At 50.5% G+C, this 55,797-nt stretch carries 58 protein-coding genes, 3 tRNA genes and 1 other RNA gene (2 of these 62 running past the window's edge); 21 read left to right on the forward strand and 41 right to left on the reverse strand.

Features of this window, described 5'->3' with window-relative positions; translation table 11 throughout:
* A protein-coding gene (hflX, locus tag ACR0QV_RS00240; protein WP_432634030.1) for a GTPase HflX crosses the window boundary here: on the forward strand, window positions 1–1,183 show its 3' portion. It extends 62 nt beyond the left edge of the window; the window shows 1,183 of its 1,245 coding nt (coding positions 63–1,245); the start codon falls outside the window, past its left edge; it ends in the stop codon at window positions 1,181–1,183.
* Here hflX and ACR0QV_RS00245 read toward each other — a convergent pair.
* Window positions 1,170–2,321 carry a hypothetical protein gene (locus ACR0QV_RS00245; RefSeq protein ID WP_432634031.1) on the reverse strand — a complete coding sequence of 384 codons (1,152 nt, stop codon included), beginning with the start codon at window positions 2,319–2,321 and terminating at the stop codon, window positions 1,170–1,172. The two genes, hflX and ACR0QV_RS00245, sit on opposite strands and share 14 nt — an antisense overlap.
* A 79-nt stretch (window positions 2,322–2,400) precedes the next feature.
* On the opposite strand from ACR0QV_RS00245, the gene plsY reads away from it, so the two are divergent.
* From plsY to ACR0QV_RS00260, 3 genes are read left to right on the forward strand one after another with little or no spacing between them, the layout of a single operon-like run.
* Window positions 2,401–3,030: a glycerol-3-phosphate 1-O-acyltransferase PlsY gene (plsY, locus tag ACR0QV_RS00250; RefSeq protein WP_432634032.1), complete on the forward strand. Its 630-nt coding sequence runs from the start codon at window positions 2,401–2,403 to the stop codon at window positions 3,028–3,030.
* Window positions 3,017–4,021 (forward strand): NAD(P)H-dependent glycerol-3-phosphate dehydrogenase, encoded by a 1,005-nt coding sequence (locus tag ACR0QV_RS00255; protein WP_432634033.1) that lies wholly within the window; start codon window positions 3,017–3,019, stop codon window positions 4,019–4,021. Before plsY ends, ACR0QV_RS00255 begins: the two co-directional genes overlap by 14 nt.
* A gap of 44 nt (window positions 4,022–4,065) precedes the next feature.
* Entirely contained in the window at window positions 4,066–4,329 is a 264-nt protein-coding gene (locus tag ACR0QV_RS00260; protein ID WP_177748310.1) for an HU family DNA-binding protein, read from the forward strand.
* A gap of 61 nt (window positions 4,330–4,390) precedes the next feature.
* On the opposite strand, the gene ACR0QV_RS00265 is transcribed toward ACR0QV_RS00260, so the two are convergent.
* From ACR0QV_RS00265 to ACR0QV_RS00300, 8 genes are all read right to left on the reverse strand, one after another.
* Window positions 4,391–4,840 carry a hypothetical protein gene (locus tag ACR0QV_RS00265; protein ID WP_432634034.1) on the reverse strand — a complete coding sequence of 150 codons (450 nt, stop codon included), beginning with the start codon at window positions 4,838–4,840 and terminating at the stop codon, window positions 4,391–4,393.
* Window positions 4,841–4,870: 30 nt separating this feature from the next.
* Entirely contained in the window at window positions 4,871–5,593 is a 723-nt protein-coding gene (locus ACR0QV_RS00270) for a hypothetical protein (RefSeq protein WP_432634035.1), read from the reverse strand.
* Window positions 5,583–5,999, reverse strand: a complete 417-nt coding sequence (gene queF / locus ACR0QV_RS00275; RefSeq protein WP_428052545.1) for a preQ(1) synthase — start codon at window positions 5,997–5,999, stop codon at window positions 5,583–5,585. Before queF ends, ACR0QV_RS00270 begins: the two co-directional genes overlap by 11 nt.
* Window positions 5,996–7,945, reverse strand: a complete 1,950-nt coding sequence (locus ACR0QV_RS00280; RefSeq protein ID WP_432634036.1) for a heavy metal translocating P-type ATPase — start codon at window positions 7,943–7,945, stop codon at window positions 5,996–5,998. Before ACR0QV_RS00280 ends, queF begins: the two co-directional genes overlap by 4 nt.
* A gap of 3 nt (window positions 7,946–7,948) precedes the next feature.
* Window positions 7,949–8,932: a tetratricopeptide repeat protein gene (locus tag ACR0QV_RS00285; protein WP_428060198.1), complete on the reverse strand. Its 984-nt coding sequence runs from the start codon at window positions 8,930–8,932 to the stop codon at window positions 7,949–7,951.
* A complete protein-coding gene (gene lspA / locus ACR0QV_RS00290) occupies window positions 8,929–9,417 on the reverse strand; it encodes a signal peptidase II (RefSeq protein ID WP_432634037.1) in 489 nt (162 codons plus the stop codon). Before lspA ends, ACR0QV_RS00285 begins: the two co-directional genes overlap by 4 nt.
* On the reverse strand, window positions 9,410–12,229 hold the full coding sequence (gene ileS, locus ACR0QV_RS00295; RefSeq protein ID WP_432634038.1) for an isoleucine--tRNA ligase: 2,820 nt from the start codon (window positions 12,227–12,229) through the stop codon (window positions 9,410–9,412). The genes lspA and ileS overlap by 8 nt, the downstream gene beginning before the upstream one ends.
* Before the next feature lie 72 nt (window positions 12,230–12,301).
* Entirely contained in the window at window positions 12,302–12,682 is a 381-nt protein-coding gene (locus tag ACR0QV_RS00300) for a metal-dependent transcriptional regulator (RefSeq protein WP_432634039.1), read from the reverse strand.
* A 106-nt stretch (window positions 12,683–12,788) separates the two neighbouring features.
* Here ACR0QV_RS00300 and gdhA point away from each other — a divergent pair, with 106 nt between their 5' ends.
* Window positions 12,789–14,138 carry an NADP-specific glutamate dehydrogenase gene (gene gdhA / locus ACR0QV_RS00305; protein ID WP_432634040.1) on the forward strand — a complete coding sequence of 450 codons (1,350 nt, stop codon included), beginning with the start codon at window positions 12,789–12,791 and terminating at the stop codon, window positions 14,136–14,138.
* A gap of 82 nt (window positions 14,139–14,220) precedes the next feature.
* On the opposite strand, the gene ACR0QV_RS00310 is transcribed toward gdhA, so the two are convergent.
* On the reverse strand, window positions 14,221–15,450 hold the full coding sequence (locus ACR0QV_RS00310) for a dicarboxylate/amino acid:cation symporter (protein ID WP_428052561.1): 1,230 nt from the start codon (window positions 15,448–15,450) through the stop codon (window positions 14,221–14,223).
* Between the two features lie 94 nt (window positions 15,451–15,544).
* Here ACR0QV_RS00310 and ACR0QV_RS00315 point away from each other — a divergent pair, with 94 nt between their 5' ends.
* From ACR0QV_RS00315 to ACR0QV_RS00325, 3 genes are all read left to right on the forward strand, one after another.
* Window positions 15,545–16,126, forward strand: coding sequence for a ribonuclease HI family protein (locus ACR0QV_RS00315; protein ID WP_432634041.1), 582 nt, complete (start codon window positions 15,545–15,547; stop codon window positions 16,124–16,126).
* Between the two features lie 20 nt (window positions 16,127–16,146).
* An RNA gene (gene rnpB, locus ACR0QV_RS00320) (RNase P RNA component class A) lies at window positions 16,147–16,489 on the forward strand.
* Window positions 16,490–16,606: 117 nt separating this feature from the next.
* Entirely contained in the window at window positions 16,607–17,989 is a 1,383-nt protein-coding gene (locus ACR0QV_RS00325) for a response regulator (RefSeq protein ID WP_432634042.1), read from the forward strand.
* Between the two features lie 68 nt (window positions 17,990–18,057).
* On the opposite strand, the gene ACR0QV_RS00330 is transcribed toward ACR0QV_RS00325, so the two are convergent.
* The 3 genes from ACR0QV_RS00330 to rsmI are packed head-to-tail and all read right to left on the reverse strand — an operon-like array spanning window position 18,058 to window position 20,383.
* On the reverse strand, window positions 18,058–19,050 hold the full coding sequence (locus tag ACR0QV_RS00330; RefSeq protein WP_432634043.1) for a sensor histidine kinase: 993 nt from the start codon (window positions 19,048–19,050) through the stop codon (window positions 18,058–18,060).
* Window positions 19,051–19,059: 9 nt separating this feature from the next.
* Window positions 19,060–19,698, reverse strand: coding sequence for an L-threonylcarbamoyladenylate synthase (locus ACR0QV_RS00335; RefSeq protein WP_432634044.1), 639 nt, complete (start codon window positions 19,696–19,698; stop codon window positions 19,060–19,062).
* Window positions 19,676–20,383 (reverse strand): 16S rRNA (cytidine(1402)-2'-O)-methyltransferase, encoded by a 708-nt coding sequence (gene rsmI / locus ACR0QV_RS00340; RefSeq protein WP_432634045.1) that lies wholly within the window; start codon window positions 20,381–20,383, stop codon window positions 19,676–19,678. The genes ACR0QV_RS00335 and rsmI overlap by 23 nt, the downstream gene beginning before the upstream one ends.
* Before the next feature lie 130 nt (window positions 20,384–20,513).
* Here rsmI and ACR0QV_RS00345 point away from each other — a divergent pair, with 130 nt between their 5' ends.
* The 4 genes from ACR0QV_RS00345 (at window position 20,514) to ACR0QV_RS00360 (ending at window position 25,557) form a co-directional block, all read left to right on the forward strand.
* A complete protein-coding gene (locus ACR0QV_RS00345) occupies window positions 20,514–21,980 on the forward strand; it encodes a YfcC family protein (protein ID WP_428052572.1) in 1,467 nt (488 codons plus the stop codon).
* Between the two features lie 113 nt (window positions 21,981–22,093).
* Window positions 22,094–23,488: a YfcC family protein gene (locus ACR0QV_RS00350; RefSeq protein ID WP_432634046.1), complete on the forward strand. Its 1,395-nt coding sequence runs from the start codon at window positions 22,094–22,096 to the stop codon at window positions 23,486–23,488.
* A gap of 43 nt (window positions 23,489–23,531) precedes the next feature.
* Complete coding sequence (locus ACR0QV_RS00355) at window positions 23,532–24,959, forward strand: sodium:solute symporter family protein (protein WP_432634047.1); 1,428 nt, start codon at window positions 23,532–23,534, stop codon at window positions 24,957–24,959.
* Window positions 24,937–25,557 carry a thiamine diphosphokinase gene (locus ACR0QV_RS00360; protein ID WP_432634048.1) on the forward strand — a complete coding sequence of 207 codons (621 nt, stop codon included), beginning with the start codon at window positions 24,937–24,939 and terminating at the stop codon, window positions 25,555–25,557. Before ACR0QV_RS00355 ends, ACR0QV_RS00360 begins: the two co-directional genes overlap by 23 nt.
* A 26-nt stretch (window positions 25,558–25,583) precedes the next feature.
* Here ACR0QV_RS00360 and ACR0QV_RS00365 read toward each other — a convergent pair whose 3' ends face one another.
* Genes ACR0QV_RS00365 through ACR0QV_RS00390 form a run of 6 tightly spaced genes read right to left on the reverse strand, consistent with a single transcriptional unit; the run spans window position 25,584 to window position 29,801 of the window.
* Complete coding sequence (locus ACR0QV_RS00365) at window positions 25,584–27,125, reverse strand: tetratricopeptide repeat protein (protein ID WP_432634049.1); 1,542 nt, start codon at window positions 27,123–27,125, stop codon at window positions 25,584–25,586.
* Window positions 27,122–27,556 (reverse strand): GNAT family N-acetyltransferase, encoded by a 435-nt coding sequence (locus tag ACR0QV_RS00370; RefSeq protein ID WP_428060172.1) that lies wholly within the window; start codon window positions 27,554–27,556, stop codon window positions 27,122–27,124. The genes ACR0QV_RS00365 and ACR0QV_RS00370 overlap by 4 nt, the downstream gene beginning before the upstream one ends.
* Window positions 27,553–28,248, reverse strand: coding sequence for a tRNA (adenosine(37)-N6)-threonylcarbamoyltransferase complex dimerization subunit type 1 TsaB (tsaB, locus tag ACR0QV_RS00375; protein ID WP_432634050.1), 696 nt, complete (start codon window positions 28,246–28,248; stop codon window positions 27,553–27,555). The genes ACR0QV_RS00370 and tsaB overlap by 4 nt, the downstream gene beginning before the upstream one ends.
* Entirely contained in the window at window positions 28,227–28,703 is a 477-nt protein-coding gene (gene tsaE, locus ACR0QV_RS00380; protein WP_432634051.1) for a tRNA (adenosine(37)-N6)-threonylcarbamoyltransferase complex ATPase subunit type 1 TsaE, read from the reverse strand. Before tsaE ends, tsaB begins: the two co-directional genes overlap by 22 nt.
* Complete coding sequence (locus tag ACR0QV_RS00385; protein ID WP_428052588.1) at window positions 28,703–29,161, reverse strand: hypothetical protein; 459 nt, start codon at window positions 29,159–29,161, stop codon at window positions 28,703–28,705. The genes tsaE and ACR0QV_RS00385 overlap by 1 nt, the downstream gene beginning before the upstream one ends.
* Entirely contained in the window at window positions 29,148–29,801 is a 654-nt protein-coding gene (locus tag ACR0QV_RS00390; RefSeq protein ID WP_432634052.1) for a TatD family nuclease-associated radical SAM protein, read from the reverse strand. The genes ACR0QV_RS00385 and ACR0QV_RS00390 overlap by 14 nt, the downstream gene beginning before the upstream one ends.
* Before the next feature lie 100 nt (window positions 29,802–29,901).
* On the opposite strand from ACR0QV_RS00390, the gene ACR0QV_RS00395 reads away from it, so the two are divergent.
* The 3 genes from ACR0QV_RS00395 (at window position 29,902) to ACR0QV_RS00405 (ending at window position 31,843) form a co-directional block, all read left to right on the forward strand.
* Window positions 29,902–29,986 (forward strand) — tRNA-Ser (locus ACR0QV_RS00395).
* Window positions 29,987–30,351: 365 nt separating this feature from the next.
* Window positions 30,352–31,017: a hypothetical protein gene (locus ACR0QV_RS00400; RefSeq protein WP_432634053.1), complete on the forward strand. Its 666-nt coding sequence runs from the start codon at window positions 30,352–30,354 to the stop codon at window positions 31,015–31,017.
* 22 nt (window positions 31,018–31,039) lie between these two features.
* Complete coding sequence (locus ACR0QV_RS00405; protein ID WP_432634054.1) at window positions 31,040–31,843, forward strand: MBL fold metallo-hydrolase; 804 nt, start codon at window positions 31,040–31,042, stop codon at window positions 31,841–31,843.
* Between the two features lie 62 nt (window positions 31,844–31,905).
* Here the strand turns inward: ACR0QV_RS00405 and ACR0QV_RS00410 are convergent, their stop codons facing one another.
* Entirely contained in the window at window positions 31,906–32,427 is a 522-nt protein-coding gene (locus ACR0QV_RS00410) for a hypothetical protein (protein WP_432634055.1), read from the reverse strand.
* Between the two features lie 85 nt (window positions 32,428–32,512).
* Between ACR0QV_RS00410 and ACR0QV_RS00415 the strand changes: the two genes are divergently transcribed.
* Window positions 32,513–33,097: a hypothetical protein gene (locus tag ACR0QV_RS00415; RefSeq protein WP_432634056.1), complete on the forward strand. Its 585-nt coding sequence runs from the start codon at window positions 32,513–32,515 to the stop codon at window positions 33,095–33,097.
* A gap of 66 nt (window positions 33,098–33,163) precedes the next feature.
* Here ACR0QV_RS00415 and malQ read toward each other — a convergent pair whose 3' ends face one another.
* Together malQ and ACR0QV_RS00425 are read right to left on the reverse strand one after the other, a co-directional pair.
* Complete coding sequence (gene malQ / locus ACR0QV_RS00420; protein ID WP_432634057.1) at window positions 33,164–34,735, reverse strand: 4-alpha-glucanotransferase; 1,572 nt, start codon at window positions 34,733–34,735, stop codon at window positions 33,164–33,166.
* Between the two features lies 1 nt (window position 34,736).
* Window positions 34,737–35,114 (reverse strand): RidA family protein, encoded by a 378-nt coding sequence (locus ACR0QV_RS00425; RefSeq protein WP_432634058.1) that lies wholly within the window; start codon window positions 35,112–35,114, stop codon window positions 34,737–34,739.
* A gap of 268 nt (window positions 35,115–35,382) precedes the next feature.
* Between ACR0QV_RS00425 and ACR0QV_RS00430 the strand changes: the two genes are divergently transcribed.
* The 4 genes from ACR0QV_RS00430 (at window position 35,383) to ACR0QV_RS00445 (ending at window position 37,592) form a co-directional block, all read left to right on the forward strand.
* Window positions 35,383–35,454: transfer RNA gene (locus ACR0QV_RS00430), tRNA-Lys, on the forward strand.
* Window positions 35,455–35,463: 9 nt separating this feature from the next.
* Window positions 35,464–35,535 (forward strand) — tRNA-Glu (locus tag ACR0QV_RS00435).
* Between the two features lie 130 nt (window positions 35,536–35,665).
* Window positions 35,666–36,700, forward strand: coding sequence for a hypothetical protein (locus ACR0QV_RS00440; RefSeq protein ID WP_432634059.1), 1,035 nt, complete (start codon window positions 35,666–35,668; stop codon window positions 36,698–36,700).
* A gap of 82 nt (window positions 36,701–36,782) precedes the next feature.
* On the forward strand, window positions 36,783–37,592 hold the full coding sequence (locus ACR0QV_RS00445) for a hypothetical protein (protein WP_432634060.1): 810 nt from the start codon (window positions 36,783–36,785) through the stop codon (window positions 37,590–37,592).
* A 277-nt stretch (window positions 37,593–37,869) separates the two neighbouring features.
* Here ACR0QV_RS00445 and ACR0QV_RS00450 read toward each other — a convergent pair whose 3' ends face one another.
* The 7 genes from ACR0QV_RS00450 to ACR0QV_RS00480 form a co-directional block, all read right to left on the reverse strand.
* Entirely contained in the window at window positions 37,870–38,154 is a 285-nt protein-coding gene (locus ACR0QV_RS00450; RefSeq protein WP_432634061.1) for a GIY-YIG nuclease family protein, read from the reverse strand.
* 208 nt (window positions 38,155–38,362) lie between these two features.
* Window positions 38,363–38,920, reverse strand: coding sequence for a type IV pilin protein (locus ACR0QV_RS00455; protein ID WP_432634062.1), 558 nt, complete (start codon window positions 38,918–38,920; stop codon window positions 38,363–38,365).
* A gap of 152 nt (window positions 38,921–39,072) precedes the next feature.
* Window positions 39,073–39,204, reverse strand: a complete 132-nt coding sequence (locus ACR0QV_RS00460; RefSeq protein WP_432634063.1) for a hypothetical protein — start codon at window positions 39,202–39,204, stop codon at window positions 39,073–39,075.
* Window positions 39,205–39,250: 46 nt separating this feature from the next.
* Window positions 39,251–39,790 (reverse strand): type IV pilin protein, encoded by a 540-nt coding sequence (locus tag ACR0QV_RS00465; RefSeq protein ID WP_432634064.1) that lies wholly within the window; start codon window positions 39,788–39,790, stop codon window positions 39,251–39,253.
* A gap of 117 nt (window positions 39,791–39,907) precedes the next feature.
* Window positions 39,908–40,459 carry a hypothetical protein gene (locus ACR0QV_RS00470; RefSeq protein ID WP_432634065.1) on the reverse strand — a complete coding sequence of 184 codons (552 nt, stop codon included), beginning with the start codon at window positions 40,457–40,459 and terminating at the stop codon, window positions 39,908–39,910.
* Between the two features lie 177 nt (window positions 40,460–40,636).
* A complete protein-coding gene (locus tag ACR0QV_RS00475) occupies window positions 40,637–41,203 on the reverse strand; it encodes a type IV pilin protein (protein WP_432634066.1) in 567 nt (188 codons plus the stop codon).
* Between the two features lie 73 nt (window positions 41,204–41,276).
* Window positions 41,277–41,864 carry a MarC family protein gene (locus ACR0QV_RS00480; protein WP_432634067.1) on the reverse strand — a complete coding sequence of 196 codons (588 nt, stop codon included), beginning with the start codon at window positions 41,862–41,864 and terminating at the stop codon, window positions 41,277–41,279.
* 159 nt (window positions 41,865–42,023) lie between these two features.
* Here ACR0QV_RS00480 and ACR0QV_RS00485 point away from each other — a divergent pair, with 159 nt between their 5' ends.
* Window positions 42,024–43,406, forward strand: coding sequence for a chloride channel protein (locus ACR0QV_RS00485; protein ID WP_432634068.1), 1,383 nt, complete (start codon window positions 42,024–42,026; stop codon window positions 43,404–43,406).
* Window positions 43,407–43,459: 53 nt separating this feature from the next.
* On the opposite strand, the gene ACR0QV_RS00490 is transcribed toward ACR0QV_RS00485, so the two are convergent.
* From ACR0QV_RS00490 to ACR0QV_RS00545, 12 genes are all read right to left on the reverse strand, one after another.
* Entirely contained in the window at window positions 43,460–44,683 is a 1,224-nt protein-coding gene (locus ACR0QV_RS00490; protein WP_432634069.1) for an adenosine deaminase family protein, read from the reverse strand.
* Window position 44,684: 1 nt separating this feature from the next.
* Entirely contained in the window at window positions 44,685–46,082 is a 1,398-nt protein-coding gene (cysS, locus tag ACR0QV_RS00495) for a cysteine--tRNA ligase (protein WP_432634150.1), read from the reverse strand.
* Window positions 46,082–46,657: a hypothetical protein gene (locus ACR0QV_RS00500; RefSeq protein WP_432634070.1), complete on the reverse strand. Its 576-nt coding sequence runs from the start codon at window positions 46,655–46,657 to the stop codon at window positions 46,082–46,084. The genes cysS and ACR0QV_RS00500 overlap by 1 nt, the downstream gene beginning before the upstream one ends.
* 12 nt (window positions 46,658–46,669) lie before the next feature.
* Window positions 46,670–47,818 (reverse strand): 2-C-methyl-D-erythritol 4-phosphate cytidylyltransferase, encoded by a 1,149-nt coding sequence (ispD, locus tag ACR0QV_RS00505; protein ID WP_432634071.1) that lies wholly within the window; start codon window positions 47,816–47,818, stop codon window positions 46,670–46,672.
* Window positions 47,819–47,825: 7 nt separating this feature from the next.
* On the reverse strand, window positions 47,826–48,773 hold the full coding sequence (locus ACR0QV_RS00510) for a PIN/TRAM domain-containing protein (protein WP_428052682.1): 948 nt from the start codon (window positions 48,771–48,773) through the stop codon (window positions 47,826–47,828).
* A 104-nt stretch (window positions 48,774–48,877) separates the two neighbouring features.
* Window positions 48,878–50,245, reverse strand: coding sequence for a DNA repair protein RadA (gene radA, locus ACR0QV_RS00515; RefSeq protein ID WP_432634072.1), 1,368 nt, complete (start codon window positions 50,243–50,245; stop codon window positions 48,878–48,880).
* Window positions 50,246–50,248: 3 nt separating this feature from the next.
* Window positions 50,249–51,544, reverse strand: a complete 1,296-nt coding sequence (locus ACR0QV_RS00520; protein ID WP_432634073.1) for an MlaD family protein — start codon at window positions 51,542–51,544, stop codon at window positions 50,249–50,251.
* 26 nt (window positions 51,545–51,570) lie between these two features.
* Window positions 51,571–52,335, reverse strand: coding sequence for an ABC transporter ATP-binding protein (locus ACR0QV_RS00525; RefSeq protein WP_428052688.1), 765 nt, complete (start codon window positions 52,333–52,335; stop codon window positions 51,571–51,573).
* Between the two features lies 1 nt (window position 52,336).
* A complete protein-coding gene (locus tag ACR0QV_RS00530) occupies window positions 52,337–53,113 on the reverse strand; it encodes an MlaE family ABC transporter permease (RefSeq protein ID WP_432634074.1) in 777 nt (258 codons plus the stop codon).
* Entirely contained in the window at window positions 53,113–54,216 is a 1,104-nt protein-coding gene (alr, locus tag ACR0QV_RS00535; RefSeq protein WP_432634075.1) for an alanine racemase, read from the reverse strand. Before alr ends, ACR0QV_RS00530 begins: the two co-directional genes overlap by 1 nt.
* Before the next feature lie 5 nt (window positions 54,217–54,221).
* The gene (gene dnaB, locus ACR0QV_RS00540; RefSeq protein WP_428052695.1) at window positions 54,222–55,640 is read right to left on the reverse strand and encodes a replicative DNA helicase; all 1,419 of its coding nucleotides are present in this window, start codon (window positions 55,638–55,640) and stop codon (window positions 54,222–54,224) included.
* A gap of 105 nt (window positions 55,641–55,745) precedes the next feature.
* A protein-coding gene (locus ACR0QV_RS00545; protein WP_432634076.1) for a pilin crosses the window boundary here: on the reverse strand, window positions 55,746–55,797 show its final stretch. Its footprint extends 710 nt past the window's final position; only the last 52 of its 762 coding nucleotides appear in the window; the start codon falls outside the window, past its right edge — the gene reads right to left on this strand; it ends in the stop codon at window positions 55,746–55,748.

The following is a 55,797-nucleotide window of genomic DNA, read 5'->3' on the forward strand; positions in this document are numbered from 1 at the left end:
GGAAGAATTAAAACGCCTGGCCCACACGGCGGGCGGAACAGTCGTCCACACCTTTCAAATCCGCGTACAGGCCTTTAACCCGGCCACGCTTATCGGCAGCGGCAAAATGGAAGAAATCGCCGAAACGGCCCGCCTGACAAACGCGCAAACGGTCATTTTTGACGACGAAATTTCTCCCGCCCAGCAAAAAAATTTGGAAGAAGTTATCCCCGCCAAGGTAATTGACCGCACACGGTTAATTTTGGATATTTTCGCCCAGCGCGCCCGCACGCAAGAGGGCAAATTGCAGGTGGAACTGGCGCAGTTAAAATATTTACTCCCGCGCCTGGGCGGACAGGGAACCGCGTTAATGCAGCAGAAGGGTGGCATCGGCCTGCGCGGCCCGGGCGAAACAAAACTGGAATACGATAAACGCCGTCTGCGCCTGCGCATCAGCAAACTGGAAAAGGAAATTGAACAGGTAAAAAAGGAACGCGGTCTGCGCCGCGAACGCCGCACGCAAATTCCCCTGCCGCAGATTGCCATTGTGGGCTACACGAACGCAGGCAAAAGCACCCTTTTAAATGTGCTCACGCGCCAAAATGCCGTGTATGCGGACGATAAACTCTTTGCCACCTTGGACCCGACCACCCGCCGCGTGCATATGCCGGCCGGTGGGGAAATGCTGTTTACAGACACGGTGGGCTTTATCCAAAAGTTGCCGCACAGTTTGGTAAGTTCCTTCCGCGCCACCTTGGAGGAAACCTCGTTTGCGGACGTGATTTTGCACGTCCACGACGCTTCGTCCCCCCACCGCAACACGCAAGCAAGCACCGTCCGCCAAATCATTACCGACTTGGGCGCGCAGACTATCCCGGTTATTGACGTGTTTAATAAGATTGACCTGCTTCCACCCGCCCGGTTGGCCCTGCTCCAAGCGCAAAATCCGCAAGGCGTATTTATCAGCGCGGAAAACAAACTGGGGCTTACCGAACTGTTGGAAAAGGTAGAGGAAAATGTAGCGCGCCGCTGGAAATTGCGCCGCCTGACCTTGGAGCCCAAAACGCGCGGACTCATCGGATTTATCTACGGCAAAGCCTTGGTTACCGGGCAAAAAGAATTGCCGTCCGGCGCCTTGGAATTAACCCTTATGGCCACAGACGGCAACTATCACAGTATCCTAAAAAAACTTACTTCTTTTTAGCGGTTTTGTGGGCCGCCTTTTTGACGACCTCTTTTAACTTACCATAACTTTCCAACGGCTGCACATTCGGCGTGTCGCGGTATTCGGTTAATACCCGCCGGATAAATCCCAAGGTCGTGCTTTCGCTAAACCCGTTAAACAAAAAGATTTCACTCCTGTACAGCGCGTAGCGTTTGCGGGCGGCTTCGGGCAGTTGGTTCAAAGATTTGGCAGACACAATGCCCACCAGGCCGGACGCGCGTTTTTTGCCGCCGTTATATACGGGCAAAAATACCCCGCCGCCGGAGTTGCCTCTTTCTACGCCAAACCCGGCCGAAAGCCACGGCGCGGCGTTATCGCCAAAATACAAAATCTGCCTGGGCGAGGAAAGCATTTCAAACGCACCGCGGGTCCAGCGCGGCACCAAAATATTACTCATCAAAAAATGTTCGTCTTTATCGCTGTAAGCAAGTAGCGGGGCCAAACGCGGAGTCATCGCGCCGTCCCATTGTTTTTTGAGTAAGGGCGCGGCTTCGGCGGCGGCGCGGTATTCGTCCGCATCCTCTTCCAACGCCTGCGCCTGATCAGTCAGTTGCCGGGCAATTTGCGCCTGTCCGTCCGCCGCGTATTGGCGGCTCTGTTCATACAGCCTAGCCGACTCTTTTAGTGCTTCGTCCGTCTTTTTATCCCAAAACGCCTTATCCAAAGAAAGCAGAAAGTCCTTTTCCTTTACTTTGCCGTATGCATCGTAGTAGGCGTATTGCGCCTGCCGGGTGTTAAAATAAATAAGCGCCATATCCCACGCCGGCAGTTCCCCGCGCTTGGGCTGAACGCCGGGCGGAAGAGTGTATTCGTCCTGGTATTCCTCCGGGATAAAAACATTTTTCTGGGAGAGCAACGCCGCCGCACGCGCCGGACCAACCGCCAGCCACATACGCATTTGGCACGAATAATTTTTGCACGGGCTTACACAATGGGCCGCCGTCAAAAACCAATTTTTATGGAAGCGCACCGCCTGGCAAGACACGGTTTGCGTTTTGCCCCGCACGGTAAACGTGAGTTCGTATTCCTTTTGGGCATAGTCAAACGCATCCTGTGCAAAAGCGCAAGTTCCCCCCAAAAGCAGTATCATCAAAAGATAAAAACGGAGTTTTTTCATATTGTTAGTATATATAAAAAACCTTTAAAATACCAACGAAACCGCAAATAAGGCCCCTAAATTTAATATAATGATACATATGATTACTACAATTACTATCCTCGTTTTGTTTAGTTACTTACTCGGGTCCGTCCCGACCGGCTATATGATTGCCAAACACGTTATGGGTATTGATATCCGCCAGCACGGCTCCGGCAACCCCGGAGCGGCCAATGTGTACCGCATTGTAGGCAAATGGGCGGGCATCAGCACGTTTTTAATTGACGGCTTAAAGGGTTTTATACCGGTGTGCTTGGCGCGCCATTTCTGCCCGGATAACTACTGGGTAGCCATTGCGTGCGGCGTAATTGCCATTTTGGGCCATATGTGGACAATTTATTTAAAATTCCGCGGCGGAAAAGGCGTAGCCACCTCGGCGGGCGTATTTGCCGCCTTATTGCCTATCCCTACGGCGATTGCGTTTGCGTCGTTCGTGGTGTGCGTGGCGTTGTGGGGCCGCATTTCTATCGGCTCTATCTGCGCGTGCGTGGTTTTACCTGTGTGCAGTTTTCTCATCGGCAATCATCCGCTGTCCGTTAATTTAATGGTAACCGCCGTCAGCGCGCTGGTCATCTACAAGCACGTCCCCAACATCAAACGCCTGCTCCAACAAAAGGAATTAAAATTTGAAGACGGCGCCAAAAAGAGAAAAGAAAATGAAAATAAATAAAATCACCGTTTTCGGCGCGGGTATTTGGGGCAGTGTAATTGCCCAGCACCTCGCGCGCAAAGGGTACAACGTCAGCCTGTGGGAATACAACGAACAGTTGTTAAATGTTCTTAAAACAATGGGCAGACACCCCAATATCCCCAACTTTAAAATTCACGACAACATCCGCTTAACGGGCGACGTAGCCGAGGCCGTAAAGGATACCGATTTAATTATCTTCGTCATTTCGTCCAAGGCCATCCGCGCGTTCTGCCGCGAACAGTTAAAGCCGCTTTTAAACGGCCGCGTAGTGCCCGTGGTGAGCGCTTCCAAAGGGATTGAAGACAAATCCTTTAAAACGATTTGCGAACTGATTGAAGAAGAACTGCCGCAATTAAAGGACAAAGCCCTGGCGTTTTCGGGCCCGAGTTTTGCCTTGGAAGTAGCGCAGGACGTGCCGACCAAAATTATGCTGGCTGGAAAGGACCCGGCGCTGGTGGATGAAATCCGCGACGTAATGAGCGGGGACCCGATTATTGTGGTTCCGTCCTCGGACCGGCGCGGCGTGGAATACGGCGGAGGCATTAAAAACGTGCTCGCCATCGGATGCGGCGTAATTGACGGCATCGGCGACGGTGCCAACGCCAAGGCCGCGCTTATCACGCAAGCCCTGCAAGAAATGAACGACATCATCGTCAGCCAAGGCGGCCAGTCCAACACAGTTTACAGTTTGGCTGGTTTTGGCGACGCGATTTTGACGGGTATGTCCGCCATTTCCCGCAACCGCCGCTTGGGCGAAAAACTGGGCTCGGGGTTATCCTTGGAAGAAGCCAAAAAGGAAGTAGGCACCATTGCCGAAGGCGTAAACTCCGTACAAAGCGTGTACGACATTGCGCGCAAAAACAATTTAAAAACCCCTATCGTGGACGCTATTTGGAAGATTGTCTGCGAAGGCAAAAAACCGTGGGTGCTTTTGCACGCTATGGGATTCACCAACCGGGGTAACAAATAATTTTACCGCTTGGGCGTAACGCCCGGCGAAAGACAGGACAGGATATGAATAAGGACGACGTTATCAGACATCTCACCCGGCACGTTTTGGACAAAAAGCAAGCCAAAATGTCCGTGGATAAAGTATTTGAAATTATTAAACACGGCTTAAAGCGCGACGGAAAAGTGGTTATCAGCAATTTTGGCTCCTTCCACTTAAAAACCGCCCGCCCCGTTACCCGCCGCAACCCCAAAACGGGCGACAAGGTGCAAGTACCCGCTAAGGAAAAGGTGCGCTTTAAACCTTCCGAAAACATTTTAAAGAAATAGTTTTCCTAATATAAAAAGTCCCCGGTTTTATAGCCGGGGGATTTTTTTGTAACAAAATCCACTATCTTTGGGTTCCGCCCAACACCAACATTAAAATAGCCCAAGTGGTGCCACAGCAAACGCACCAAGTCCACAAAATCCGCGCCACAACCGTTTGCCAAACATAGGGAGATACCGTCCACGGATAGACAAGCGCGGCTACCCCTACAAGCCCGACCAAAACCGCCAGCACACAACCGGCCACCTCAGCCGCCCGAACGGGCAAGGCGCGCAAAATGGGCACGGGTAAGAAGAAACATATAAACCAAACCAGCCATACGCCTATGGCGGCGGGAAGAAAAACCCACAAGGACATTTGCCCGCCCAGCATACTGCGCCACAGCCAAAAGTACAAACGCCCGGGGAGTTTTAACAGCAAAAGCCCCCACCGCCAGCAAATCCAAACTAAAATAATCCAACTGACCAGGCCGATAAGGATTTGCACCCATTTTTTTTGAAGGAATTTTTGCATATTAAAAGGTTACCTTATGACCCGGTCAGTTTATAAAACTTGTTTGAGTTCTACGGGCAAGTTCCGCTTGGCTACGCGCACCACGCTGTGGGTATTGGTCTTTTTGTCCATACCAAAAATATTCACGCGGTACAGCACTACCATTTTGCCGTCTTGCTCCACCACATCTTGGATTTCAAACACCTTATCTGGCCAATTCCCCGTGGATTCCAACGTAATAATGTTATCCTTGGCGAAGTTGGCCTGCGGGTATTTGCCGCGCGCCACGCGCTTAAAGGCCTTGTATTCGTCCGGCGTTTTGATAACGCGCACCTGTACTGGCACGCTAATCATAGAGATCTTGCTCTCCTCCTCCGGCATTTGCTGGGGAGTGGTAGCGTTGGGGGCTATGTGGTCCGCCGAACCCAAATTAACGGGCGATTTGGGCGTTTTTGGCGTGTTTTCTTCCTCTTCCTGCTGGTTATTTGCGGGCAGAAAGGTGATTTTTTCCACGCCTTGCATTTTGATATTGGGCAAATGGCTGGGCACAGTGGAAGCGTCCTTATAGTCCTGCGGGGGCTCGTCCTCGCCCGGTAAGTCAGCAGGCCCGGTGGGGTCCGCCAAGTTGACCAAGAGTAGCGAACTGCTATCCGGCACCTCGGCTAACTCCGGCTCCGGCATACGGAAGGAATCCCACACGCGCATACACGCCACGCCGGCCAAAAACACCAGCACAAACGCGCAAGCCAAATGGATATTGCGTTTATTTTTCATTTTTCTTCTCGTAGTGCGCCGTAATTACGGAGCGCAGGCCGCCGCGGGGCGTAAACACGCCGGTAACGGTGGCTTTTTTCGGTTTGCAGGCCTTTACCACATCGTCCAAAATTTTATTGGCCGTGTTTTCCATAAAAATACCCATATCGCGGTATTCCAACAAATAATATTTAAGAGATTTAAGTTCCAGGCACAGTTCGTCCGGGATATATTCAATCGTAATTACGCCAAAGTCCGGCAAACCCGTTTTGGGGCAGACAGAAGTAAATTCCGGCAATTCAATTTTAATGTCGTAATCGCGCTTATACTGGTTGGGCCAGCATTGGATTTCCGGCAAAACAGCATCCGCATTTTTGCGGGCGTGTGCAGTAGTGTAACCAAAGTCAATATCGTTAGTATGTGTCATTTTATGTTAAGCATCCTTGTTGAATTTAAAAAGACGAGCCCGGCCACGGCCAACGCGCCGCCGACAATCCACGTCCACCCGGCTTGGGGCATAAACCACACCAGCCCCGCACAGCCTGCAAACGTAATCAGCACGGCAAGCAATACATTAACCGCTATAATCCGGTGCAACTTCTTATTTATTTTAAATAAATAAGCCACCGGGTACAAGTCCCGGCTTTTAATTAGTACATCCACCCAGTTGTTATATACGTTGCGGCCCGACGCATAAACCACCCCCGCATCGGCCCGCAGTAAGGCAATAATATCGTTAAAACCGTCCCCCACCATCAGCACGCGCTTGCCCAAGGCGCGCAAGTTGGAGATAATTTCCGCCTTGGTTTTGGGCAGTACATTGGCGTTTACTTTTTCAATGCCCGCCTCTTTGGCAATAGTGGCAACGGACGATTCATTATCCCCGGATACCAAAATAACCTCTTTGCCAAGTGATTTTAAGAAAGAAACGAGTTCTTTGGCTCCCGGGCGCAGTTCATCGGCCAGCGTTAAATAGCCCATATATTTGCCGTTTTTGGCTACGCAAATGACGGCTTCGTCCGCGCGGGCGATTTTGGCCGCCGTTTTAATGTTTTGCTCCTCTAACCATTGGGTCCGGCCTGCCAAAATTTTATCCTCGCCGCTGGTGGCCGATACGCCCAGGCCGGGCAGAACGTCAAAGCACAAAAGCGGCTTGGGCGCGGCTTTGTGCTCCTTGGCACACACGGTTACGGCATCGGCAAACGGACCGTCCACCAGTTGCTCGGCGGTAGCGACCGTTTCCAACAACTGGCGCTGGGAAACTTTTTTAGCCGGATAAATGCCCGACACGCGCAATTCCCCATAAGTAAGCGTGCCCGTTTTATCAAAAAACACGGTATCGGCGCGGACAATTTCGTCCAAGGCATAAATATTTTGCAATTTGATTTTTTTCGTGCGCGCGCCGCTGCGGGCAAAAAACGCCGGGGAAACCGCCGCAAACACCAGCGCGGCCGGGCTGGCAACCGCCAGCACAAAAAGTAAAACCCCTAAATACAAAAACCACTCGCTGGTGCCTTTTGTATAAAGTACGGACGCATAAGCCCCCGCCGCCAACAGTACGACAAGCGGCAACACCCAGCAGGCAAAGCCGTCCAGCGCGCTTTTAAAACCGCTGCGCGCCAGTTCGCTCTTTTTTATGGCGGACACCACGCTCATTAACGCGGAAGCGGCTAAAACCTCGGTAACTTCTACATAAATTTCCGCCGATTTATTGAGCGTGCCCGCAAACACGCGGCTACCCACATTTTTGGACGTGGGCAACATATTGCCCGTAATTAATTGCTCGTCAATGGAGGTTTTGCCTTGTTTGACAATGCCGTCCGCGGGCAAGCGTTCTCCGGGTTTTACAAAAATCAGGTCGCCTTTTTTTAGTTCCCCCGCAAAGACTTTTTTGAAAGTGCGCCCCACGCACAAGCGGCCCGATTTGGGCAAAAAATCGTCCAGTTTTTTAACAAACACGCGGGAGCGTTCCTTTTCCTTTACCAAGCGGCGTTCCGCCCATAAGGATAATGTGATAAAAAGCGAGGTATATAAGTACAAATCCGGCACCGGGCCCAAAAGCGGAACCGTTAAAAATACGTTTAACGCCGAATACAACAGCCCGGCAGTGGTGCAAACCGCCGCCAAAACCGCCCAAGAAATCCGCCCTTCCCAAATATCTTTTAGTGCGGTGCGTAAAAATACGTCCGCGCAAAACAGATAGTTCATCAAACACAAAATAAAAATGCCCACGTCCGCGTGGCGGAACGTGAGCGAAAACAAAATAAGCACTAAAAAGCAGGCGGATAAGAAAAAACGGTATGTGTAAGCCTTGGACGGCACCGAAAGCGCCGCCGAAACCGGGCGGGAAGACTTACGCAGTAGCACGCTCATACCTTACCGCGGGAAGAACCGCGCCGCCAACACTCTTTCGCGCCCTTGTTCGGTGCGCATCATTTGAATTTTGGCATCGTATTTGGCCGCATTGGCCGGGTCCAACTTTTTGGCAACCATATAGTTGGCCGTCGCGGCAATGGGGTCCTCTACCGCCAGCATATCGCCCATTAAATCATATGTTGGCACATACTGGCTGGCCAGTTCTTTGGCTTTTACCAAAAGGCCCAAGGCGTAATCCTTTTCGCCCTTGCGGTACATCAAATCGCCCATATAATAATAGGCCAGCGCATAAGTAGGCTTAATGGTTACGGCTTCTTCCAAATCGGCATACGCATTGGCGGGATATCCCATTTTGATAAACGCGCGGGCGCGTTCCAAGTACGGGCGGGCGTTATCGGGGTCCAAGGACATCATATAGGTATAATCGTCCACCGCCGATTCATATTGCCCCATAGCAAAATACGTAAGTCCGCGGTTTAAGAACAAGAGGGGTTCATCTTGGCGGAGTTTAAACGCGCTGTTAAAATCGGCGAGCGCGGAAGAGGTGCGGCCCAAGCGGTAATACGCCAACGCGCGGTTCATATACGCCGTAAAATAGCGCGGATTGCGGGCCAAGGCTTCGGTTAAATAGAAGGCGGCGTCCATATTGCGCCCCGTATCCACATAAAGGGCACCCAAGTTGTTATACGTTTCGGGCAAGTTGGGGTTTACCTCTATGGATTTTAAATAATCCCGCTCGGCAAACGAACGGTTCTTGGCGCGTTCCTGCGCGTTTTTGACGGGCAAACGCTCCCACAACAGGCCTCTGTTGGCCAAGGCGGCGGCGTTTTCGGGATTTTGTTTTAGTAGGCGGGTATAGAGTTGGATAGCCTGCGTGAAATTTCCCTTAGAAGTAGCCAGTTGGGCTTCTTTAAATAAACGCGTGTCGCTGCTGCAAGCCGCGGCCAATAGCAAGGCCGCCAAAACGATACATACTTTCTTCATTTAGCCTCCCGTTTGGGTGCGTGAAAAAATAAGGATAATACAAACAAGCACGCCCCAATGGTAATGAAAGAGTCCGCCACGTTAAACACGGGCCAAACCCGAAAATCCAAAAAGTCCACTACAAAGCCTAACGTTATTCTATCATAAAGATTGCCCAGCGCACCCGCCAAAATGAAGACAGCCCCCCATTTGACGAGTTTCCCGTGCTCCGTTAGGTCCTTCCAACTAAATACAATGTATGCAATCACAGCCAGCATTACAAAAATTAACGCAAAGTTGCCGTTTTGCATCATACCAAAGGCCGCGCCCGTATTTTCCACATACCGTAAGTGGAAAAACGGGCACAGTTCCAAAGGTTTTTCAATCAGCAGGCGCAAGGCCAGCACCTTGGTCAGACGGTCCAAGAATAAAATCCCGGCCGCGCTCCACAGCACCGCTTTGTTCTGCCTGCACCAAGTAAGGGCGGCTTTAAGCCCCTTACGCACCTACTTTTTCCTCGCTGTCCACGCAGATATGCTCTTTTTCCAGCACGCCGGCACAACGGGCGCACAAGTCGGCATATTGGGCATTGGAACCAACGTCTTCCTTCCATTGCCAGCAGCGGGCGCATTTATGTCCGGCGGCGTGTTCGCAAGAGACCGTCAGTTCGTCCTCGCCGTCTGCAATTTCCACCGCGGACACAATGGCAATTTCCGGCCACAAGTCCTTGGTTTCCTGCAAGAACGCCTTCATTTCCGGCTTAGACGTTTTGAAGATTACCTTGGCTTCCAAAGAGGAGCCAATCACGCCCTTTTGGCGGGCATCTTCCAGCACCTTTTGCACGGTTTCGCGCACGCGGCGGATTTTGTTCCACTTTTCTTCCAGTTTTACATCCGGAATCAGCGAAGCGTTCGCCGGCATATTGGAAAGGAAAATGCTCTGCGGCAAGTCGCGTCCCAAGGCGGTTTTGCGCAGTTCCTGCCAGGCTTCTTCGGCCGTAAAGGAAAGCACCGGCGCCATTAATTGCAACAAAGTTACCGCAATTTCCGCCAGTACGGTTTGCGCACTGCGGCGCGCCGGAGACGAAGCCCCAAGCGTATATAAGCGGTCCTTGGACGCGTCCAACATAAAGGAAGACAAATCCAAAATACAGAAATCCGTAATGGCGCGCATTGCACGGCGGAAGTTAAATTCCTCGTACCCGGCGTGGACTTCTTGGATTAACGCGTCCAAGCGGCCCAACATATAGCGGTCCATTTCGGCTAAATCTTTGCCCGGCACCTTGTGCAAGGCCGGGTCGTAATCGGATAGGTTGCCCAGTGCATAGCGCACCGTGTTGCGGATTTTGCGGTAGGTATCAATCGGCCCACCCAAAATTTCGTCCGAAATGCGCACATCGCCTTGGTAATCGGCAAACGACACCCACAGACGCAAGATGTCCGCGCCGTATTTGTTAATTACGTCTTCGGGGTCCACGCTGTTGCCCAAGGATTTGTGCATCGGGCGGCCCTGCTGGTCCAGCACCATACCGTGCGTCAAAATGGTTTTAAACGGGGCGGTGCCTTCCAGCGTGAAGGACGGAATATAAGAACTTTGGAACCAGCCGCGGTGCTGGTCGGACCCTTCGGAATACACGTCCGCCGGGAAATCCAAGCCGCGGTCCTTTAACACCGCCGCCCAAGATACGCCGGAATCCAACCACACATCCAAGATGTCGGTTTCCTTTCTAAATTCGTGGCATCCGCAATCGCAATGATACCCTTCCGGCATTAATTTTTCCACCGGGTCGGTAAACCAAAAATCGGAACCTTCGGCCATTGCGCGCTTTTTGATAAACGCAAACAAGTCGTGGTTGATTTGGGCTTTGCCGCATTTTTTGCAATACAAAATTGTTACGGGCGTACCCCAGAAGCGCTGGCGGGACAAGCACCAATCCGGGCGCAGGCCAATCATAGAGCGCATACGTTCCTCGCCGCCGGCGGGGTAGAATTTGACGTTGGAGAGGTTGTCCATTAATTTCTGGCGCAGACCGTCCTTGTCAATGCTCATAAACCATTGTTCCGTGGCGCGGAAGATAATCGGGTTGTGGCAGCGCCAGCAATGCGGATAACTGTGCGTAATTTCCTGCTCTTTAATAAGCGCGCCGATTTCGTCCAATTTTTTAACCATTAACGGGTTGGCTTCAAAGACGTGCATCCCTTCAAAAATACCTGCATCCTTGGTATAGCACCCCTTTTCGTCCACGGGGCAGAAGGTTTCCAAGCCCCATTGTTTTCCGGCGCGGAAGTCGTCCTCGCCGTGGCCGGGCGCGATATGCACGATACCCGTACCCGTATCCATCGTTACAAAGTCGGTCCAAATAATCGGGTTTTCCTTGTGCGTAAGCGGGTGGAAATATTTCATCCCCACCAAATTGGCACCGGGCACTTTGCCCGCTTGTGTGCAATCCAAGCCGGACACCTTTAAAAATTCTTCCGCCAATTTTTCAGCCAAAATGTAGTATTCCTGCGTATTGGAATCCTGCAAGATTACATAATCTTCGGTATTGGAAACCGCCGCCGCCATATTGGACGGAATCGTCCACGGCGTGGTGGTCCAAATAACCAGGCTAATCGGCTTTTCGTAATTCAAATTGCCCAACACTTCTTTATTGGGGTTGGCCAGTTTAAAGCGCAAATAGATAGACGAGGATTTAACATCCTTATATTCGGTTTCCGCATCGGCGAGGGCAGTTTCGCAATGGGAGCACCAGGTAATCGTTTTTTGGCCTTTATAGACGTAGCCCTTTTCAATCAAATCCAAGAACACGCCAATCGTAATGCCCTCGTAGCGCGGGGACATCGTCAAATACGGGTTATCCCAATCGCCCTGCACGCCCAAGCGTTTGAAGCCCTGGCGTTGGATATCAATAAATTTGGCCGCAAAGGCGCGCGCTTTTTTGCGGAAGGCGGGCACATCGGTAATGTGCTTTTTATCTTGTTTTAATTCCTTTAAAAGCGCCTGTTCAATCGGCAGACCGTGGCAGTCCCACCCCGGCACATACGGCGTGTAGCAGCCGGACATAGCGCGGCTTTTTAAAATAATATCCTTAATGGTTTTATCAAGCGCGTGGCCGATGTGAATTTTCCCGTTGGCATAGGGCGGGCCGTCGTGCAAGACAAAGTGTCTGCCGGCCTCGTTCTTTTTGAGCATTGCTTCGTACAAATGGATAGATTTCCAAAAGTCCAAAATTTTGGGTTCTTTTTGCGCCAAACCGGCACGCATCGGAAAGTCCGTTTTAGGTAACAAAACGGTATGGGAATACTTATTTTTTGCCATTGAAAAATTCACTCCAATATATAAGGATATTTATATTATAGAAAATTTAAGGAAAAGAAAACGCCCCGTACGCTAATTTTCGCCCGTTTGCCGGTGCAAATAATCGTGCAGTTTTTCAAGCGTTTCGCGGCTGATAGTATGCTCCATTTTGCAGGCGTCAATATCGGCCGTTTTGGGCGTTACGCCCAACACTTGCGTTAAGAAGCGGCTCAAAATGGCGTGGCGTTTTTTCACGTCCTCCGCCGCCCGGCGGCCCTTGGCCGTCAGTTCAATGCCTTTATAAGGCTGGTGAACCATATAGCCTGCTTCCGCAAGGGCTTTCACCGCCCCCGTAACGCTGGGGGTTTTTACGCCCAACATATCGCGGATATCGCTCACGCGCGCAATGCCTTCCTCGTTAGCACAGAGCGAAACAGCCTCTAAATAATCTTCCATATTAGACGTTAATTTCATATTTTTCCCCCGTAGGACATTTGTGTATATCTTAACATATTTTTATCCTCTTGCTTTTGCCCGGTAGATTTGCTTATATGGGAGTATCCCCCTCCAAGGAGCGTTTATGGACACCAACAGTTATATTGCCGGATTTATGGAAGCACAAACCAAAAAGGACCCCGCCCAAAAGGTTTTTCACCAGGCGGTGTTTGAAGTTGTCAGCACCTTAAAGCCCGTACTGGAACAGAAACCCCTGTACATCAAAGAACGCATTTTGGAACGCATTGTAGAGCCGGAGCGCACCATTATCTTCCGTGTGCCGTGGCAGGACGACAAGGGCGAAATCCACGTCAACCGCGGCTTCCGCGTGCAATACAACAGCGCCTTGGGCCCGTATAAGGGCGGTATGCGCTTCCACGCCACGGTTACGCAGGACGTGCTGAAATTTTTAGGGTTTGAACAAGTCTTCAAAAACAGTTTAACCACGCTCCCCTTGGGTGGCGGCAAAGGCGGAAGCGATTTTGACACGCGCGGCAAGTCCGACAGCGAGGTAATGCGCTTTTGCCACTCGTTTATTAACGAACTGTACCACCACATCGGCTATCACACCGATATCCCGGCGGGCGACTTGGGTTGCGGGGCGCGCGAAATCGGCTATATGTTCGGCCAATACAAAAAATTAACCAACGATTTTACGGGCGCGTTTACGGGCAAAAAGCCCAACTGGGGCGGAAGCCTTTTGCGCCCCGAGGCCACGGGCTACGGCGTAGCGTATTTTACGCAGGAAATGCTGGCCACGCGCGGGGATAGTTTAAAGGGCAAAACTTGCATTGTTTCCGGCGCGGGCAATGTGGGCATTTACGCCATAGAAAAATTAACACAGTTAGGCGGAAAAGTCGTCGGCTTTATGGATTATGACGGCAGTATTTATGACGGGCACGGCGTGGATGAAGAAAGGCTGGCGTTCTTAAAGGATTTAGTCTTTGTACGCCGCGGCAGTTTAAAGGAATATGCCCAAAAATTCAAAACCGCCCAGTTCCGCCCGGGCAAAAAAACGTGGGATATTCCGTGCGATGTAGCCTGCCCCACCGCGTGCGAAAACGAACTGAACGAAGCCGATGCTAAAACGCTCCTTCAAAACGGGTGCAAATGCGTATGCGAGGGCTCCAATATGCCCTGCACGCCGGAAGCGATTGCGGCCTTTCAGGCGGCGGGCATTTTATACTCCCCCGGCAAAGCGTCCAACGCGGGCGGCGTTGCGGTTTCCGGCCTGGAAATGACGCAAAATAGTATGCGCGTGTATTGGACGCGCGAAGAAGTGGACAAATACTTACAGCGCATTATGTCCAACATCCACACCAGTTGCCTGGCCTCAGCCGCGGAATACGGTTTAACAGGCAACTATATGGCGGGTGCAAACATTGCGGGCTTTAAAAAAGTAGCCGACGCAATGATAGACCAAGGATTAGTGTAAGTTGCTTGATGTTTTTAGTGTTAAAAATCCGGGTTTCTGCTTAATAGCGGAAACCCGGATTTCTAAATAGTACAACTACCCATTAATTACTTGGCGCGCTTGCCGCCGGCTGCTGCGGTTGGGGTGCGCGGCGGGAATAAATCTTATTCACAATCACCGCAATAGACCCGTCCCCGGTTACGTTGCAGGCCGTACCGAAAGAGTCCATTGCAATATAAAGCGCAATCATCAGGCCGAGTTCCGCTTCGCCAAAGCCCAGCATACTTTGCAAAATACCCAACGCCGCCATAATGGCCCCGCCCGGCACCCCGGGAGCCGCCACCATTGTTACGCCCAGCATACAAATAAATCCGGCGAACTGTTCAAAGGGCATATTCATCCCGCTCATAAACACAATCGCCAGCGCGCAGGCCACAATCTTCATCGTACTGCCGGAAAGGTGAATCGTTGCGCACAGCGGCACTACAAAGCCGGCCACCTCTTCACGCACGCCGATTTTGATGGTCTGTTTGAGCGTTACGGGAATCGTAGCCGCGGAGGACTGCGTGCCGAGCGCCGTCATATACGCCACCAACATCGTTTTAAGCATTTTAAACGGATTTTGGCGCGCAATCAAACCTGCCAGCGTAAATTGCAATACCAACATCACGGCCGTAATCGCAAAAATAAGCACGATGATTTTGGCAAATACGCCCAGCACCGAGACAACCTGCCCGGCGACCGTCATATTTAGAAAAATGCCGAAAATGTAATACGGTAGCAGCGGGATAATCACGCGTGCAATCACGCGGTCAATAATATCGCGCAAATCCAGCATTACGCCCTTTAAGCGGCTGCCCTGAATAACCGCCATCCCGAGCCCCAGCGTAAACGCCAGTACAAGTGCGGTCATTACGTCCATTAAAGGCGGCATCGCTACTGTGAAATACGGCTTTAATTCCGCGCTGGCGGCAAACTGCGTGGTTTTGGCCGTTGCGTCCAAGAGATAAGGAAAGGTTAATTCGGAAATGCCGTAACTGAAAAAGCCCGAAGCCAACGTAAACCCATAGGCAAGCGCGGCGGTAATAAACAAAAGTTTCCCTGCACTGCGGCCCAATTCCGCAATGCCCGGGGCCACCAACCCCACAATAAGCAGCGGGATAATAAAGCCCAAAAAGTTGCCAAACAAACCGTTAAAGGTTAGCGACACGCGCACCAGCCACTCCGGGAAGAAGAGTCCGCACGCAATACCCGCCGCAATGGCGCAAATCACGCCCGGCAGTAAACCCCATTTTAATTTGAGGTGTAATTTTCTTTTTCTGAATTTAATCATATATATTCTTTTGGCACAACATTTCTATTATACGAATTTGAACCCACTAACGGTACTATTTTATCCGCGCGCGCCCATTTGGTAAAATGTGGATATGCAAGTAAAAATCAATATTGACGGCGGCAGCCGCGGAAACCCCGGGCCGGGAGCCTCGGCCTATGTGATTTGCGCAATGGACGGCAAAATTTTAGCGCAAGAAGGGCATTTTATGCCCCATTGTACCAACAACCAGGCGGAATACACCGCTTTGAAACTCGCGCTTATAAAAGCCGCAGAACTGGGCGCCACGGAACTTTTTATCATTTCGGACTCGTTACTTTTAGTAAAGCAATACTTGGGCGAATACAAGATTAAAAACCCCGATTTGGCCGCCCGTATGCTGGTCATCCGCCGCCTGGCCGCGCAGTTTACCGTGCATATCAAGCACGTTTTGCGCCATTTAAATAAAGCGCCCGACGCGCTGGCCAACAAGGCAATGGACGCTAAACAATCGGTGGGCTATAACCCCATTAAACAGTTGCCCACGGACGACGAAATCTTTGCCGCCCCGCAAGCCAAAGACAATGTGGTAAACGGCGTAGAGGTAACCCCTGTCGTGCGGGAAGAAAAAAAGCCCGCCGCTAAAAAGATTAAAAAAACGGCCCCCGAACAAATGGATTTATTCGGCGGGTTTTAATTAATTTTGCTACAATATTTTGGGCAACCCAGATAACCGCTCCCGGCCAATTTCGGTTTGGGGGAGGAACTTCCGGACTCCATAGGGCAGTGCGCCGCTTGAAAAGGCGGGACGGCGGGGCTATATCACCCCGCTGGACGGAAAGTACAGCAGAAAACAAACCGCCCGCAAGGGTAAGGGTGAAATGGTGCGGTAAGAGCGCACCGCGCGTTTAGCAATAAACGCGGCACGGCAAACCCCGCACGGAGCAAGGCCAAACCGGTCCACACGCGGCCCGCGTTCGAGACCAAGTAGGCCGCCAAGAGTAATGGTTATCACAGCCTGCAAAGGCTGACAGAATCCGGGGTATCGGTTGCTTATCCGCGTTTTCAACCAGGAAGCGCGGATTTTTTATGTATAGGGCCTAGATAAAATATAGGCCCTTTGGCTCTGTTTTTTCAGTTTAAAAACTATTATACTAGAAGTATCAAAGGAGAATTTATGCTAAACACCAAACAACTTTTTTCTTTTGTACTCATTGCCGCGGCCGCTTGGCCCGTGCAAAATGCCGTTGCGCAAAAAATTAAACCTGGCACCGTAGCCAAGGTGGATACCGCCGTTACTAAAAGTGTAAATAAAACCATAAATAACACGCTAAAATCCACCGCAAAATTGTCCGCTGCCGCAAAAGGGGTAACCCCTTCTGCCAAACACTCGGTTTATCCGTCTCAGGCGCTTAATTATGTTCCCTCTACCAAAGCGCCCAAAGCAACGGCCTTAAACCCCAAAATTCCCGTTATGCCCAGTTTGGATTCGGTGCTTATTTACGGCAAAGAACGCGAACGCTATCGCGTGGTGCGCGAGGAATTGCAAAACATTTCTGTAAAAACCCCCAAGGAACAATCGGCTAATATTTCTGCCTATTTGCGCCACGCTGTGCCGGACGAAACAATGCGCTATATGCAGCAGCGCTATCAAAAGGTACTTACCCTAATTGACAATAACAAACAGGCCGTTACCGCTTTCTTTACCTATGCTTCTCTGCCTGGGGAAGGGCGTGTGCCGAATATGCAAGAAAAAAATGCTTTAAGTACCGCAATGTATAACACGCTAATGGCTATCCGCAATTTAAGAGCAGACTTGCCGGATGACCCGTTCCTCGCGATGCAAGACGAATACTGGGCCACGGCTTATGAAGGCTTTAACCCCTTGCTCGCGGGCCACATCCGCACGCAAACCGTAATGCCGCGCGGGGATTTCCGCAAGTTTGACCATAAGGAATTTGACTTAATGAACCCGGACGGTTCGGACTATGTACTGCCGCAAGCCAGTACGATGATTTTGGACCCGGACGATTTGGAAGAAATGGATTCCTACGCCTATGTGCGTATGCGCCAGCAAAATCCGCCCATCACGCAAGAAAATGCCGCCCTTGAACGGACGGAACTCTTAAAACAGATTCCGGCGGGTCTGCGCATCGCCATTATCAACGACGACACCTTGCCGCTGGTCAACTTTAAGGGCTGGGCCGAAAAGGGCTATCTGGGCGAAGGTGCCACGGTAGATACCTTTAAAAACGGGCTTGATTTCTTAGATTCTATGAAATACACCCAATATGACTTGGTCATCACGGACTTACTGGTTCCCAACGGCGGTAAAGCGATGATGAAGGACCTGCGCCTAAAAGATGCCCACGTCCCCGTGATTGCAATGAGCAAATACGACCGTGGCGAAGCCGGCGAAAAAGACCTGTTTACCCACGGGATGGACGGCTACTTGTGGTATAACAACAACGTAAACGAAGGGGCGTATGGATACATTGAAGTTTTGCGCGCCCTCAAAAACTACTATTATTACAAGGGTCTGCATAATTGGATAAGATAATTTAGCAGTACAGTTAAAAAACCCCCGGCTAACAACCGGGGGATTTTTTATGTTCTATTTTTTCAGAGTTAGTTAGCGGCCTTTTTAGTGTTTCCGGCCAGAGCACTCTCTTTTTTAGGCGCATTTGACAGGGTTTGCGGAATTGTAAACCAAAAGACGGAACCTTGCCCCAAGCCCGCGCTTTCCACGCCGATTTCGCCCCCGTGCGCGTTTACAATTTCCTGCGCAATGGATAAGCCTAATCCCCAGCCCTGCTTTTTAAGCGTGCGGTCGTTTTCGGACTGGTGGAACTTTTGAAAGATTTTGCTCTTTTCGCTGTGCAAAATACCGGGACCGTTATCAATTACTTTAAACGTCAGCCACCCGTTGGATACATAATACCGCGCTTCCACGCGCCCGCCTTGGGGCGAAAATTTAAGCGCGTTACCGATTAAATTATTAATCACCTGCGAAATACGGAAGCGGTCCGCCTCTACGGTTACCTCGGCAGGATATTCGCACTTTTGCAGGAAAATACCCCGCTTTTGGGCGTTTACGGACTGCAAGGTGATGACGTCGTTTAAAAGCGCGTTAAAGTTAAACGGACGCATATCCATTTTAAACCGCCCGGACTCAATCATAGAAATATCCATTAAGTCCGCCATAAGCATATTCATATTGTCCGTGGCTTTTAAAATGTTGTTTAAGGCGATTTGCTCGTTCGTACCGCCCGTGCCCTGCGGGCTGTCCATCATCAACACGGAGGTAAAGCCCTGAATAGAGGAAAGCGGCTGGCGCAAGTCGTGCGCCACGATAGACATAAATTTAGCGCGGATTTCGTTTAGGCGGTTGAGTTCCTGGTTAGACAAACGCAACTTTTCCACCATATGTTCCAGCACGTTTACCTTGCCGGAGAGTTGCATTTGCAGCGTGGCGATTTGCTGCTGGTAGTTGTGCTCGGCCTTCATAATGGTGCGTTTCATTTTTTTGAGCACAAACTTGCGCGTCAGCCAATAAGTAAGCAGCGACAACAACGACGCCACCAACAACGAATACGAAGCGATAATCTGCCAAAAAGTCATCTCGTTCTCCTATTTTACCGTAAAGGGTTGGCCCAAGGTTTTTTCCAAATCGGCGCGGGATACGCCCCCCTCGCGCAGCAGCAGGGGTTTTTCCGTTAAGTCCACCACGCTGGAAGCCGTGGGCGACAACTGTCCGCCCAAGAAGATATAGTCCGCCTTACCGTCAAACGTCTTTAAAATGGTTTCTTCGTCCGTCAGTACGGGTTGTCCGTGCAGGTTGGCGCTGGTGCAGGCCATCGGGTGCGCCATACGGGATAACACATCCACTAAAAACGGATTGCCCGGCACGCGCACCCCCAGCCCCTTAAAACCGCGCGTAAGGCTTTTGCCCTTGGCGGTTGGCGGCAAAATAATGGTAATCGCCCCCGGCCAATAGGCTTGTGCCAAGCGTTCTGCAACGGCAGAAAATTCCGCCACGGCCTTGGCCTGCGCCATAGAGCCCGTCAAAATTTGGAGCGGACTTGTGGCGGGGCGTTCTTTGATTTGGTAAATGCGCAAAATGGAATCTTCGCAAAACGCGCCCGTGCCAATACCATAAACCGTATCGGTAGGAACCACGGCCACAGCCCCTTCGTCCAGCGCGTGCGCGGCGGACAAAATATCGGGTTCCGTCATTTCGCTTACTTTAAAAATACGGGTCTTGCTCATCGGGTTCCTCCTCCGCTTCGGCCGGGCGGTCAATAATCATTACAAACTCTCCCTGCACCTTGCTCTTTTTGGCTAATTCCGCCGCCAGCGAGGCCGCCGTGCCCCTTATCCACTCTTCATACACCTTGGATAGTTCCCGCGCCAAGATAACGGGCGTTTCTCCCCCCAAAATTTTGGCAATCAGTTCCAACATTTTAACCACGCGGTACGGGGATTCATACAATACCACCGGGTGGTTTTGGCTATACGCCGCCGCAATCAGTTTAGCGGCCTTGCCCGGTTTGCGCGGCAAAAAGCCCAAAAAGGTAAATGCTCCGCCCGTAATGCCCGCCCCGGCCAAGGCACACGCCACCGCGCTGGGCCCCGGCAAGGAAGAAACCTTTATGTTGTTCTTTACGGCTTCTTTGACGAGTTTCCACCCCGGGTCCGAAATGCACGGCGTTCCGCAGTCGGACACCAACGCACACGTTTTGCCGCTTTTTAACGCTTCCAAACAGCGCGCGACGGAGCGATCGTCATTTTCGTTATAGCGGTAAAGCGGTTTAGAAATGCCAAAATGGGAAAGCAAAATTTGGGTGCGGCGCGTATCTTCGCACAAAACGGCGTCGGCGGTTTTGAGCGTTTCCAATGCGCGCAGGGTAATATCCTGCAAATTGCCAATAGGTGTAGGGACGATATAGAGCATATAGTAAAAGTATATAAAAAAGAAGGGGCAAGCGGAAAATTACAAAAATAAATGTACCACGCGCAATGCGTATTTAGTAAAATATATCTTTGTTATTTAATTCACATAAACAGAGGGAAAACGGAAGGAAATGTCTAAAATTCTGTCCAAAATTAAACTCAACACCTTCGCTATTATTTTATCTATCGTAGCAGTGGTGGCCGCGCTGACCTGGATTGTGCCCAGCGGCGCCTATGACAAAATGGACGTGGACGGCCGCCAGGTCGTCGTAGCCGGAACGTATCACGCGGTGCCGGCCAACCCGCAAGGTTTGTTTGACGTGTTAAAGGCCCCCATTAAAGGCTTTTCCAACACGGCAGAGGTAATTGTATTTCTGCTTGTTATCGGCGGGGTACTTTCCGTGGTGGAAAAAACGGGCGCCATTGCCGCCGGGATTCAGGCCGCCAGCGGATTTTTCCAACGCAAACCGAAACTGCGCTTTTTGTTTATTCCGCTTGGGATTATTGTGTTTTCGCTGTGCGGGGCGACGTTTGGTATGTGCGAAGAAGCCCTTATCTTTATCCCGATTTTTATCCCCCTGGCCCTTTCCTTGGGCTATGACTCCGCCCTCGGCACCGCAATTCCGTTTATCGGCGCGGGCGTAGGCTTTGCGGCGGCGTTTACCAACCCGTTTACCGTGGGTATCGCGCAGGGGATTGCCCAAGTGCCGCTGTATTCCGGCATTGGTTACCGCTTTACCATTTGGATTATCTGCACCACGGTGGTTATCAGTTGGTTAAGCGTGTATGCGCGCAAAATCCGCAAGGACCCGACCAAAAGTTTAACTTACGAATTTGATATTGAAAAACGCAAAGAGTTAAAACTCAATAAAGAAGAAACCAAAATGACCCGCCGCCAAAAATGGGTGCTCTTGGCCTTTGGCCTGGGGATGGTGGGGCTGGTTATCGGCGTGTTAAAACCCCAAATCTGCGAAATGATTAAAGGGATGTGGGGCGTAGATTTAATGGAAATCCTGCACTTGGAAGCCGAAGGCTGGTACATTACCGAAATTGCCGCCTTGTTCTTGGGCGTGGGCTTTTTGTGCGGATTTTTAGGCAAAATGAATATGCAGAAATTTACCGACGCGTTCTTTGACGGCGTGCGCGGTATGGCGGAAATTGCAATGCTTTTGTGCTTTGCGCAGGCGATTGTGATTATCGCCAACAACGGGCATATTTTGGACACAATGCTTAACTGGATGTCCGCCGCTATCAAACATTTGCACCCGGTGTGTGCCTCGTGGGCGGCGATGATGTTGCAAACGGTGATTGACTTCTTTATCCCCTCGGGCAGTGGCAAGGCCGTGCTGACAATGCCGATTTTGGCCCCGTTGGCCGACCTCATTGGCATTACGCGCCAAACGATGGTGCTCGCCTTCCAGTTGGGCGGCAGTTGGATGAATATGGTCATCCCGACGGACCCCGTAACCATTGCGGCTATCGGGTTTGCGCGTATTGCGTACCCGAAATGGCTCAAATGGATGCTGCCTTTATTAATTGTGATGTATTTGCTGTCGTTCTTGCTGTTAGTGCCGCCGTATTTTATGAAGTGGCAATAATTTTTTACGTCCCGCCGCAATTTTTGGATTCTTATATAAAAATCCTTGTTTGAGCCGGCGGGGCGTTTTTTATTAAAAAAATGCCGTACCTAAAAAGAGGAAAACAAAAGTAAATGAAAAAAATGCTGTGTAACACCTATTTTTTGGTGTTCTCCATTATGCTGTTCGTGGCCGCGCTGACTTGGATTGTCCCCTCCGGCCAATATGACCGCTTGGAACAGGACGGCCGCACCTATGCGGTGGCCGGCTCCTACCACCAAGTGGACCGCAACCCCCAAGGCGTAGGCGACGTATTAGCCGCCCCGGTGGAAGGGTTCACCCAATGCGCGGAAATCATCGCGTTTATTTTGGTAGTGGGTGCGTTGTTTACGATTATTGAACGCACGGGCGCTATCAATACGATGATTAAAAAGGTCAGTCTGTTCTTTTCCAACAAGCCCCGTTACAAGAAACTGTTCATACCCGTATGTATGTTTCTGTTTTCGCTATGCGGAGCCTTGTTCGGTATGGAAGAAGAAACGCTTATTTTTATCCCTATCTTTATTCCGCTCGCGCTATCCTTGGGATATGACACCGTCGTCGGTATGTCTATCCCGTTCATCGGCGCGTTTACCGGGTTTTCGTCTGCGTTTGTAAACCCGTTCACCGTCGGTATCGCGCAAACCATTGCCCAACTGCCGATGTATTCCGGCTGGCAATACCGCCTGCTGATTTGGTTTATCTTCACGTCCGTGGTGGCGGGGTTCTTTACCTGGTACGGCGAACGCGTGCGCAAAAACCCCACCAAGAGTTTAACCTATAAAATGGACTTGGAAAAACGCGCCGAACTGAAAATCATCAACGACGTGGTGGTGGACGAATCCTTCCGCTTAACCCGCGCGCACAAACTGGTAATTGCTTCGTTCATTATCGGTATGGGCATTTTGTTCTACGGCGTTATCCGCTACCAATGGTATATGATTGAAATTGCCGCGGTGTTTTTGGGCGTATCTATCGCCAGCGCATACTTTGGCAAACTGACGCTGGACCAAACGACCGACGCTATTATTGACGGCGCCAAATCTATGATGGGCGTATGTATTTTAATGGCCTTGGCGCGCTCTATCGTAATTGTAGCCACCAACGGGCACATTTTGGATACGTTCCTGCACCTTATGACCCAAAGCGTGGGTAGCCTGCACCCGATTATGGCCTCGCAAGCGATGTTTGTCATCCAAACGGTGCTAAACTTCTTTATCGCTTCCGGCTCCGGCCAAGCGGTGCTGACAATGCCGATTATGGTGCCGCTGGGCGACCTGGTCAATGTATCGCGCCAAACGGTCATTTTGGCCTACCAGTTTGGGGAAGGCTGGGGCAACCCGATTATCCCTACCGCCCCCGTTACAATGGGCGCGTTGGCCTTAGCCGGGATTTCCTATCCGGCGTGGGTAAAGTGGTTTATGAAATTAGAGATTATTTTGATTGTACTCTCTATGCTCCTACTGATACCCGCCTACTATATTTGGTAAAATGACAATAAGCCCCTTGGCCCGCCAAGGGGCTTTTTAAAATATGTTAAACGAACTCAAAACCATTTCTTATTTTCACTGGCTGGACTGGACGGTCTTTTTTGTTGTGCTGGCCGCCACCGTGGCCGCCGCCGTATATGGCATACGCCGCCTAAATAAAAAGCAGGCGGATAAACCCACCGGCGCATTAGACTACTTGTTAATGGGGCGGCAACTTACGCTCCCGCTGTTTGTGGCTACCTTGGTTGCCACTTGGTACGGCGGCATCTTCGGTGTGAACGAAATTACGTTTAACTACGGCATTTATAACTTTGTTACGCAAGGGGCCTTTTGGTATATTTCCTACTTAATTTTCGCCTTTTTTATTACCGATAAAATCGCCCGCTTTAAATCCGTTACCCTGCCCGATTTAACGGGCCAAATGTTCGGCCCCAAATCCGCCAAGGTGGCCGCGGTGTTTACCTTTTTTTACATTACCCCGGTGGCGTATGTGCTTAGTTTGGGGATGTTTCTGCATATGGTGTTTGGCATTGGCGTATTGCCCGGTATGGTATTGGGGACACTTTTTACGGGGCTTTACAGCGCGTGGGGCGGGTTCCGCTCGGTGGTGTTTTCCGACTTGGTACAATTTTTTGTAATGTGCAGTGCGGTACTGCTGGTGGTGCTTTTTTCCGTAGGGACCTTTGGCGGGCTTTCCTTTTTAAAGGCCAATTTGCCCGCCTCGCACTTTACGCTTACCGGGGGCAATTCGTGGCTCAATACACTGATTTGGGGCTTTATTGCGCTTTCTACGCTCATTGACCCCAGTTTTTACCAGCGGTGCTTTGCCGCCAAAAATCCGCAAATCGTTAAAAAGGGTATTTTGATTTCCACCTTTATTTGGTTTTGCTTTGACTTATGCACCACGGCGGGTTCGTTATATGCGCGGGCCGTTTTGCCGCAGGCAGAGCCGGGGCAGGCGTATTTCTTTTACGCTATCCAATTACTGCCCGTTGGCTTAAAGGGCTTTTTTGTGGCCGGGATTTTGTCTATTATCCTTTCCACGTTAAACTCCTTTTTATTCATCGCATCCAATACGTTAAGTTTTGACCTGTTGCGCTTCCGCGTTAAAAATATTGTGCTATCTAACCGCGTGGCTATTTTTTTAGTGGGGGCCTTGGCTATTTTTATGGCGCATATTTTCCACGGCAGTTTTAAGGAAATTTGGCTCGTGCTGGGGTCATATTTTTCCGCCTGCTTACTCGTACCTATTTTAATGGGATATTTGTATCCGGGCCGGATTAGCGACCGTTTGTTTGTAGCGTCCTCGCTGACGAGCGCGGCCGCGATGACGGCTTGGCGTTTTATCCCCAAGCACGAAGTTTTGGAAGCCTTGGACCCGTTTTACATCGGGATTTTGACGGGGCTTATTATCCTGCTGATTTTCCGCCAGAGAGGAGGAACACCCCTTGCGCGTATTACTTATCGGTAACGGGGAAACCCAACAAGCCGCCTTTTTACAAAACCTCGCACAGCAGGCCGATTTAATTTTGGCCGCTGACGGCGGGGCCGACCGTGCCCTGTCTGCCGGGGTCCGCCCAGACGTAATTATCGGGGATTTGGATTCCGTTTCCCCCCAAGCCAAAAGTTTGGTTCCGGCGGAAAAATTAATTTTTGTAAATAACCAAAACAACACAGATTTGGAAAAAGCGCTTGATTACCTGTCCGCCCACGGTTGCACGCAATGTACCCTTACGGGCTTTGTCGGCGGGCGGTGGGATTTTACGTTCGGAAATTTTTTATCGGTTTACCCGTATTTGGATAAAATGGATATTTGCGTAGCGGGCAAGGGCTGGAAGATTTGGCCGCTTACGCACTCCGTTAAAAAAGCGGTCCGCCCGGGTGCGCGTGTGAGCCTCATCCCGGCGGCCGACTGCCAAAATGTTACCTTGAAAGGGCTTACTTACCCCCTGGAACACGCCAATTTATCCTTGGGGCGGACGGGCCAAACATTAAGCAATGTAGCCCAACTGCCGGAAATAGAAATAACCTTTGATAAGGGCTTTTTACTGCTCTACATAGAGGATTAAAAAACGCGCTCACAAGCGCGCGTTTTTTACTTTATTCTTTTGTATAACTTATCTGCGGCCTTTATTTCGCTTCGGGCCATTTCCAAATATTTTTTTGCTTCGTCCGTTTGCCCCAGCGCGGCTAAAACCGCCCCGTAGTGGTAGGCAATTTCCGCATTGGCGGCCATTGTTTCCCCATCAATAGGAGCAAGCAAATCGCGCGCTTGGTCCAATTTATTTTGCTTGAAATAAATCCAAGCCATCGTGTCCATAAACGAAGCGTCCTGCGGGCTAACCGCCAGCGCACGCGCTGCATAGGCGGAAGCCTCGTCCAAGCGCACGCCGCGCTCGGCCAGCGAATACGCATACAAATTAAGCGCCGCCGCATTTTGCGGGTTTTCCCCTACCAGCATTTCCAACTGTTCTTCCAACAGTTTGTACTTTTTAAGTCCGTCCAACGCGTAGGCGTATTGCAAACGCGCTTCGGCGTACGAAGGATTACTAGACAGCACCTGCGCCAGTACGCGCGCGGCTTTTTTATATTGGGCATTATCGTTTAAGGCCACGCCGTAAAAATAGCCGACCTCTACATTGCCCGGGAATTTTTGGTAGGCCTGCGCCAAGGTGTTTAAACTTTCCTGCGGTTGGTTCAAGCGTTGCAAGTAAAAACTGACCTGAATCCATTTGGAAGCGTTTTCGTTATAGTCCGCCGCATCCCGCACATACGAAGCGGCACGGGCATAATCACCCTTTTGCTCGGCAAGCAACGCCAAAAAGTACGAGGTGGGCACGTCCCCGTTATCGTCGGCCTTGGCCTTTAAAAAGTACGCTTCGGCCTTGGGCAAATCCTTTACCAGCAAAAAGACGGAGCCCATCCGCGAATAAGTGGCCGCCGAACCGTAGCCGATTTTTTCCAACTCTTCCAGTTCGTGCAGCATTAAAAAATATTGGGAGGTTTTTTCGTACACTTCCGCCCGGCCCAACATCGCCGCCGGGTCCTTGGGCGACACAGCAAGGGCCTTATCGTAATACGCCAAGGCCTGCTGGTACTGCTTACTGCGTCCGTAAATGTTTCCGGCCGTGGTGTAAATATCCGCCGCCAATGCCGGGTATTTTTCAGCCAGTTCCAAAAGTTTACTGGCCGCCTGCATACTGCCCAAAGAAGACAAAAGCGAAGCGTATTGATACAGCACCTGCGCATTTTCCGGCGCAAGGGCGAGGGCTTTCTCGTAGGCTTTTTCGGCCTCGTCCACCTGGCCCAATTTCCATTGGTACGCCCCGTAAACCGTCCAATCCTCGGGGTCCGTGGTGTCCGCCGGAACGAAATCATCATACGGCTTGGCCAGTTCGGGCTTGCCGTCGGCCAACGCCTGCGCCACCAAAAGCCGCTTGATGTACGCAGAATCCGGCGAGCGTTTTAAGGCTTGTTCCAACAAGGCAAAGGCGGCGGGATCATTGGCGCGCTGGGCATAAACGGCCTTTAAAAAGGCATTGATTTGGCGTACCTCTTGGCGGCTTTCGGGCGAAAGCGGCAACGCAAACGCGGGCGAAAAGGATAAGCACAAAAGCAATACTAAAAATTTCTTCATAATTCCGTCCCCATAATGAGAGCGTCGTCGGTATCGTTATAAAATTTTTCCCGCCGGCCCGTTTCTTTCAGCCCCGCCTTTTGGTAGAGCGAAATGGCCGGGATATTGCGTACATTTACTTCCAGCGTAACCGTCTGCCCGCCCTTGGCGCGCACCTCGGCAAGTGCCCGGGAAAGAAGCAAAAAGCCTATTCCTCTCCGGCAAGATTGCGGCCATACGGCTAAATTTAAAATTTCGCAAAAGCCCGCCGCCAGCCGCAGAGCCAAAAAGCCTACAATTTCGCCGTTTTCCTCGGCGCACCACACCTGCGCAAACGGGTGTATGATTTCGCCCGCCAAGCCTTTTTCGCCCCAATGCGCACTCATCGGCTGGGCCGCTTCTATCTGCGCCAACCGGGGGGCGTCTAGCGCTACGGCAGGGCGCAACTTCATTTAGGTTGCACCAGTTCAAAACGGGCGGGCTTTAAATAAAGCGGTTCCAGCGCGTTTTGGCTCCAAGCGTCCTCTTGCGCCATTTCCAGCAAGGTGGCCGGCCGGACAAAGCAGTCCTTTTCCGCGGCAAAAGCATAATGTTGGCCCACCAGTCCGGCAAGGGGCTGGCCGTCTTTATCGCTTCCCGCCAAGAAAAGCGGTTTGCCGTAAGCGGACAAACGGCTTAATAATTCCTCGCGGGATAGCCAAGCCGGGCCCTTTTGCTCGCCGTCAAAAATCTGTAAAAAGTATTCCTCTCTAAACGCGTGCAATACAACCGCCAGCGCACCCTGCGGGTTTTCCTTTTGCCAAGCGGCAAAAGCGCGGGACGTTTCGGCCTGACGGCGGAGCACCTCAAACATAGTCGCGCCGCGCACCTGCGTTTTATTTAAAAATTGCATCATAGAAGCAAACGTAAGCGAAATGCGAATCCCGGTAAAACGCCCCGGGCCGCGGATGATAAAAATCCGGCCGATGTCTTCCATTTGCGCCCCGGCCTTATGAAGCAAGGCTTCCAGCGCGGGGAAGAGCAATTTTTCCTGCTTGACGCCTTTTCTGCGCACGGAAAAAATTTTGCCGTCCTTTTGCGCCGTCAGCAGCAAGGGGGAGCCGGACGTGTCCATACCCAAGGTTAATTTTTCGCTGCTTTGCATAATGCCTCCAACAACGCGTCCGACACGCGCCCGAAAGACTGCAATTTAATCACGCGTTCGTCGCCTTCTTTTAAAATAAAATCCATTTCTAACCTGTCCGCCGGCAACATATGGCGAATCGGGTCCGGCCACTCGGCCAAAATAATGGCTTTTTCGTCCTCTAACATTTCTTCAAAGCCAAGGTTGAACACTTCGCCCTCTTCCAAGCGGAATAAATCAATATGGAACAAGCGGTGTTTTTTATTTTTGTATTCCTTCATCAAACTGAAACTGGCGCTGGTGGGCGAACTTTTAAGCCCCAAGGCCACCGCCACACCCTTTACAAACACCGTTTTGCCCGCGCCGATAGGCCCACGCAAAAAGACAATTTCCCCGCCTTTAAGCGCAGAGGAAAACCGCTCGGCAAGCGCCAAGGTTTGCGCGCGGGAGTGAGTTGCAATTTCCGCTGTTTTCATTATTTCACCGTCTTAATACAAATTTCACGGCCGTCCACTTCGCGGCGGTCCAGGTTTACGGGGTCCAAAACTTCCTGCCCGTCCACCGAAAACACATACTTATATTCTCCCCCCGTCAGCGCGACGGAGGTTTCAAAATAGCCCTTGCGGTACGGTTTTAGCACGATAGGGTCCTTGCCCCAGCGGTTAAAATCCGCCAACAGTTCCACCTTTTGCGCGCCGGGAGCCGTCAAATAAAATTTGCGGTATTTCACCTCGGTATCGTACGGCTGGCGCACGGGTTTAGCGCTTGCGAGCAGGCTTTCTTTATTAAGCGGCGCCACCGAAGCGGAACTTTCAATCGTATCGGCGGCGTAGTCATAGTAATCCTCCGACACGGTAAAAAACCAAGTCAGCACGATTGCTATCAAAATTAAAAACAGCACAAAAAGCGCACCCGGCTTTTTAATCTTGGGCATCCAAAAAACTCCTTAAATAAAAGACGGCCCCGTCGGCCTCGGCCACCTTTTTAACGGCTTGGGCATCCGCCCCGGTTTTATCCACACAACTGGCGACCAAACGGTCAAAATGCGCCGCCGCGCACTGGCGGATAAACTCGCGCACGGCCTCATAGCCATCTTCAAACCCGGGAACAGGGCGGACAATTTTGCGCCAAACGGTTTCGTTTTCAGCGTTTAAACTGACGTTTACGATATCCACCACGCGGCGCAGTTCGGGCACGATGTTTTTATGGTTAATTAAATTGCCCAACCCGTTTGTATTCAAGCGGATTTTAAAGGGCGGAAATTTGGCCTGGGCAATCCAGCCTTTGAGCGTTTGCGCCACAAATAAAAGCACGTCCAGGCGCATCGTCGGCTCGCCGTAACCACAGAAGACCACCTCTTTAAACGGGGCGGCTTTCAGTTCCTTTTCCAAGGCGCAGACCACTTCGTTAGCGGTGGGCTCGCCGGAGGATAAATTCAAATTGTTGCCGTGAAAATCCATATGCCACTTGGTTTTGATGCAAAAAGCGCACAAGTTGGGGCAGCGGTTTGTTAAGTTGATATATACGCCGTCCCCAAAGCGGTACACGATTTTAGGCGTAGGTTGTTGTTCCATATAATACCTCTTATAGGTATTATACCAATTTGGCCGGGAGCCCGCCGGGCATAAAACAGGCTAGGCAAGGGGCGCGGAAAATTAATAAAATAAAAGAAATGGAGAGGTGGCCGAGCGGTTTAAGGCACTAGTCTTGAAAACTGGCGTGGAGCAATCCACCGAGGGTTCGAATCCCTCCCTCTCCGTTGTAAATTAAATCCCTCGCATAAGCGAGGATTTTAATTTACAGGAGAGTTGGAGCAACACCAACTGCTTGGTGTTGCGTAGGGATTCGAAAGGCGGAGCGATGTTTTTGTTTGTGCGCTTACGGTTCCGCGGCGCACAAGGCAAAAACCGCGAGCCCGGGCTGCAGGCATTTTACGTCAGTAAAATGACCGGAAGCCGAAGCCCTCTTTCGCACCTAGAATAAACTAGTTTTAGTTTGAAAAAGGACCGCTCTTTTGGGGTTGAAAACCGGGAACTAGGGGCACGGGCATTTTAGCCCGGAAGCCGAAATCCGGCGCAATAAAAAATTTCAGTCTTTTCAATTTCGGGAAACAAAGTACAAACTATGGAACAATTAAGCAATATGCCTCTGTGGGCACAAATTTTATCAATGGGCAGTTTTATGTTCGCAAGCGGCGTGCTAATGACCCGGCTCCCGCTCGCTCCGGCAATTATATTGTCCTTCTTCTACTTATATGGCGTGTTTACAAAAGCCCCGTCTCTACCGGATTTTATTTTACAACAACCGTGGAAATGGACGTTTGTCCACGCTGGGATTATCGGCTTAATCTTGGTATTGGGTATTGCGTTAGCCATAAGCCTTATTCTTTCCAATGACAAGGATGGCGTCGGCACGGGGATGTGGGGCGCGTATGGGTTAGTTGCTATTGGCGTTATATTCGGATTACTGGTATTAATAACACTTATCCCGGCTTTTATTAAGTGGATTCATCTTTTGAAAGTGCTTCCCGGCGCACAATGGCAAACAGTTGTCTGGTGCGTACTGTTCGGACTTGGAATCCTAACAGGCTTAGGTAGTGTGTTCGGGGATTCCATTATCCGGCAAATAATAAGTCCGGCAGTACTTGCAATGGTTGTATGTGCCAGTAGTTTATACGCTATTTCCGGCGGATATAATCAACAAGGAATTATTTTAGGAAGCATCTCCGGTTTATTGGTTTTAATTATGCTTTATCAAGGAATAGTACGAACCCTACTGCTTTTTTTGTAACCTTGTTTCTGACTCAAATTTTATGACCACGAAAATTACTTTTTTAGGGACGGGTAATGCACTCGTTACCAAATGTTATAACACTTGCTTTGCCTTGCAGTACGCGGGCGAGACTTTCCTCACGGATGCGGGCGGCGGGAACGGCATTTTGGCCCAGTTGGAAAAGGCACATATCGCCGTATCCTCTATCCGCAATTTATTTTTAACCCACGGGCACACCGACCATATTCTGGGCGTAATTTGGGTTATCCGTATGGTGGCCTCGCTCTATACGCGCGGAAAACACGCAGGGCTTACTATTTTCTGCCACGATGAGTGCGAACAGAAACTGCGCACCTTCTGCCAAATGACGCTAACCGCCAAATTGCAGGCGGTATTGGATAACGGTATAAAATTTGTCTGCCTAAAAAACGGGGACGGTTTTCAAGCGGGGCCTTTTAAGGGTACGGCCTTTGATATTTTATCCACCAAGGCCAAACAGTTTGGCTACCGTTTAACGCTGCCGGACGGAAAAATTTTAGTATGTCTGGGCGACGAGCCGTATAACCCGGCCTGTTTGTCCTATGCCCAAAACGCCGATTATTTACTGTCGGAAGCGTTTTGCCTGTATGCCGAGCGGGAGGAATTTAAGCCCTATGAAAAGCACCACTCCACCTCCCTGGACGCGGCGCGCGTAGCCTGGGAACTTCAAGCCAAAAACTTGGTTTTGTACCACACGCAAGACAACAACCTTGCGGCCCGTAAAACGCTTTATACAGCCGAAGCCAAAAAGGAATTTTCCGGCCCCGTTTATGTGCCGGACGACTTGGAAAGTTTGGAAATTTAATTACTATCAAACAACAACGCCCCGTCATAAACGGGGCGTTCTTATATCTGGATAAGCAAAAATTAACTGCGGTACGGGTCCTCTTGCTCGTCTTCTTCGTCAAAATCTTCTTCTTCGGCGCGGATATCCTGCGCGAATTGCGCCCACGCTTTGCCCTCGGCCTCAAAGGTAATCGTCAGCCCCGTGTTGGAGTACGGGCCGAACACCTTATCCTCGCCCGCAAAAATATTTTGTTCCAAGGTAATTTGCAAGATAAACGGGTCCGGGAGGTTAAAGGCCGAGCAACACCCCGGCGCCTGCCCCGGGTGCATATACAAGGACACCTTGGGCTCCAACATCGTCCAGTTGTTTTCCTTGCGCGCGGTAAGCGTTTCGGCAATAAAATCCGAGAGATAAATGTTTTCCTCGTCCTTTAACGCTACTAACTTATCGGTCCATTTTTCGCTGAAAACGCTTTCCCCCTCGCAATACAGCCCGATTTGGTATTCCATAAATTCCCCTTCGCTGCCGGGGTTGGACCAAATGGTTAAGGGCGAGATTTCCAGTTCCAAATGACCTTGCTTGCCAAACTTAATTTTTGCCATAAAACGCTCCCGTAAAAAATATCTTTGTATTTTTATTATAGTAATATTTCGCCATTTTGATAAAATATATGTAAGGATTTTATATATGCGTTACATTTTATATCTTTTTACGATGGCCCTTTTGTTCGTGGGCGGGATGCTGGTGGGAAATATGTTCCTGCCGGAGCGGGCGGCCACGCTGTCGGCCACCGTTTCCGTGCCGCCGCTCTCGCAAGACAACCCGGCTTTACAGGCCGTTACGCGCGATATTACAAACCGCAATTTGCTTATTTTAAATGACGCTTTAAAATCCTGCCCCGTCGTGGTAAACGACGAAAAGGACCGCTTGGTAAACCAAATCCGCCTGCGCCTGGCGGTAGAGGATTTTGAACTTAAAAAAGCGCGGCTGGAACTGGAAATCGCCAAAAACACGGACACGAACCGCCCCTCGGACCAATTTATAAAAGCCACCGAGGAGTACAATACCGCGCGCTTATACGCCGAACAACTGGCGGATGAACTCTTCCCCAAACCCGCGGAAGAAAAAGCGGAGGCGGAAACCGCCGCCACAGACGGAGAACAGACCGCCGAAAAGGAAGCGTCCGACGCACAAAAAACAACCTCCGCGGAAACTAAATCCACCAATAAAAAAGCCGCTCCCGAAAAGAAAGCGGCTGTATCCAAAAAATAACTTTTTACTTATCAAAACCGCATAAAAGCGGTTTTTTGTTGGGCTGATAAAAGGCCCAGGCCGCGTTTAGTTGCGGCCCGTTTCCTTTAACAAGTCCTTATACATCGCCAGTTGCGCGCCATAGGCTTCGGCCGCCTGTTTGGGCGTGTATTCACTGCGGTACGTCCAGTTTTGCTCGCCCACCGTTCCGGGCGTATTCACACGGTCCGTGGTGCCGATGATATCCTGCCACGAAAAAAGCGTAATGGCGGAATTGGAGCCCAACACACGGCGCAAAATAGCACGCTGGGTATCCAAATTAAAGGGCACATTGCCGTCCGTTTTTTGGGCGGAAATCATTTCCCAAATGTTCGCGCGCTCGCGCTGGTCCATTGTCTCCCACCAGCCACGCACCGTTTCGGTATCGTGCGTAGAAGTGGTAGCCAAGGACACCGCGGGATAATTGCGCGGTTCGCGGTAATAGCCGTTGTCCTCGCGTTCCCAGCGCAACACTTTGTAGCCCGGAATACGCAAATCCACCAGCATCCGGCGGACATAATTAGGAATAACGCCTAAATCTTCACCCACGGGCAATTTGCCTTTGGCTTCGTCCAACACCATACGCAAGAAATTATACCCGCGGTCAATTTGGTTCTGCTCGCCCTCAATGTCAAAGGCACCCTGTTCATCGCCCGGTGCAAAAACATAGGTGCGGAAGAACCCCACCAAGTGGTCCAAGCGGAAGATATCGTATAGTTCCGTTACGCGGCGGATTTTACGCCGCCACAGGGATAAATTATGGCTGTGCTGATACACCCAGTCATAGGCCGGGAGCCCCCAGCGCTGTCCGCCCTTGGAAAATTGGTCCGCCGGGGCGCCGATTTCGTACCCCAAGCGGTAGTTTTCCCGTTCGGACCACACTTCGGCGCTGTCTAAATTCGTGCCAAAGGGAATATCGCCGAAAATCAGCAAGCCCTTTTCCCGCGCCACGGTTTTAGCCTTGCGCAGTTGCAAATCCAAAAGCCATTGTACATAGGCAAAGAAATTGACGTACTCGCGGTATTGCGCTTCAAACGCGTTTACCGCACCGGGTTCAAAATTTTTAAGTCCTTCGGGCCAAGCGGTCCACGTCTGCCATTTGTAAAATTCCTTTACCGCGCGGAACAGCGCATAGCCGCGCAACCAGCCGGACTCCGCCGCCTGATACGCTTCAAACGCTTGGAAACGCGCGGAATTAACGGCGGCTTCGGCCTGTAAAAAGTGCTTATAGCCCAGCCACAACGCCTTTAATTTGGCTTGCTTTACTGCGTTAAACGGCGCACGCTTGGCCTGGTGCCACGCGGCAATATTTTCAGACAAAGAGGCTACATAATTTTTGGCCTCTTGGCTGGCGTTAATATCCTCTACCGACGAAATATCCGCATACACCGGGTCGGTGGCAAAGGCACTCAACGCCGAATACGGGCACGTCTCGCCGGGGGCCGTTTCCTGCAAGGGCAGGATTTGTACGATTTTCGTCCCGAGCGAAGCAAAAAATTCCGTCCACTCTATTAAGGAAGCAAAATCGCCTACGCCCCAGTCGTTAGCCGTCTTCATTGCGGAAAGCGGTAACAAAATACCGTTTAAGCGCCCGGAAAGCACTTGGTCTTGTATCGTCATATTATTTTTTGGCAATGGCTTCAATTTCCACCGCGCTGCCTTTGGGCAAGGCTACCACTTGAATCGTGCTGCGGGCGGGCGGATTTTCTTTAAAGAAAGACGCATACGTTGCGTTCATTTCCGCAAATTTGGTTAAATCAGTCATATAGACCGTGGTTTTGACGACGTGCTTTAACGAGCAGCCGACTTCCTTTAAAATATTTTCCAAATTATTTAAAATAAGTTCGGTTTGCACCTGCACGTCGCCGCTGTAAATTTCGCCGGTAACAGGGTCCACAGGCAGTACGCCGGAAGTGAAAATAAAACCGCCGTCTTCAATGGCTTGGGAATAGGGCCCAATGGCTTTGGGCGCGTTGTTGGAATTAATAACTTTTTTCATATACCCCTCACAAATAATTTCGAGCTAATGCCCATCTGTTATATGGTAGCAAGAGGGGCGGGGGTTGTCAAACTTTTTAAAATAAAAATATGTTTGACGCAAAAGCGGAAAAAGTGTTATAATAAATTATCAAAAGAAAGCCCGAAGTTAAGAAGTTAAAAATAAAAAATAAATTTCTTGCACAACGGCAAAACTTTTAGTATAATATTTATGTTGGGTTTAACCCAAGACTTGATTAAACCCAGATAGTTTTTTTGACTGCTTTTATGCGCTCGTAGCTCAGTGGTAGAGCATCCGCCTTTTAAGCGGGGGGCCGTGAGTTCAAGTCTCACCGGGCGCACATTTAAATGCCCTCTTCGTCTATCGGTTAGGACGTCGGATTTTCAATCCGAAAAGGGGAGTTCGATTCTCCCAGAGGGCGTTTTTATTTTGTCTTCGCAGTTAGGCGTTTTACAAGGAAGAGGCCGAGATCCCTCTTCCTTTTTTATTGTCTTTTTCCCTTTCTAGGGCGGAAAAAGCCCACCCGCGGACAGAAAAGTTATAATATAGGTATGAAGCGACTATTTTCCCTTTTACTGGCGTGCCTGTTGGCGGCGTGCAGTTCAATGATTCCGTATAAGGACCAAAACCTGGATTATTTAAACGGCATTGAGCAAAACCCCGACGCCTACCGCGGGCAAGTGGTCTCTTTCGGCGGCGAGGTACAAGGCACCACCGAGGACACCCTGCGTCTGCGCCTCGTATTAAAAATAGACGCGCCGCTCTATTATTACGCCACGGGGAAGGGCGATTCACTTTCATATGAACTGCTTTTAGTCAGTTTTAATAAAAAGGGTATGCCGCAAATGACGGGCCTGCAAAAGGGGCACCATATTAAGGTGCTGGCCCGCGTGAGCAGTTACGAAAAGCGCAAAAATTTTACAGGCAAAGACATTGCGGTCCTGCATTTATTGGCGTTTGCCATAACGGACCGCACCGCAAACAAGGATTTCTTCCGCCCGGAATCCCCGGACAGACAACTGTATGAATCGTGGAAAAAGGGCCGCCTGTTTTTTGAGGATTCCGCACAGGATATCATTAAAAAGTATCCCGCGCCCGCGCCTATAAAATTTGTCCCTGTTGCAGTGCAACCAACCGAAGTAAAAGAGGAACCCAAAGCGGAAAAACAGCCCGAAAAGGCGCTTGTTTTTGACCCAGAGGACCCGCCCTTTATTCTGCCGCCGGACCCCAAGCCGGAGGAAAACGAAACGGAAGAAGCATTGCAAAACTCCGCTGAAAATAAGGAACAAGCATCCGATAAAACGGCTGAACCGGAGCAAGAAAATGAGCCCCAAACGCCTGTTTCGGAACCTGAAAACGCCGCGCTGGAAGCCGAAGCGGCGAGCGCAGAGCCGGAGGAAAATTCCGCCGACTTGCCAAAAAATGACCTTTTGACTGAACAAAAAGAGCCGGAAAATGAAAAAATTTCCGAGTCCGTTTCCGAGCCCTCCCCGGCCGATTTCTCCGACGAGAAAAAAGCCGAAAATCTCCCCTCTTCCGACGGAAAAACCACACTTACCGACGGAGAAAATGCTCCTTTAAACTAAATCCTTTAAAATAACAAAAAATTTTGCTTGCAAAATTCTAAAAATTTGTTACAATGGGGGAAAGAAGCAAAGGAGCGAGTGTATGAAAAAACTGCTAGTTCTTCTCATCACGCTGATATTAAGTAACACCGCCGTCTTCTCCCAAAACGCCTACAAGGTACTGCGTTCTGCATCTACCCGTGTGGGCAAAGTAGAAACCCTCGCTGTCCCGCGCATTACCCGCCATATGACTGTGCCCGCCAACCAGGCAAGACTGGCCACCGAAGTAGCAAAGTTGTATTCCGTAAACCCTTCAAACGGATATTTCCGCAGCACTACTTTTAAAAACAAACATTGGCCCAATACTACCGTTAAACAGTTTGTTATTTCTACGGCCTTTAAGGCGCCTATTCTGCGCGAGCCCAGCACGCTGTGGGGCAGTTACCGCTATTTAAAGGAATTGGTGCGTCTGTCGCAGGAACCGGGCGCCGTAGCCAAAGGGTATGAACGCAAATGGCGCAAAATCCGCGATGTTGCCACCTACCGCGGCGTGCACCACATTGTAAATAAAAGCACCTTGAAGGAAATTTACACGCGCAAAAAAATTAAATCCCAAAATAACCATAAGCCCTACCCGGTGAATTTGGGCGAAATGCAGAACGATGCCCCGGGCATTATCCATCCGTTCCACGGGAACCCGCAATATGCGCCGATGTTCCACAATATCAACCACCAGTTGGCCTTGTATGACGAGGGCGGTGTGAGAGCCATTATTCTTGACTATTTTGACCATATGCAGGAATTGCATAAACTCTACCCCAATGAGGCCCCGGCCATTTATCAAGATATGGTAACCAATACATTAAAGGAAGCCGAATTGTGGGCAGCCACCTACCGCTTACGCTGGAAATAGAAAGTATTTTTGATAAGAGCCCCCGCTAAACTGGCGGGGGTTTTTTATGGTAAAAACAACTATTGCTAACGACGGGTTCTCAAACACTCCGCGCCGGCTACACTCGGGAATGACAAATTGGATGTACGAGCATCGCACGGATACTACTCGGAAATGCTGGCTTAACAGACGGTTATACTACCACATCGCCCCCTGAGAAATAACGGGCTCTTCCGTTCTTGTCGTCATCCCCGAGGAATTTAGTCGGGGATCTGTTGTTATAAAACACAGGCTTCCTTTAAAAACAAATTTCTTCGTACAAATCACGCCAAGTGGGATTAAATTCATTAATTAAACGCTCTTTCCACTCTCTATTCCATTTTTTTAGGGCCTTTTCACGCTCTATGGCATTGGCAATATCGTTAAAACATTCATAATAAACAAGTTTATTTAAATGATATCGTTCCGTAAAACCAGCCACGGCTTTCGTTCGGTGTTCATACGCTCTGCGGACAAGATTATTAGTAACCCCAATGTAAAGAACGGTATTTGTAGCGTTGGTAAGAATATAAGTAAAAGCCATAAGCGTATTATAACAAATAAGGTGAAATTAATTTAATAACGACAGATTCCCGACTACGACACTCGGGAATGACGGATATGTTGCTCTTGTTGTCATCCCCAAGGAATTGGCGGCACGCAGGGCGAGGGAACCCATTGTGATGAAATGAGATTTACCTAAAATTTACCCCGGCGCAGAAAGTGAGCCGGGGTATGCTTTAAAAAGGCTTTTAATGGGCTGATGTCTCAAAGCCCGTGGCAGGCGGAGGACAGGTAGCCTCGCCATTGTTACAGCAAGTGGCCACCGGGTCGCTGATACCGCAATAGTCCGCGCATAATTCCTGTCCGCGTTCGTTATCGCCATAGCATTGGGTATAATCACTCGCGTAAAAGCGGGTTAAATGGTAATGGTAGCGCAGGTTCTCGCTGTTGGCGTCGCCGTCTGCGGTGCGGGTGGCGGTGGCAAAACCGTCGCCATAGGTTACCACATCCGAAAGGGACACCGTAAAGCCGTTGCCTTGCGGACCTTTGGTATAAAAGGTATTCCCGTCGCCCTCGTTCGTGCCCGTAGCGGCGTTTACGTCTAATCCCTTAGCGCGCGAAGTATAGCGGCTAATTTGCATATATTTGCGCATTTGCGCCTGGGAAATGGAGTCCAAGAGCGTTACGGCCTCCATCATACGGGCGCGCTCCACGGCCTTGAAATAAAGCGGTACAGCGGCCGAAGCCAAAATAGCCATAATGAGTACAACAACCAATAGTTCAATTAATGTAAAACCTTTCTTCATAATACTCCTTAAAACTTAAACTACATATAGTTTAGCAGTAAAAAAAGGTTTAATGCAAGTAGGGAAAGGATTTTGTGGACGCACTTAGTAAAAGGCAAACGGCAACGACGGATTCCCGAGCGCTCCGCGCCGGCTATACTCGGGAATGACTACTATTCCGCTTTGGTGTCATCCCCGAGGGTTTCTGTCGGGGATCTGTTGTTTCGCAAGAGAACAACAACAAAAACGGATTCCCGACTACGACACTCGGGAATGACGGCTATTTCACATTTAAAAATGGGCATAAAAAAACCCCGCACGGGGCGGGGTTTTTGGTATTCACCAAATAAATTACAACGTGGTTGCATCGGCACACGCGCCAGTGGAACCCGTGCTGCAACAAGAAGCATTCGCAGCCAACGTATCAATACCACAATAGTCGGCACAAAGCGCCGCACCATTTGTATCCGTACCAGTGCAGGTAGTACCTTTACCAGTATAGAAACGTTCCAAACTATAATTATACTGCAAAGTTTGACCAGTCGGAGCAACACGTTCCGCAGTAACTTTACCGACATTATAAGCACCATTTACCAAGGTAATAGCAAAACCATTCTGCGGCGCGGCAGAAGTACCTTTCGTGTAAAATACAGAGCCAGAAGCGCCTTTCGGAGCAACATCTAAGCCCGTATATTCTGCGGCATAGCGGTTCACTTGCAAATACTTGCGCTGTTGCGCATCAGCGATGTTCGCCATCAACGTTACGGCTTCCGTCATACGGGAGCGTTCAACCGCTTTAAAATACTGCGGCATAGCCATAGCAGCCAAAATGCCGAGGATCAATACGACCACCAGCAATTCAATCAGGGTAAAACCCTTCTTATTATTCATAAAACCTCCTACAGTTTTATATATAAGTTTAGTTTTATAGCCCCCTAGGGGCTACCTTTTCATTTTAATAAGGATTAAAACCGTTGTCAAGCCCTAAATTTAAAAATAGGACCTCACTTATTTTTGCGTTTTTTCCGCTTCGGGCATTTCTTGCGGGGCACGGAGTTTTTCCAGTTCCGCCGTCAATTTATAGCACAAGCGTTTGGCAATTTTTCCCTCTGCCTTGCAAGCAAAAGTGCCCTCGGTAAGCGACATTTCCAACGTGTAACCAAACAGCCCACCCTTGCGCACGGCCGTAGCGGTACCTTCGGTTTTCTCTTTATTCAGTTGCAAATCAAGCGCAAAACCGTCCTTGTTCGCGGCGGCATCTTCGGCGGTAAAAGCAAAAAAGCGAACTTGTCCAACCTCGGGCGCCGCCCCTAAAAAGCCTTGTTTCTTAGGGATGTTCGGCAAATATTTATCCAGCGCGGACCAATCGTATGTATAGGATTTATTTTTAATAAAATATTGGTTTTCCGAGGCGGACACATTTAAGAGCACGCTGACGGCCGCCGCGGCCTTGCTGCCTTCCACGGTGCGCTCGTAAAATGGAAAGAGCCCCGCCAGAATTAGCAGGCCCACAAGTAAAATAAGGCTAAAACTTTTTAATTCAAATTTCTTTTTTTTCATAGGATTTTCCCCTTTTTTTTGATAACGACAAAAACAGATCCCGGACTACGACTTTCCAGGATGACGGCAACGACCCACGATGTAGATTCTGAAAACCTTGCGGGCCGCCAACCCGGGAATAACAATTTGCCCTTTACATCATACAGGCGGCCCTATAAAAGCAAGCCGCCCGTTCGGTTAAAAATCATCCGCCTTGCTTATTTTGGGAATCATCGGGTCGCCCGTCAGTTCCGTTTGGGTGTTTACGCCCATATAGTCGCAGCAGACGTTCACGTCGTTTTCGTTTTCCCACACCGGCACGCACACCGTTTGCGTACTGCCAAAGGGGCGCACCAAGTGATAAGTGTATTTATTGGACTTGCCCACGCGGCGCGCCACGGCAAACCATTTATCGGTAGCGTCCTGCTCAAACGAAATAGCAAAGCCCTCATTTAATATACCGCTTTCCACTCCGCCGCGCGTATAATAAATGGTGTTCTCGGCTCCGTTGGCAAAATCGTTATGCTCCTTGGGCATACGGACAGCCACCGGGGCCGCATCCAACTGGTGCCAATAAGGCGTATATTGCTGGCGGCGCAAGAAATAGCGTTCCTGCGCGGAAAGCATTGTACCCATTAAACTTTCCGCCTCGCCAATGCGCACGCGCTCCACGGCCTTGCCATAATACGTTATAGCCACAGCGGCCAATACCGCCATAATCAACACTACTACCACTAATTCCAACAGCGTAAAACCTTTTTTCACAAGTTCCCCCGTCAGAGCCGCACTTACCACACCAACGCCCGCAGCACAAGTTATGCGCGTGCTCTTTGCTCGTTTATAAACTCATAAACGTAGAAATGCCACCCATCACCATATCTACGGACATCAAAATAAGAATCATACCCGTCAAGCGTTCAATGGCAATCAACCCGCGTTTGCCCAGCAAATTGCTGATAGGGAAGGAAGCCATTAAAATAACGGAGTTAATGATGGAGGCTACAATCACTGCGCCCAGCGTAATAAATTTATTGGACTGCTGGGCGGCCGTAATCATCACCATAGACAACGCCGCCGGGCCCGCCACCAAGGGGATAGCCAACGGCACCACAAAGGGTTCGTCTTCCTTGGGGTCGTTTTTGGGCTCATCGTCCCCACCGAAAACCAACTTAACCGAGATGATAAACAAAATGATACCACCCGCAATACTGAGTGAATATTCGTGGATACCAAACGCCCGCAAGAACCATTTGCCCAAGAACAAAAAGGCCACCATAATGATTAAAGCGATAGCCAACTCGCGGATGAGCACGGTTTTGCGGCGTTCCGGCGCCACTTTTTTAAGCGCGGCAATAAACAGCGGAATATTGCCGAAGCCGTCCATTACCAAGGCAAGCGTAATGACGGAAGAAATAAACGAATCCATAAAAAACTCCTTGTAAATTGTTCAAATTTCCGGGCTAAATGTTCTTCGCCCGGGCTTCGTCCTATATAGTATAGCAAAAATCACTCCGCCCGGCGCAGGCCCCCAAATAACCCGTTTTTACCCTGCAAGAGGAAAGGGCAATTTAGTAAGATATTAATTATGTTAGACGAACACCGCACAAATTTTATTAATATTGTTAAATGGTTTTTATTGGCTACCGTTATCGGCGCGCTGGTGGGCGTGCTGGACGCGGCCTTTTTAAAAATTTTGGACGCCTCTATTGCGTGGCGCAACGGGATACCGCTCTTTTATTTGGGGCTGCCTGTTTTCCTATATATAGTGGCCCTCTTGGGGCGAAAAACCGCCAAGGGAGATAAGGATTTTTCCACCGACGCGGTTATCAATAAAATCAATGCCGAAAAGCCCATTTCCTTTATTTCCATTTTAAAGGGCTTTACCTTGCCCATTGTAACAATGGTTTCCGGCGGTTCGGCGGGTAAAGAAGCCCCGTGCGCCGACGTGGGGGCGGGCGTTTCGTCCCTGCTGGCGCGGCTGCTGCATATGGACCGCGAGGACCAACGCCGGATGATGATTTGCGGCGTAAGCGCGGGCTTTGCGGGCGTATTCGGCGTGCCGATATCGGGCGCGCTGTTCGGGCTGGAAGTGCTGTGGGTGGGGCATATTTTTTATGAGGTAATGTTCCCCGCGCTCGTGGCCGGGATAACCGCCTTTCAGGTTACTTCGTTTTTAGGCGTGGATTACATTTATCATCCGCTCCACTTTGTGCCGGTATTTTCGGAGCAGTTCTTCCTCAAAATGATTATCGCCGGGATGTTCTTCGGCCTGGTGTCTATTCTATTTATTGAAATCAGCAAATTTGCCCGCGTGGTGTTCCGCTATATTGCCCTGCGCACGCGGTTGTTTTGGTCGTGTATGATTGGCGGGCTTATTTTGGTGGCGATCGGCTACTTCGCTTCCCCTATCTATTTGGGGCTTGGGATGCCCGGGATTGATATGGCCTTAAACGGCGAGCCGCTTTTGTCCCCCTTTGGCTTTTTGTATAAGATTATTACCACCTCTATCACGTTTGCCGCCGGAGGAATCGGCGGGGTGGTTACGCCTATTTTCTTTGTGGGCGCGCAAGCCGGGGCAATGCTGGCCGATTTTATGCAGGTGGACAGCGCGACCTTAGCCGCGCTTGGACTGGTAGCCGTTTTGGCAGGCACAGCCAATACGCCGCTGGCCGCCAGCATTATGGCCATAGAACTTTTTGGCCCGGCGATTGCGCCGTATGCCACAGTAGTATGCGTGATCAGTTTCTTAATTACCGGACGGCAGAGCATTTATCCCAGCCAGCGGATTTCTATGGATAGCGGCAAAAACTTGGAAGAAGAGCCCGCCTTCCACCACAAGCATTACGGCCGCCGCGCCAGCGACCGAAAACAGCGTATTCACCCGCGCAAAACATTGCTTAAAAAAGCAGTGCGGGAAATGGTCCGGCACCTAATACCCAATCCAAAAGGTTTTGACGAAAAGAAATAGAACGCAAAAAGCCCCGGCACAAACCGGGGCTTTTTCATTATAAGTAATAACAATTAGTACAGCGGGATATTGTACTCGCGCGCCAACGCGTTGTAGCGGTCAATTACCTTGCGCACAAAGCGGCGCTTTTCCACATAACTGCCCGGGAAGAACGCGCTCTTAAAGCCCGCAATGACAATGTTTTTAAGTTCCTTGGGAGCCAAGTCCACATTATGAACCAAGAGTTCCATTTCCTTGGTAACCGTGGTATTGGAGACCAGACGGTTATCCGTATTGATGCTGACGGGCAAGCCGCGCTTAATCATTTCTTTAATCGGGTGGTCCTTAACGGATTTGATTTCCGGCAAGGTCTGCAAATTGCTCGTCAGGCACACCTCAATACCAATGCGCTCACTGGCAATATAGTCCGCCAAGGAATTGACGTAATCCTCTTTATCCTGCACTCTTTTGTCTTTAATCATTGCGGCGGCAAACAGGTGCGTGCCGTGGCCCAAGCGGTTGGCGTAGCAGTCGGTAATGGCCTGAAAGATAGATTCGGGGCCGTAGGCTTCGCCGGAGTGAACCGTCTTGCGGATGAAGTGTTTATGCACGTAGCGGTAAGCCGCCAGGTGGTCCGCCGCCGGATAGCCGGCTTCCTCGCCCGCGAGGTCAAACCCGACCACGGGCAAATGCTCATCCTTGGCGAGTTTCACGACCATCTTCGCCAGTTCCAACGAAGCAATACCAAAAATTTCGCTCTTGCTGGATTGCGAAAGAGCCTTTATCAAATTGGCGTAATAGGGCGACATAAACTCATTAAAGTTACGCATCGCACAGGCAATTACGCCAAAGTAAAATTCCAAATCTTCCCCGTTTTTAACGGCGGCAGAAGCGTTATGCTCGTCCTGCGCGCGTTTTAACCCGCGCACTACGGCGCGCACGGCATCCTGCGCGGACAAGGTATCGCTCGCGTGCAACTGCGGTGCAAAGCGGACTTCTAAATAGCGCACGCCCTCGGCAAGGGCATCTTGTCCCAGTTCGTAGGCCACGCGCTCAATATTGGCGGCATTACGCATAACGGCACCGGTGTAGGAAAAACCCTTTAAATATTCTACGAGCGAGGCGTACTTGTCTTTAAACACCTTTTCACGCAAGCCTTCCTCGGTATAGGCGGGGAGTTCCACTCCCTCTTTTTTTGCTAGTTCAATCAGCGTGGAAAGGCGCAAAGAGCCGTCCAAATGGACGTGCAAGTCCGCCTTGGGAATACGTTTTAAAAATTCACTGGGGATGTTCATCATATTATTTTTTCTCCGCTTGTTGGCCCTTTGGCGTATCTTTTACCACATACCCCAACCGGGCAATGGCGTCGCGAAGTTCGTCGGATTTTTTCCAATCCTTCGCAGCGCGGGCTTCGGCGCGCGCCTTTAACAGGTCGGCCACTTCGGCCGGCAACTCGCTAACGGCGGCTTCCGGTTTTTTAAATAAATCCAGCGACAAAATCGTATCGGCAAATTCCAAGAACGCCAATTTTTCCCCCGCCGTCAGTTCGCCCGAGCGGACGGCTTCCCAGGTAATGGCCAAGGCCTTGGGGGCGTTTAAATCGTCCTCCATAGCGGCGGTAAATTTATCCTTCCACGCTTGGACTTTTTCATTTTGTACGGGTGTGCCATTGGCTTCGTCCTTGGCTTGGCAGGCTAGTGCACGCAAATTTTTAAGGCTCTTGGTTGCGCTGTCCATACTTTCATAGGAAAATTCCAACTGCGTGCGGTAATGCGCGCCCAAACACAAATAGCGGTAGGCCAAGGGCTCATAGCCCTTTTCTTTTAATACGTCCAGCGTAACAAAGGTGCCGCCGGATTTAGACATTTTACCCGAGCGCAAAATCAAAAATTCGCCGTGGACCCAATAGTTCACATATTTCTCGCCGGTAGCGGCTTCGCTCTGGGCGATTTCGTTGGTGTGGTGAATCGTTACGTGGTCAATCCCGCCGCAATGGATATCCAGCGTGTGGCCCAAATATTTCATTGCCATCGCGGAGCACTCAATGTGCCACCCCGGGAAACCAACACCCCACGGGCTATCCCACTCCATTTGGCGTTTTTTATCCTTGGGGGAAAATTTCCACAAGGCAAAATCGGTCGGGTTGCGCTTTTCGTCGCTCATTTCCACGCGCGCGCCGCCCTGCAAACCGCGGATACGGGCGTGGCCGACAAGGGCGTCGTAGCGGTCAAACTTGGAGGTATCGTAATAAATACCGTCCGAAGTGCGATAAGTGTAGCCCTTTTCTTCCAGCGTTTTAACGAGCGCAATCATTTCTTTAATATGCGCAGTCGCGCGGCTGATAACCGTCGGGCGGGTGCAATGCAGGGCATCGTAATCCTGCCAGAATTTTTCTTCGTAAAACTTCGCAATATCCCACGCGCTTTTACCCTCGCGCGCGGCGCCGACTTCCATTTTATCTTCGCCGGAGTCCGCATCCGACACCAAGTGCCCCACATCGGTAATGTTCATTACGTGTTTGAGCGGATAGTGCAAGCGGATGGTGCGGGAAAGCAAATCCTCAAAAATATAGGTGCGCAAGTTGCCAATGTGCGCAAAGTTATATACGGTCGGCCCGCAGCAGTACATTGTTACCTGTTTTTCGTTCTGCGGTTTAAATTCGTCTTTATGGTGTGTGGCGGTATTATATAAGTACATCATTGTTTGGCCTCTTCTTTCAGTTGCAAATAAGTGGATTTGATCGTGTTAAAAAACAGCGTGCAGGTGGATTGGCCCACCTCGTTGGCGGAGGTTTCGCTGAGTTTACAGTTTACCGTAATGTCGGATAGGGAATTAACCGCGCCTACGCTGGCCATAGAATAGGTAAAGCCCACCGGGCGGTATTTTTTGAGTGCCACGGCGTAGGCTTTATCAAGCGCCTTTTGAAACAAATTCATATCCTTGCGCGTGGCGGAAGCCCCCAACTGGAACTTGCGCGTAGCCACGCTGACGACCACGTCGCCATAATTGCCATAGGTGCTGGCCAAATTTTCGGACGTAAAATCTTCATCTTCCCCCAGTTGCGCTTCCTCGGCGGACGGGGCCGCGGTTTCGGTAGCAGAAGGAGTGCTTTCGGGCGGGAAGGGCGAGGTAAACTCGTAATACGCCTGGTTGCCCGGGTAGCGGGAGTAATCAATCCCTTGGGTTACTTTTTTAGTGGAGCGGTAATCGGTGCTACTGCAAGCGGCCACCAAGCCCGCCAAAACCAAGGTTAAAATAAAACGAATTTTCATAGGTAAAACTCCTTACTTTTGAATTTTTAACGTAGCCACCGCGTGGCACATAGCCGCTTCCCCGCGGCCGATTTCGCCCACGTGTTCGTGGCTTTTAGATTTAAAACTGACGTTTTCCAAGGGCATTTCAAACACTTCCGCCAACGACTTGCGGACCGTATCGTAATGCGGCTTGATTTTGGGTTCTTGGGTAATAATGGTTGCGTCAATATGTTCAATTTGCGCGTGGTGGGCGCGGACAATTTCCAGCACTTTTTTTGCAATTTTTACGCTGGAAATGCCTTTAATGGATTCGTCCGTAGGCGGGAACAAAATGCCGATTTCCCCCGCGCACAGGGCACCCAAAATAGCATCGCACAGCGCGTGCAAGACTAAATCCCCGTCGCTATGGCCTAAAAAGCCCTTTGTATGCGGGATTTCCGCCCCGCCGATAAACAACTTGCGTCCCGGTTCCAGGCGGTGCAAATCAAACCCGAAACCCGTGCGGTAAATAACAGAATTTTCCAAGAGAGCCTCCGCAAATACTAAATCTTCCGGCGTGGTAATTTTGTTGTTTTTGTAGGAAGACGGAACCACGCGCACTTTTATCCCCAATTTCTCCACCAGTTGGGATTCATCCGTCGCGCCTTCCTCTTGCCCGAATTTTTCCAAGGCTTCCGCCAAGATAGGGCGGCGGTAGCATTGGGGCGTTTGGGCGGCCCACAATACAGAACGGTCCAGCGTGTTTTGCACAAAGCCGTCCTTGCAAACCTTTACCGTGTCTTTAACGGGTACGGCCAGTACGGCGGCCCCGTATTCCTGCGCCGCCTGCAAGCACGCGCTGATGTGCGCAGGCTCCACCAGCGGGCGGGCGCCGTCGTGCACGGCCACCAATTGGGCAGCAGCGGACGTCTTTAAAAAACCGTTTTTTACGGACAACAGCCGCGTTTTACCGGGGTCTGCAAAAATAATATGGGGAAAACGTTTTTCCAGTTCCGCGCGGTTTTCGGGCGGCGTAACCACCACAATTTCTTTTATTTCCGGCGTATTTAAAAACGCTTCTACCGTGCGGACAAGTACGGGCTTTCCGCCAAGCGGCAACATTTGCTTGGGGCGGCCCATACGTGTGCCGCTTCCCCCCGCTACAATCACCGCTGACGAAAAGCCCGTCTGTTCAGACATAAAAACCTTATTTAACTTTGGCAAAAATCATCCGGCCGGAAGAGGTTTGCAAAATGGAATACACCGCCACTTCCGTACGTTTGCCGATATGTTTGCGGCCGTCTTCCACCACAACCATTGTGCCGTCGTCCAGGTAGCCGATGCCCTGTTCTTTTTCTTTACCGTCCTTCATAATAAACAGCGACATACTTTCCCCGGGCAGCACCACCGGTTTTAAGGCGGTAGCCAAGTCCGCAATATTAAGCGCAATTACATTGTAAAGCGCGGCAATTTTATTTACATTAAAATCAAGCGTTACCACTTCGGCATCTAAACTTTTAGCCAATTTTACGACGCGTTCCTCCAAGGTGTCCGCCTTGGGGGTTTTGTTCGTAATGCGCACGGAAATTTCCGACAGTTCCTGCAAGCGGGTGGCCACGTCCAAACCGCGGCGGCCTTTGGCCCGTTCCAACGGGTCCTTGGAAGATACCATTTTATTTAACGCGTCCAGCACGAACACCGGCAGCACAATCACGCCGGAGAGGAAATTAATTTCGCACAAATCCACAATGCGCCCGTCCATAAGCGCGGTAACATCGGCCACTTTTAAGTGGTGCCCCTTATAAGAGAGGCCTTCCAAGTCGCGCGACTTAAACAAACTGGCCAGCACGCCGAAAATCAGCAGGCCGATTTCAAAAGAGCGGTGGTATTGGTTCCAAAAAGCCATTACATCGCCGTTGGCAAAGTTGTTCATCCCGTAGTCAAACAGCACAAATAACATATACCCCAGCAAAAAGCCGGAGCAGGCAATCATAATTTTAATAAGGCGCAAGCGTTTGAACAACACTTCGCCCGCCACGACAAGCGCGCCGCACAAAAGACCTGCGAGCAGGCTCATCCACTCTTTATCAATAAAGTTATACGTTAGAAACGGAAATGCTACCAACGTGGAAATACGAAAAATCCAAATAGGCATATGCCCTCCAAAAAATAGGGGAACTTGTCCCCGGATAAGACTAGTTATATTCTAGCACTTTGCAGGCTACTTTTACAGCGTTTCTTTGACGGCGCACCGCCGGACTAGCGCAATTTAAGCGCTAATGCGTTCAAATCGGCCAGTTCCACTAGGGTCATTGCGCTTAATTTTTGCTTTTCACCCTTGGTTACCGCCGCCGCAAAACCTTTCTTAAAGCCTAGCCGCTGGGCTTCTTCCAGCCTGCGGTCAATCAGCGGCACCTTGGCTACCTGCCCCAAAATGCCCACCTCGGCCATAAACACCCAATCCGGCGCAATTGGAATTTCCTTGCACGAACTGATGACCGCCGCGCAAACGGCTAAATCCAAGGCCGGGTCCTTCAATTTTACGCCACCCGCCAAACTGACAAAGATGTCCTTGTTGTCTAACGACAGACCGATATGCTTTTCCAGCGCGGCAAACAGCATCAAACAGCGGTTTAAATCCACTCCCGTCGCCACCCGGCGCGGGAACGGATAGCGCGTCGGCGACACCAAGGCTTGCACCTCGGTCAAAATCGGCCGCGAACCTTCCAACGCCAAGGAATACGCACGCCCCTTCATTGCGCTGTCGCGCGAGGTTTGGGCAAAATATTCGCTGGCGTTTTCCACCGATTCCAATCCGTGCCCCGTCATTTTAAACAGACCGATTTCCCCGGTAGAACCAAAGCGGTTTTTGTGCGGGCGCAAGAGGCGCAGGACGTTATCCTTTTCCGTATCAAAATAGAGCACGCAGTCCACCATATGCTCCAAAATCTTCGGTCCCGCCAATTCGCCGTCCTTGGTAACGTGGCCCAGCACAAAGGTAATAATGCCCTTGGGTTTGCACAAGCGCACCAATTCGCTGGTACACTCGCGCACCTGCGCCACCGTACCGGCGGAGGACGTAAATTCCGGGTGGTAAACCGTTTGGATAGAGTCCAAAATCAACACTTCGGGGTTTACCTGCTCCACGGACTCCACGATTTTTTGGATGTCCGTTTCGCACAACAGGAAAATATTGTCGCCGTTTACCTTCAAGCGTTGGGCACGGCCCGAAATCTGGCCGATACTCTCTTCGCCCGAAATATACAGCACCTTTAACGTCTTGGAAAGTTCCGCCGCCACCTGCAACATTAGCGTAGATTTGCCGATACCGGGCGCTCCGGCCAAAAGGGTCAACTGCCCTTTGACGAGTCCCCCGCCCAGCAGACGGTCAAACTCGCTGATGTGGGTTTCTATGCGCGGTTCTTTAACGGCCTTGCTGTCCGCCAGTTTTACAATTTCGGAAGAGAAATCGGTAAAACTGCGCGTGCGCTGCGAGGCTTTTTTGCTTTCCTGCTGTTTAACCTCTTCTACCAAGGTGTTCCACTCCCCGCACTCCGGGCATTTACCCGCCCATTTGGGGGATTCGTAACCACACTTTTGGCAGACGAAAACCGTTTTAAATTTCATACCTTATCTGGCCCCGGCCGCAGCCGCCATACCAAAGAAAGAGGAAATATCCTGGTCGTTAAACGACAGGTTGGCTTTAAGCGCGAACTCGTTGGTTTCCATCGCGTCGCGCATCCACGCGCCCACGGAGAAATAGCGGTTCACACGGAAATCCAAGCCGTACGTCAAATTGGGTTTATTGAAGCGGCGTCCGTTAATCACGCGGTCGCGGCCCCAATCATAAAATTCCCCGCCGACGGTAAAGCGGCTTAAAAATTCGTCGTCATAGAACGGCTTTAATTCCAAGGCCACCCCACCGCCGCCGCGGATTAAACCGGCGGAAACGGTTGCCCATTTGTTATACAGGCCGAAGCGAACGTCAAACTTGTTCTTTTCCAAATAGTCGCCGTCTTTAAGTTTGTCGTCCTCGTTGCCGATGTTGGCCATACCCACGCGGTAGAACGTATAACCGCTGGAAGGGAAAATTTCAAGCGCGAGGTCGCTGGTGGCCTGGCCCGGGCCCGGCATATAGAAGAAGTCGTAATCCCAATACACGCGGAAACGGCTCATCTTGCCCACAAAGGTTTTTACCTCGCCCATTGTTTCCTTCAAATCTTTTACGCTGTCTTTTACGTCCTTCTTCATTTCGGGGTCTTTAATCAAACTGCCGATAACGCCCTCGCCTTTTTCCAAACTGTTCATCAAGGAATCGGCCTTTGCCAAAACCTCCTTCAAGCGTTCGGAAGCCACGTCCAAATTTTCTACGGAATTTGTTAAATACGGACGCATTTGGGCCACTAATTGGTTCAAATTGGCCGATAATTGGCGCACGTCGTTCATCGTTTGGTTGAGTTTTGCGCCAAATTCGCCTTGGTTATTTACGCTGTCCACAAATTCCTTAATGCTGGACATCGTTTGCGAAATCATCACGTCCATCGGCTGTTCGTTAAGCCCGGGGACGTATTCACCCGGCTGGATAAAGGGGGCCGAAAGCGGGCCTTGCACGGCCTTTAAATATTTGGAGCCGATAATGCCCGTCATCGCCACGCTGAACTCCGCCCCGCGGTGCAGTTCCACCCCGTCATTAACGGAGGCAACAACCACCACTTGGCCGTTTTCAATTTTGATTTTTTTAACCTTACCCACTTCTACACCCGCGAGTTTGACTGGGGCCTGTACGGCCAGGCCAGACACGTCTGCAAACGTAATGTTAATGTCGTGGGTCTTGGTAACGGACAGGCCGCCCAAAAAATAGAGCGAAAAGCCGAAAATAAAAAGACCTAATACGGTAAATATCCCCAATTTAGTTTCTGGTTTCATTGTTCATCCTTTTAAGTAAAATAAAACTACGCTTTTAACAACTGCATTTGGATAGGCCCTTGGCTGCTGCCTTCCACAAATTGTTTTACATACGGGTTGTCCGTTTTTCTAAATTCCTCCGGCGTGCCGTACATCAAAATACGTCCCTCGTATAAGAACGCAATATAATCGGCAATTTTAAAGGCCGAGCGCATATCGTGCGTAATAACTACCGAGGTTACCCCCAGTTTAGCCTTTAAGCCGATAATCAAATCGCTGATAATGTCGGACATTATCGGGTCCAAGCCTGTGGTGGGCTCGTCATATAAAATCACTTTTGGCTCCACCGCCAGCACCCGCGCGAGCGAAACGCGCTTCTTCATCCCGCCGGACAGTTCGCTGGGGTTCAACTTGGCAACATCTTCCTTTAACCCCACCAAGGCCAATTTTTCTTTAATTACCTTGGGGTATTCGCTTTCCGGCACCTCGGTTAAATATTTAAGCCCGAAGGTAACGTTTTCGCCTACGCTCATAGAGTCAAACAAGGCGCCCTCTTGGAATAAATAGCCAAATTTGCGGCGGATGGCGGCCAGTTTAATTTCGCTGTGGATTTTAGTGATATCCTTTCCGTCCACCCAAATATGCCCGCCCGTGGCTTCTTCCAGCCCGATAAGGCATTTAATCAACGTGCTTTTGCCCGAGCCGGAACCGCCCAAAATGCAAGTGGTTTTGCCCTCTTCAATTTTGAGGTTTACATCCTTTAACACCTGTTTGGGGCCGAAACTTTTTTGCAAATCCTTAATTTCAATCATATTAAACCCCGAACGCCGTTAAAATGGCGGTCAAAAAGTAATCCAATACCAAAATAAGTACAATCGTGGTAACCACGGCCCCGGTGGTGGCTTTACCCACGCCCTCGGCACCGCCGCGCGTGCTGACGCCCTTGTAGCAGCAGACCGTCGCCACCATAAAGGCAAACACAAACGATTTAATAAAACCATGCATAAAGTCCCGCACGCCCATAAACGAGGTAATATCCGTGATATATACCTCTCCGGCTACGCCCAGCGCATAGACCGCCACCAGGTAGCCGCCCAAGACGCCGAACAAATTGGAAAAAAGTGTTAAAACCGGCATCGTAAATAAAAAGCCGAACATCCGCGGGATAACCAAATAGCGGATAGGGTTCGTACCCAAGGTGTAGAGCGCGTCAATCTGCTCAGTTACCGCCATTGTGCCGATTTGCGCCGTTACCGCGGCCCCCGCACGGCCGGAAACGACAACCGCCGTCAGCACCGGGCCCAATTCGCGGATAAGCGAAAACGTAACAATCGTGCCTACAAAAATAGGCTCGCCGAAGATATTACCAATCGTATTCCCGGCTTGTAACGCCAGCACCATACCCGTAAACAAACTGGTAAGCGCCGTTACGCCCAAGGATTCCACCCCAATCGTTACGCTCTGCTCCACCGCCTGCCCGAACTCAAAGCGGGAGTGGGTAAGCCAGAACAAAGACGAACGAACCATTTGGGCGGCTCCGCCCACTTGGCCGAACAGGTTGGACATATATTTACCGATAAGCGTAAACATTATTCTTTATAAATCCTCGGTACGCGGGGCATCAAAAGGGTGCACAGTTCATAATCAATCGTGCCCGCCTTTTCGGCCAGTTCCGCATACGTAATTTCTTCGTCGCCTTGGCGGCCTACGGCTACCACTTCATCGCCCACCTTCACGGGCCCGGCGTTCGTAATATCCACCATCAGCATATCCATTGTGATATTGCCTAGTACGCGGCAGCGTTTGCCGTTAATAAGCACCTCGGCCTTATTGGAAAGCGCCCGCAAATAGCCATCCCCATATCCCAAGGGTAAAGTGGCCACCTTCATCGCGGACGGCGCAATAAAACTGCGGTTATAACTAATGCTCGCCCCGGCGGGCACGTCCTTTACATATACTACACGGGTTTTTAAAGACAAAATCGGTTCAAACCCGGGTTCTAATCCAAGCGCGCTGTGGCCCGTGCGGACCATATCGTAATGCACATCGGGCCGCGCGGTAATAGCCGCGGAAGCCGCGACGTGGCAATAATTAATATGAATACCCTTTAAATGTACATTGGTTAGCGTGTCGCGGTAGTAGCCGATTTGCTCCTCGGTATAGGCCGGGTCGGTCTCCACGCTGGAAAGGTGCGTAAAGAGCCCGTCCAAAATGACGTGCGGGTTCTTATCCAAATATTCAATGACGTTAAACACCCCGCCGCGGCGCGTGCCGATACGCCCCATACCCGTATCCTGCTTGACGTGACAGAGGGCCTTTTTGCCCAGTTTTTCGGCAATTTCGCACACGGCCTTGGCCGCGTCCAAACTGGCAATGGTTATGGCAATATTGTTTTTAATGGCGTACTCAAACGCTTCAAACGGGTAAATACTGCCCAATACCAAAATAGGCAGCGTTACGCCCGCTTGGCGCAACTGCAACGCTTCCTCCACCGAGGCCGCGCCAAAAAAGTCGCTGAGTTTGTTTTTTTCCAAAAACAAGCCCAAGGGCACCGCTCCGTGGCCGTAGGCATTGGCCTTTAAAACGGTCAAAACGCGTACATTTTCTCCCGCCTGCTCGTGCACTTTATGCATATTGCGGGCCAGTTTCTTTAAATCTACTTCGGCAATAGTCGGTCTTAAAATAGGCATCATATGCGTTACTCCGGAATTGCCATTGTGGTATTTCCACCCATATCCTGCGCGTTTTCCATATGTTCGGGCGCAGGGTTGGTAAACAAGGCGTATTCGCCGAAGAAGGCCAAATCAATATCCCCCACCGGGCCGTTACGCTGTTTGGCAATAATCAGCGTGGCTTTGTTTTTGAGGGTTTCGTCGTCGCGTTTATAGTACGCTTCGCGGTGGATGAGCGCCACCACGTCGGCGTCCTGTTCAATAGAGCCGGATTCGCGCAAGTCGGAAAGTTGCGGTTTGTTGTCTTGGCGGCTCTTGTCCTCGTTCTTACGGCTCAACTGAGAAAGAGCCAGCACGGGCACATTTAAGGTACGGGCCAAATCTTTAAGCATACGGGAAATTTCGGACACTTCCTGCTGTCTGCTTTCGGTACGGCGTTCGCCGCCGCGGATTAACTGCAAGTAGTCAATGACAATCAGGCCCAACTCCTTGCCCTGCTTTTTAAGGTCGGTCGCCAAGCGGCGAGCGCGCATACGCAGTTCGGTAATGGAAATGCCGGACGTATCGTCAATATACATTGGCGCGGAGGCCAGGCGGCCCAGTTCGCGCGTCAAATCGGACCATTTGCTCTGCTCGTAATACCCGGTACGCAATTTGTAAATTTCCACCATAGCGGCCGCGCCGAGCATACGTTCAAAAATAATGTGCCGCCCCATTTCCAGCGAAAAGAACGCCACCGGGAACCCGCACTCCACGCAAGCGTGGTGCGCAATGTTCAGCGCCAAGGCCGTTTTACCCTGGCTGGGGCGCGCGCCCAAAATAATCAGGTCGGACTTTCTGAGCCCGCCCGTTTTGCGGTCAAATTCGTCTAATCCCGTAGGCACACCCTGGATAGCGTTTTTGTTGCGCACGGCCTTTTCCAAGATTTCAATTACTTCGGGGGCTAAATCCTTGGAAGACACAAACCCCGTAAGTTTCTGCTTTTGGCTTAATTTATAAATTTGGTCAGCGGCGGAGTCAATCAGCACCTGCGGGTCGTCGTCCTCTTCCTTATAGCAGCGTTGGACAAGCGATGTAGCCGTGCGGATTAAATCGCGCACAACATATTTTTTATAGACAATTTCCGCATAGTGCTTGATATGCGCGGCGGTGGAAACCTTATCCACCAGTTGCGTTAAATAAACTTCCCCCCCCAACTGCGCCAAGAGGTTATTCTTTTTGAGTTCCTCGCTAAGCGTGATGATATCAATCGCTTGGCCGCGGTCCGCCAAATTCTTCATAGCGGCGAAAATCTTTTGGTGGGATTCTTTATAAAAATGTTCGGGTTTTAAAATTTCCAACGCATCGGTTACGGCCTCGGCGTCTAGGAGCATTGAGCCCAAGACGGCCATTTCCGCATCTATTGCCTGCGGTGGGATTTTTTCTTCCAGTAAATTGCTTGCCATAAGTCCTCTACAACTAAAAAATGGGGCCACCCGTTTACCGGGTGGTAAACGGTGCTTTTTATTATTGTAGCAATTTAGACGCTTTTAATGCCACCCAAACCAGGGTTAATTAGGCAATTTGTAACAAGGAGTTTGAGAAGAACCATAATGACAAATT

This window comes from Candidatus Avelusimicrobium sp. (assembly GCF_050873505.1).
In the GTDB taxonomy this organism is placed as follows: Bacteria; Elusimicrobiota; Elusimicrobia; order Elusimicrobiales; family Elusimicrobiaceae; genus Avelusimicrobium.

Bases quoted from the DNA above. Each gene is read 5' to 3' on its own strand.
- ACR0QV_RS00245 (WP_432634031.1), bottom strand. From the start codon at position 2,321: ATGAAAAAACTCCGTTTTTATCTTTTGATGATACTGCTTTTGGGGGGA.
- plsY (WP_432634032.1), top strand. From the start codon at position 2,401: ATGATTACTACAATTACTATCCTCGTTTTGTTTAGTTACTTACTCGGG.
- ACR0QV_RS00255 (WP_432634033.1), top strand. From the start codon at position 3,017: ATGAAAATAAATAAAATCACCGTTTTCGGCGCGGGTATTTGGGGCAGT.
- ACR0QV_RS00260 (WP_177748310.1), top strand. From the start codon at position 4,066: ATGAATAAGGACGACGTTATCAGACATCTCACCCGGCACGTTTTGGAC.
- ACR0QV_RS00265 (WP_432634034.1), bottom strand. From the start codon at position 4,840: ATGCAAAAATTCCTTCAAAAAAAATGGGTGCAAATCCTTATCGGCCTG.
- ACR0QV_RS00270 (WP_432634035.1), bottom strand. From the start codon at position 5,593: ATGAAAAATAAACGCAATATCCATTTGGCTTGCGCGTTTGTGCTGGTG.
- queF (WP_428052545.1), bottom strand. From the start codon at position 5,999: ATGACACATACTAACGATATTGACTTTGGTTACACTACTGCACACGCC.
- ACR0QV_RS00280 (WP_432634036.1), bottom strand. From the start codon at position 7,945: ATGAGCGTGCTACTGCGTAAGTCTTCCCGCCCGGTTTCGGCGGCGCTT.
- ACR0QV_RS00285 (WP_428060198.1), bottom strand. From the start codon at position 8,932: ATGAAGAAAGTATGTATCGTTTTGGCGGCCTTGCTATTGGCCGCGGCT.
- ileS (WP_432634038.1), bottom strand. From the start codon at position 12,229: ATGGCAAAAAATAAGTATTCCCATACCGTTTTGTTACCTAAAACGGAC.
- ACR0QV_RS00300 (WP_432634039.1), bottom strand. From the start codon at position 12,682: ATGAAATTAACGTCTAATATGGAAGATTATTTAGAGGCTGTTTCGCTC.
- gdhA (WP_432634040.1), top strand. From the start codon at position 12,789: ATGGACACCAACAGTTATATTGCCGGATTTATGGAAGCACAAACCAAA.
- ACR0QV_RS00310 (WP_428052561.1), bottom strand. From the start codon at position 15,450: ATGATTAAATTCAGAAAAAGAAAATTACACCTCAAATTAAAATGGGGT.
- ACR0QV_RS00315 (WP_432634041.1), top strand. From the start codon at position 15,545: ATGCAAGTAAAAATCAATATTGACGGCGGCAGCCGCGGAAACCCCGGG.
- ACR0QV_RS00325 (WP_432634042.1), top strand. From the start codon at position 16,607: ATGCTAAACACCAAACAACTTTTTTCTTTTGTACTCATTGCCGCGGCC.
- ACR0QV_RS00330 (WP_432634043.1), bottom strand. From the start codon at position 19,050: ATGACTTTTTGGCAGATTATCGCTTCGTATTCGTTGTTGGTGGCGTCG.
- ACR0QV_RS00335 (WP_432634044.1), bottom strand. From the start codon at position 19,698: ATGAGCAAGACCCGTATTTTTAAAGTAAGCGAAATGACGGAACCCGAT.
- rsmI (WP_432634045.1), bottom strand. From the start codon at position 20,383: ATGCTCTATATCGTCCCTACACCTATTGGCAATTTGCAGGATATTACC.
- ACR0QV_RS00345 (WP_428052572.1), top strand. From the start codon at position 20,514: ATGTCTAAAATTCTGTCCAAAATTAAACTCAACACCTTCGCTATTATT.
- ACR0QV_RS00350 (WP_432634046.1), top strand. From the start codon at position 22,094: ATGAAAAAAATGCTGTGTAACACCTATTTTTTGGTGTTCTCCATTATG.
- ACR0QV_RS00355 (WP_432634047.1), top strand. From the start codon at position 23,532: ATGTTAAACGAACTCAAAACCATTTCTTATTTTCACTGGCTGGACTGG.
- ACR0QV_RS00365 (WP_432634049.1), bottom strand. From the start codon at position 27,125: ATGAAGAAATTTTTAGTATTGCTTTTGTGCTTATCCTTTTCGCCCGCG.
- ACR0QV_RS00370 (WP_428060172.1), bottom strand. From the start codon at position 27,556: ATGAAGTTGCGCCCTGCCGTAGCGCTAGACGCCCCCCGGTTGGCGCAG.
- tsaB (WP_432634050.1), bottom strand. From the start codon at position 28,248: ATGCAAAGCAGCGAAAAATTAACCTTGGGTATGGACACGTCCGGCTCC.
- tsaE (WP_432634051.1), bottom strand. From the start codon at position 28,703: ATGAAAACAGCGGAAATTGCAACTCACTCCCGCGCGCAAACCTTGGCG.
- ACR0QV_RS00385 (WP_428052588.1), bottom strand. From the start codon at position 29,161: ATGCCCAAGATTAAAAAGCCGGGTGCGCTTTTTGTGCTGTTTTTAATT.
- ACR0QV_RS00390 (WP_432634052.1), bottom strand. From the start codon at position 29,801: ATGGAACAACAACCTACGCCTAAAATCGTGTACCGCTTTGGGGACGGC.
- ACR0QV_RS00400 (WP_432634053.1), top strand. From the start codon at position 30,352: ATGGAACAATTAAGCAATATGCCTCTGTGGGCACAAATTTTATCAATG.
- ACR0QV_RS00405 (WP_432634054.1), top strand. From the start codon at position 31,040: ATGACCACGAAAATTACTTTTTTAGGGACGGGTAATGCACTCGTTACC.
- ACR0QV_RS00410 (WP_432634055.1), bottom strand. From the start codon at position 32,427: ATGGCAAAAATTAAGTTTGGCAAGCAAGGTCATTTGGAACTGGAAATC.
- ACR0QV_RS00415 (WP_432634056.1), top strand. From the start codon at position 32,513: ATGCGTTACATTTTATATCTTTTTACGATGGCCCTTTTGTTCGTGGGC.
- malQ (WP_432634057.1), bottom strand. From the start codon at position 34,735: ATGACGATACAAGACCAAGTGCTTTCCGGGCGCTTAAACGGTATTTTG.
- ACR0QV_RS00425 (WP_432634058.1), bottom strand. From the start codon at position 35,114: ATGAAAAAAGTTATTAATTCCAACAACGCGCCCAAAGCCATTGGGCCC.
- ACR0QV_RS00440 (WP_432634059.1), top strand. From the start codon at position 35,666: ATGAAGCGACTATTTTCCCTTTTACTGGCGTGCCTGTTGGCGGCGTGC.
- ACR0QV_RS00445 (WP_432634060.1), top strand. From the start codon at position 36,783: ATGAAAAAACTGCTAGTTCTTCTCATCACGCTGATATTAAGTAACACC.
- ACR0QV_RS00450 (WP_432634061.1), bottom strand. From the start codon at position 38,154: ATGGCTTTTACTTATATTCTTACCAACGCTACAAATACCGTTCTTTAC.
- ACR0QV_RS00455 (WP_432634062.1), bottom strand. From the start codon at position 38,920: ATGAAGAAAGGTTTTACATTAATTGAACTATTGGTTGTTGTACTCATT.
- ACR0QV_RS00460 (WP_432634063.1), bottom strand. From the start codon at position 39,204: ATGCCCATTTTTAAATGTGAAATAGCCGTCATTCCCGAGTGTCGTAGT.
- ACR0QV_RS00465 (WP_432634064.1), bottom strand. From the start codon at position 39,790: ATGAATAATAAGAAGGGTTTTACCCTGATTGAATTGCTGGTGGTCGTA.
- ACR0QV_RS00470 (WP_432634065.1), bottom strand. From the start codon at position 40,459: ATGAAAAAAAAGAAATTTGAATTAAAAAGTTTTAGCCTTATTTTACTT.
- ACR0QV_RS00480 (WP_432634067.1), bottom strand. From the start codon at position 41,864: ATGGATTCGTTTATTTCTTCCGTCATTACGCTTGCCTTGGTAATGGAC.
- ACR0QV_RS00485 (WP_432634068.1), top strand. From the start codon at position 42,024: ATGTTAGACGAACACCGCACAAATTTTATTAATATTGTTAAATGGTTT.
- ACR0QV_RS00490 (WP_432634069.1), bottom strand. From the start codon at position 44,683: ATGATGAACATCCCCAGTGAATTTTTAAAACGTATTCCCAAGGCGGAC.
- cysS (WP_432634150.1), bottom strand. From the start codon at position 46,082: ATGTACTTATATAATACCGCCACACACCATAAAGACGAATTTAAACCG.
- ACR0QV_RS00500 (WP_432634070.1), bottom strand. From the start codon at position 46,657: ATGAAAATTCGTTTTATTTTAACCTTGGTTTTGGCGGGCTTGGTGGCC.
- ispD (WP_432634071.1), bottom strand. From the start codon at position 47,818: ATGTCTGAACAGACGGGCTTTTCGTCAGCGGTGATTGTAGCGGGGGGA.
- ACR0QV_RS00510 (WP_428052682.1), bottom strand. From the start codon at position 48,773: ATGCCTATTTGGATTTTTCGTATTTCCACGTTGGTAGCATTTCCGTTT.
- radA (WP_432634072.1), bottom strand. From the start codon at position 50,245: ATGAAATTTAAAACGGTTTTCGTCTGCCAAAAGTGTGGTTACGAATCC.
- ACR0QV_RS00520 (WP_432634073.1), bottom strand. From the start codon at position 51,544: ATGAAACCAGAAACTAAATTGGGGATATTTACCGTATTAGGTCTTTTT.
- ACR0QV_RS00525 (WP_428052688.1), bottom strand. From the start codon at position 52,335: ATGATTGAAATTAAGGATTTGCAAAAAAGTTTCGGCCCCAAACAGGTG.
- ACR0QV_RS00530 (WP_432634074.1), bottom strand. From the start codon at position 53,113: ATGTTTACGCTTATCGGTAAATATATGTCCAACCTGTTCGGCCAAGTG.
- alr (WP_432634075.1), bottom strand. From the start codon at position 54,216: ATGATGCCTATTTTAAGACCGACTATTGCCGAAGTAGATTTAAAGAAA.
- dnaB (WP_428052695.1), bottom strand. From the start codon at position 55,640: ATGGCAAGCAATTTACTGGAAGAAAAAATCCCACCGCAGGCAATAGAT.